57 protein-coding genes, 1 tRNA gene and 1 pseudogene (1 of these 59 cut by a window edge) are annotated in these 57,093 nt (G+C 47.6%); 50 read left to right on the top strand and 9 right to left on the bottom strand.

The window, feature by feature from the left end; all coding sequences use genetic code 11:
- Positions 1 to 53: 53 nt before the first annotated feature.
- The gene (locus KH703_RS03805) at positions 54 to 1,403 is read right to left on the bottom strand and encodes a sodium-dependent transporter (RefSeq protein ID WP_304294280.1); all 1,350 of its coding nucleotides are present in this window, start codon (positions 1,401 to 1,403) and stop codon (positions 54 to 56) included.
- Between the two features lie 121 nt (positions 1,404 to 1,524).
- Between KH703_RS03805 and KH703_RS03800 the strand changes: the two genes are divergently transcribed.
- The 9 genes from KH703_RS03800 to KH703_RS03760 all read left to right on the top strand — a co-directional run bounded on the left by KH703_RS03800 (position 1,525) and on the right by KH703_RS03760 (position 9,253).
- Positions 1,525 to 2,154 carry a nitroreductase family protein gene (locus tag KH703_RS03800; RefSeq protein WP_304294278.1) on the top strand — a complete coding sequence of 210 codons (630 nt, stop codon included), beginning with the start codon at positions 1,525 to 1,527 and terminating at the stop codon, positions 2,152 to 2,154.
- Between the two features lie 125 nt (positions 2,155 to 2,279).
- Entirely contained in the window at positions 2,280 to 2,918 is a 639-nt protein-coding gene (gene thyX, locus KH703_RS03795) for an FAD-dependent thymidylate synthase (protein ID WP_304294277.1), read from the top strand.
- A 35-nt stretch (positions 2,919 to 2,953) separates the two neighbouring features.
- Complete coding sequence (locus KH703_RS03790) at positions 2,954 to 3,634, top strand: hypothetical protein (RefSeq protein WP_304294275.1); 681 nt, start codon at positions 2,954 to 2,956, stop codon at positions 3,632 to 3,634.
- 290 nt (positions 3,635 to 3,924) lie between these two features.
- Positions 3,925 to 4,521, top strand: a complete 597-nt coding sequence (locus KH703_RS03785) for a DJ-1/PfpI family protein (RefSeq protein ID WP_304294274.1) — start codon at positions 3,925 to 3,927, stop codon at positions 4,519 to 4,521.
- A 79-nt stretch (positions 4,522 to 4,600) separates the two neighbouring features.
- The gene (locus KH703_RS03780) at positions 4,601 to 5,224 is read left to right on the top strand and encodes a hypothetical protein (protein ID WP_304294272.1); all 624 of its coding nucleotides are present in this window, start codon (positions 4,601 to 4,603) and stop codon (positions 5,222 to 5,224) included.
- Positions 5,225 to 5,516: 292 nt separating this feature from the next.
- A complete protein-coding gene (gene ung / locus KH703_RS03775) occupies positions 5,517 to 6,212 on the top strand; it encodes a uracil-DNA glycosylase (RefSeq protein ID WP_304294270.1) in 696 nt (231 codons plus the stop codon).
- 172 nt (positions 6,213 to 6,384) lie between these two features.
- Positions 6,385 to 7,191: a transporter substrate-binding domain-containing protein gene (locus KH703_RS03770; protein WP_177387860.1), complete on the top strand. Its 807-nt coding sequence runs from the start codon at positions 6,385 to 6,387 to the stop codon at positions 7,189 to 7,191.
- Between the two features lie 431 nt (positions 7,192 to 7,622).
- Positions 7,623 to 8,429: a transporter substrate-binding domain-containing protein gene (locus tag KH703_RS03765; RefSeq protein ID WP_005873331.1), complete on the top strand. Its 807-nt coding sequence runs from the start codon at positions 7,623 to 7,625 to the stop codon at positions 8,427 to 8,429.
- A 17-nt stretch (positions 8,430 to 8,446) separates the two neighbouring features.
- The gene (locus KH703_RS03760) at positions 8,447 to 9,253 is read left to right on the top strand and encodes a transporter substrate-binding domain-containing protein (protein WP_304294268.1); all 807 of its coding nucleotides are present in this window, start codon (positions 8,447 to 8,449) and stop codon (positions 9,251 to 9,253) included.
- A gap of 233 nt (positions 9,254 to 9,486) precedes the next feature.
- On the opposite strand, the gene KH703_RS03755 is transcribed toward KH703_RS03760, so the two are convergent.
- Together KH703_RS03755 and radA are read right to left on the bottom strand one after the other, a co-directional pair.
- On the bottom strand, positions 9,487 to 10,230 hold the full coding sequence (locus KH703_RS03755) for a hypothetical protein (protein WP_304294265.1): 744 nt from the start codon (positions 10,228 to 10,230) through the stop codon (positions 9,487 to 9,489).
- Between the two features lie 754 nt (positions 10,231 to 10,984).
- Complete coding sequence (gene radA, locus KH703_RS03750; protein ID WP_304294263.1) at positions 10,985 to 12,334, bottom strand: DNA repair protein RadA; 1,350 nt, start codon at positions 12,332 to 12,334, stop codon at positions 10,985 to 10,987.
- A 210-nt stretch (positions 12,335 to 12,544) separates the two neighbouring features.
- Here radA and brnQ point away from each other — a divergent pair, with 210 nt between their 5' ends.
- The gene (brnQ, locus tag KH703_RS03745; protein WP_304294261.1) at positions 12,545 to 13,876 is read left to right on the top strand and encodes a branched-chain amino acid transport system II carrier protein; all 1,332 of its coding nucleotides are present in this window, start codon (positions 12,545 to 12,547) and stop codon (positions 13,874 to 13,876) included.
- A gap of 645 nt (positions 13,877 to 14,521) precedes the next feature.
- On the opposite strand, the gene ftsY is transcribed toward brnQ, so the two are convergent.
- Together ftsY and KH703_RS03735 are read right to left on the bottom strand one after the other, a co-directional pair.
- Positions 14,522 to 15,391: a signal recognition particle-docking protein FtsY gene (gene ftsY, locus KH703_RS03740; protein WP_304294259.1), complete on the bottom strand. Its 870-nt coding sequence runs from the start codon at positions 15,389 to 15,391 to the stop codon at positions 14,522 to 14,524.
- A complete protein-coding gene (locus KH703_RS03735; RefSeq protein ID WP_304294258.1) occupies positions 15,391 to 15,972 on the bottom strand; it encodes a TlpA disulfide reductase family protein in 582 nt (193 codons plus the stop codon). The genes ftsY and KH703_RS03735 overlap by 1 nt, the downstream gene beginning before the upstream one ends.
- An 80-nt stretch (positions 15,973 to 16,052) precedes the next feature.
- Here KH703_RS03735 and KH703_RS03730 point away from each other — a divergent pair, with 80 nt between their 5' ends.
- The 7 genes from KH703_RS03730 (at position 16,053) to KH703_RS03700 (ending at position 20,815) form a co-directional block, all read left to right on the top strand.
- A complete protein-coding gene (locus KH703_RS03730; RefSeq protein WP_298062105.1) occupies positions 16,053 to 16,670 on the top strand; it encodes a 5-formyltetrahydrofolate cyclo-ligase in 618 nt (205 codons plus the stop codon).
- The gene (rny, locus tag KH703_RS03725; protein WP_304294255.1) at positions 16,603 to 18,156 is read left to right on the top strand and encodes a ribonuclease Y; all 1,554 of its coding nucleotides are present in this window, start codon (positions 16,603 to 16,605) and stop codon (positions 18,154 to 18,156) included. The genes KH703_RS03730 and rny overlap by 68 nt, the downstream gene beginning before the upstream one ends.
- A 10-nt stretch (positions 18,157 to 18,166) precedes the next feature.
- Positions 18,167 to 18,748, top strand: coding sequence for a lipid-binding SYLF domain-containing protein (locus KH703_RS03720; protein ID WP_304294254.1), 582 nt, complete (start codon positions 18,167 to 18,169; stop codon positions 18,746 to 18,748).
- A gap of 275 nt (positions 18,749 to 19,023) precedes the next feature.
- Positions 19,024 to 19,215, top strand: coding sequence for a hypothetical protein (locus tag KH703_RS03715; protein WP_304294252.1), 192 nt, complete (start codon positions 19,024 to 19,026; stop codon positions 19,213 to 19,215).
- A gap of 12 nt (positions 19,216 to 19,227) precedes the next feature.
- A complete protein-coding gene (locus tag KH703_RS03710) occupies positions 19,228 to 19,791 on the top strand; it encodes a DedA family protein (RefSeq protein WP_304294250.1) in 564 nt (187 codons plus the stop codon).
- Positions 19,710 to 20,537, top strand: coding sequence for a ribonuclease domain-containing protein (locus KH703_RS03705; protein ID WP_304294248.1), 828 nt, complete (start codon positions 19,710 to 19,712; stop codon positions 20,535 to 20,537). Before KH703_RS03710 ends, KH703_RS03705 begins: the two co-directional genes overlap by 82 nt.
- Complete coding sequence (locus KH703_RS03700) at positions 20,534 to 20,815, top strand: barstar family protein (protein WP_304294247.1); 282 nt, start codon at positions 20,534 to 20,536, stop codon at positions 20,813 to 20,815. Before KH703_RS03705 ends, KH703_RS03700 begins: the two co-directional genes overlap by 4 nt.
- A gap of 101 nt (positions 20,816 to 20,916) precedes the next feature.
- Here KH703_RS03700 and KH703_RS03695 read toward each other — a convergent pair whose 3' ends face one another.
- Positions 20,917 to 21,360, bottom strand: a complete 444-nt coding sequence (locus KH703_RS03695) for a hypothetical protein (protein WP_304294245.1) — start codon at positions 21,358 to 21,360, stop codon at positions 20,917 to 20,919.
- Between the two features lie 378 nt (positions 21,361 to 21,738).
- The gene (locus tag KH703_RS03690; RefSeq protein ID WP_297964968.1) at positions 21,739 to 22,116 is read right to left on the bottom strand and encodes a hypothetical protein; all 378 of its coding nucleotides are present in this window, start codon (positions 22,114 to 22,116) and stop codon (positions 21,739 to 21,741) included.
- Between the two features lie 137 nt (positions 22,117 to 22,253).
- Between KH703_RS03690 and gap the strand changes: the two genes are divergently transcribed.
- The 33 genes and pseudogenes from gap (at position 22,254) to KH703_RS03525 (ending at position 56,292) form a co-directional block, all read left to right on the top strand.
- Positions 22,254 to 23,258 carry a type I glyceraldehyde-3-phosphate dehydrogenase gene (gap, locus tag KH703_RS03685; RefSeq protein WP_304294241.1) on the top strand — a complete coding sequence of 335 codons (1,005 nt, stop codon included), beginning with the start codon at positions 22,254 to 22,256 and terminating at the stop codon, positions 23,256 to 23,258.
- Position 23,259: 1 nt separating this feature from the next.
- Positions 23,260 to 24,471 (top strand): phosphoglycerate kinase, encoded by a 1,212-nt coding sequence (pgk, locus tag KH703_RS03680; RefSeq protein WP_304294239.1) that lies wholly within the window; start codon positions 23,260 to 23,262, stop codon positions 24,469 to 24,471.
- A complete protein-coding gene (locus KH703_RS03675; RefSeq protein ID WP_304294237.1) occupies positions 24,468 to 25,178 on the top strand; it encodes a triose-phosphate isomerase in 711 nt (236 codons plus the stop codon). The genes pgk and KH703_RS03675 overlap by 4 nt, the downstream gene beginning before the upstream one ends.
- Positions 25,179 to 25,470: 292 nt before the next feature.
- Positions 25,471 to 26,298, top strand: a complete 828-nt coding sequence (gene fabI, locus KH703_RS03670; RefSeq protein WP_304294235.1) for an enoyl-ACP reductase FabI — start codon at positions 25,471 to 25,473, stop codon at positions 26,296 to 26,298.
- Between the two features lie 21 nt (positions 26,299 to 26,319).
- Complete coding sequence (locus KH703_RS03665) at positions 26,320 to 26,442, top strand: hypothetical protein (protein WP_304294234.1); 123 nt, start codon at positions 26,320 to 26,322, stop codon at positions 26,440 to 26,442.
- A complete protein-coding gene (locus tag KH703_RS03660) occupies positions 26,433 to 26,663 on the top strand; it encodes a hypothetical protein (protein WP_304294232.1) in 231 nt (76 codons plus the stop codon). Before KH703_RS03665 ends, KH703_RS03660 begins: the two co-directional genes overlap by 10 nt.
- Before the next feature lie 906 nt (positions 26,664 to 27,569).
- Positions 27,570 to 28,283 (top strand): annotated as a pseudogene (locus KH703_RS10045) (3'-5' exonuclease); the annotation flags it as partial.
- Entirely contained in the window at positions 28,273 to 29,127 is an 855-nt protein-coding gene (locus KH703_RS03650) for a DNA ligase (RefSeq protein ID WP_304294228.1), read from the top strand. The pseudogene KH703_RS10045 and the gene KH703_RS03650, both read left to right, overlap by 11 nt.
- Positions 29,128 to 29,179: 52 nt before the next feature.
- Positions 29,180 to 30,169, top strand: a complete 990-nt coding sequence (galE, locus tag KH703_RS03645; RefSeq protein ID WP_304294225.1) for a UDP-glucose 4-epimerase GalE — start codon at positions 29,180 to 29,182, stop codon at positions 30,167 to 30,169.
- An 81-nt stretch (positions 30,170 to 30,250) separates the two neighbouring features.
- On the top strand, positions 30,251 to 31,789 hold the full coding sequence (locus KH703_RS03640; protein ID WP_304294224.1) for an oligosaccharide flippase family protein: 1,539 nt from the start codon (positions 30,251 to 30,253) through the stop codon (positions 31,787 to 31,789).
- Positions 31,786 to 33,408 carry a Coenzyme F420 hydrogenase/dehydrogenase, beta subunit C-terminal domain gene (locus tag KH703_RS03635; protein WP_304294222.1) on the top strand — a complete coding sequence of 541 codons (1,623 nt, stop codon included), beginning with the start codon at positions 31,786 to 31,788 and terminating at the stop codon, positions 33,406 to 33,408. The genes KH703_RS03640 and KH703_RS03635 overlap by 4 nt, the downstream gene beginning before the upstream one ends.
- The gene (locus KH703_RS03630) at positions 33,405 to 34,466 is read left to right on the top strand and encodes a polysaccharide pyruvyl transferase family protein (RefSeq protein WP_304294220.1); all 1,062 of its coding nucleotides are present in this window, start codon (positions 33,405 to 33,407) and stop codon (positions 34,464 to 34,466) included. Before KH703_RS03635 ends, KH703_RS03630 begins: the two co-directional genes overlap by 4 nt.
- Before the next feature lies 1 nt (position 34,467).
- Positions 34,468 to 35,547: a glycosyltransferase family 4 protein gene (locus tag KH703_RS03625; protein WP_304294218.1), complete on the top strand. Its 1,080-nt coding sequence runs from the start codon at positions 34,468 to 34,470 to the stop codon at positions 35,545 to 35,547.
- Positions 35,547 to 36,812: a glycosyltransferase gene (locus KH703_RS03620; RefSeq protein WP_304294215.1), complete on the top strand. Its 1,266-nt coding sequence runs from the start codon at positions 35,547 to 35,549 to the stop codon at positions 36,810 to 36,812. The genes KH703_RS03625 and KH703_RS03620 overlap by 1 nt, the downstream gene beginning before the upstream one ends.
- Positions 36,809 to 37,852: a glycosyltransferase gene (locus KH703_RS03615; RefSeq protein WP_304294213.1), complete on the top strand. Its 1,044-nt coding sequence runs from the start codon at positions 36,809 to 36,811 to the stop codon at positions 37,850 to 37,852. The genes KH703_RS03620 and KH703_RS03615 overlap by 4 nt, the downstream gene beginning before the upstream one ends.
- Positions 37,853 to 38,102: 250 nt before the next feature.
- Positions 38,103 to 39,221: a glycosyltransferase gene (locus KH703_RS03610; protein WP_304294211.1), complete on the top strand. Its 1,119-nt coding sequence runs from the start codon at positions 38,103 to 38,105 to the stop codon at positions 39,219 to 39,221.
- 2 nt (positions 39,222 to 39,223) lie between these two features.
- A complete protein-coding gene (locus KH703_RS03605) occupies positions 39,224 to 41,968 on the top strand; it encodes an STT3 domain-containing protein (protein WP_304294210.1) in 2,745 nt (914 codons plus the stop codon).
- Between the two features lie 58 nt (positions 41,969 to 42,026).
- Entirely contained in the window at positions 42,027 to 42,290 is a 264-nt protein-coding gene (locus KH703_RS03600) for a hypothetical protein (protein ID WP_304294209.1), read from the top strand.
- Positions 42,278 to 43,393: a glycosyltransferase family 4 protein gene (locus tag KH703_RS03595; RefSeq protein ID WP_304294206.1), complete on the top strand. Its 1,116-nt coding sequence runs from the start codon at positions 42,278 to 42,280 to the stop codon at positions 43,391 to 43,393. The genes KH703_RS03600 and KH703_RS03595 overlap by 13 nt, the downstream gene beginning before the upstream one ends.
- Positions 43,386 to 43,991, top strand: coding sequence for an undecaprenyl phosphate N,N'-diacetylbacillosamine 1-phosphate transferase (pglC, locus tag KH703_RS03590; protein ID WP_005873289.1), 606 nt, complete (start codon positions 43,386 to 43,388; stop codon positions 43,989 to 43,991). Before KH703_RS03595 ends, pglC begins: the two co-directional genes overlap by 8 nt.
- The gene (pglD, locus tag KH703_RS03585; protein WP_304294202.1) at positions 43,978 to 44,577 is read left to right on the top strand and encodes a UDP-N-acetylbacillosamine N-acetyltransferase; all 600 of its coding nucleotides are present in this window, start codon (positions 43,978 to 43,980) and stop codon (positions 44,575 to 44,577) included. Before pglC ends, pglD begins: the two co-directional genes overlap by 14 nt.
- A 116-nt stretch (positions 44,578 to 44,693) precedes the next feature.
- The gene (pglE, locus tag KH703_RS03580) at positions 44,694 to 45,791 is read left to right on the top strand and encodes a UDP-N-acetylbacillosamine transaminase (protein WP_304294305.1); all 1,098 of its coding nucleotides are present in this window, start codon (positions 44,694 to 44,696) and stop codon (positions 45,789 to 45,791) included.
- Complete coding sequence (locus tag KH703_RS03575) at positions 45,791 to 47,596, top strand: nucleoside-diphosphate sugar epimerase/dehydratase (RefSeq protein ID WP_304294200.1); 1,806 nt, start codon at positions 45,791 to 45,793, stop codon at positions 47,594 to 47,596. The genes pglE and KH703_RS03575 overlap by 1 nt, the downstream gene beginning before the upstream one ends.
- The gene (gene hisH, locus KH703_RS03570) at positions 47,593 to 48,318 is read left to right on the top strand and encodes an imidazole glycerol phosphate synthase subunit HisH (RefSeq protein WP_304294198.1); all 726 of its coding nucleotides are present in this window, start codon (positions 47,593 to 47,595) and stop codon (positions 48,316 to 48,318) included. Before KH703_RS03575 ends, hisH begins: the two co-directional genes overlap by 4 nt.
- Positions 48,318 to 49,025, top strand: coding sequence for a 1-(5-phosphoribosyl)-5-[(5-phosphoribosylamino)methylideneamino]imidazole-4-carboxamide isomerase (gene hisA, locus KH703_RS03565; protein ID WP_304294196.1), 708 nt, complete (start codon positions 48,318 to 48,320; stop codon positions 49,023 to 49,025). The genes hisH and hisA overlap by 1 nt, the downstream gene beginning before the upstream one ends.
- 78 nt (positions 49,026 to 49,103) lie before the next feature.
- Positions 49,104 to 49,985 carry a 50S ribosomal protein L11 methyltransferase gene (locus KH703_RS03560; RefSeq protein ID WP_304294194.1) on the top strand — a complete coding sequence of 294 codons (882 nt, stop codon included), beginning with the start codon at positions 49,104 to 49,106 and terminating at the stop codon, positions 49,983 to 49,985.
- Positions 49,982 to 51,931 (top strand): ATP-dependent zinc metalloprotease FtsH, encoded by a 1,950-nt coding sequence (gene ftsH, locus KH703_RS03555; RefSeq protein WP_297905028.1) that lies wholly within the window; start codon positions 49,982 to 49,984, stop codon positions 51,929 to 51,931. Before KH703_RS03560 ends, ftsH begins: the two co-directional genes overlap by 4 nt.
- 128 nt (positions 51,932 to 52,059) lie before the next feature.
- Positions 52,060 to 52,809 carry a CDP-diacylglycerol--serine O-phosphatidyltransferase gene (pssA, locus tag KH703_RS03550; RefSeq protein WP_297917016.1) on the top strand — a complete coding sequence of 250 codons (750 nt, stop codon included), beginning with the start codon at positions 52,060 to 52,062 and terminating at the stop codon, positions 52,807 to 52,809.
- An 84-nt stretch (positions 52,810 to 52,893) separates the two neighbouring features.
- Entirely contained in the window at positions 52,894 to 54,408 is a 1,515-nt protein-coding gene (locus KH703_RS03545) for a 2-isopropylmalate synthase (RefSeq protein ID WP_304294190.1), read from the top strand.
- A gap of 149 nt (positions 54,409 to 54,557) precedes the next feature.
- Complete coding sequence (gene atpE, locus KH703_RS03540; protein WP_298102935.1) at positions 54,558 to 54,896, top strand: ATP synthase F0 subunit C; 339 nt, start codon at positions 54,558 to 54,560, stop codon at positions 54,894 to 54,896.
- 69 nt (positions 54,897 to 54,965) lie between these two features.
- Positions 54,966 to 55,050: transfer RNA gene (locus tag KH703_RS03535), tRNA-Leu, on the top strand.
- Between the two features lie 248 nt (positions 55,051 to 55,298).
- Entirely contained in the window at positions 55,299 to 55,637 is a 339-nt protein-coding gene (locus tag KH703_RS03530) for a hypothetical protein (protein WP_304294187.1), read from the top strand.
- Between the two features lie 331 nt (positions 55,638 to 55,968).
- Complete coding sequence (locus KH703_RS03525; protein ID WP_304294185.1) at positions 55,969 to 56,292, top strand: hypothetical protein; 324 nt, start codon at positions 55,969 to 55,971, stop codon at positions 56,290 to 56,292.
- A gap of 98 nt (positions 56,293 to 56,390) precedes the next feature.
- Here KH703_RS03525 and KH703_RS03520 read toward each other — a convergent pair whose 3' ends face one another.
- The gene (locus KH703_RS03520; RefSeq protein WP_304294183.1) at positions 56,391 to 56,555 is read right to left on the bottom strand and encodes a hypothetical protein; all 165 of its coding nucleotides are present in this window, start codon (positions 56,553 to 56,555) and stop codon (positions 56,391 to 56,393) included.
- 93 nt (positions 56,556 to 56,648) lie between these two features.
- A protein-coding gene (locus tag KH703_RS03515; RefSeq protein ID WP_304294182.1) for a hypothetical protein crosses the window boundary here: on the bottom strand, positions 56,649 to 57,093 show its 3' portion. 221 nt of this gene lie beyond the right edge of the window; only the last 445 of its 666 coding nucleotides appear in the window; its start codon lies off the right edge, out of view — the gene reads right to left on this strand; its stop codon occupies positions 56,649 to 56,651.

Here is a 57,093-nt window from a genome sequence, read left to right as displayed (position 1 = left end):
ACTGCTTCAGCGCCAAATTTTAACTTCCATGTTATCCATCCGCTTTGCAAAATTTAAAAATTTAAAATTTTTAGCTGATTGAGCGCTATCACTACGATCGCGGCTGGCGCTACGAAGCGCAGTAGCACGAAATACCACAGCTTAAAGCCCATTCGTCCCATATATGGGCGCAGTAGAATTTCGACGGCTCGTTTTTTGATCACGAATCCTACGAAAATCGCCACAATTATGCCGCTAAGAGGCATTAAGATATTCGAGGTTAGGTAATCAAGCGCGTCAAAAAAGCTCTTGCCACCTAGGCTAAAATACTCGCTCGTGCCCCCGTAATAACCCAAAATGCAGCATATCCCTAAAACATACGTCACGGCAAAAACTAAAAGCGAAGCGCGCTTGCGGCTTAGCTTGCGGGAGTTTACGAGATAATAAATCGCAGGCTCCAGCATCGAAATTGCAGAAGTAATCGCCGCGAATAACAGCGAGGTAAAAAATAAAAAGGCTAGGATGTTTCCGATCGCACCAAGCTTTGAAAAAAGCACCACCAGTGAGACAAACACTAGCCCTGGACCTTGCGTTTTGGGATCGCCGCCGAATTCAAAGATGAAAGTAAAGACGATAAGCCCCATCATCACGCCGATTAGGACATTAATGCAGACGATATTTATGCTTGAGGTTAGGATATTGGTGCGCGCAGGCAGGCTCGCAGCATAGGTCATAATCGTCGTAACGCCCAGCGAAAGCGTAAAAAATGCAAGTCCTAGCGCCGAAAGAACGCTATCCTTATTAAGCTTGGAAAAATCTGGCACTAGTAAGAATTTTGCGCTACGTCCGAATCCATCAAAACTCGCGGCGTAAATTAGCATTAAAACCAGCAAAATAAATAGCGCAGGCATCATCCAGACATTAAGTCGCTCGATGCCGCTTTTGACACCTTTAGATACGATGAAAAAGCAAAACGCCGACGCTATGGTGAAGCACACCGCCGCGCTTGAAAAGTCGCTACCTAAAAGCGCTTTAAACGCTGCGCCGCTTTCATCTATACTTTTTGGCAGATACAAAGCGCTTGAGACTACGTATTTTAGGATCCAGCCCATTACGACGCTGTAAAAAGCATAGATCAAAAGCGCGCTAATCATAAAAAATCCCGCGTATTTCCATGCGCCTTTGTATGAGGGCGCGAGCTTTTCAAACGCGCGCACCGGATCGCTTTCGCTTAGCCTGCCGATGACGATCTCGGCTAAAAAGATCACGAAGCTAACCAAAAGCGTCAGCAAAAGATATAGCAAGATAAAGGCGCTGCCGCCGTTGGTGCCTACTAAAGTGGGGAATTTCCACGCATTACCGAGCCCTACGGCGCTGCCTGCGACTGCGAGAATGAAGCCGATTTTGCTGAATTTATCATTCATATTATGCCTTGTAGCGGAATTTGAAAGGGCAATATTAGCAAAATATAGCTTAACTCGCCAAGCTAGTCGGGTGGAATTTAGGCAAACCCGCTATAATGCCGCGAATTTTAAAGAAGATAAAATGAAATCGATAAAAGAAGTGATGCTCTCTCGCCACAGCTACCGTAAATTTTGCGGTGATAAACTAAATAGCGAGCTCGTGCGCGAGATACTTGATCTTGCGCGCTTAAGTCCTAGTTCATGCGGATTGGAGCCTTGGAGGATGATGATAATCTCGGATCCTTGCGAGCTAAAAGAGCTTTCTGTAGCCTGCAACAGCCAGCCACAAGTAGCCGAGTGCTCGCACGCCGTGATTTTAATCGCGCGTAACGATCTGCGCGTGGGCGAGGAGCATTTAGAACGAACCGTCCGCCGTCGCGCAAACACTCCGCAAAAATATGAAGCTGCGATGAATTATTTCCGCGCGAAATTTGCGGGCTTAGACGACGAAGCGCTGATGAACTACGCGACCAAGCAGCTTTATATCTTAGCGGCAAATATCGCTAATATTGCCGAGGGCTTTGACGTGCGCTCGTGCATAATGACCGGCTTTGACGCCACAGCTTTGGAAAAATTCTGCGCTTTAGAGACGAAATTTCGTCCTGCGATCGTCGTGGCTTTGGGGCGTGGTGAGCCTAGCAAATACCCGCACACGCGCTACGGGCTGGATGAAATTTTAATCTCTCGCGGCGGCGGCAGTGAAAAAAGATAAAATGGGGCGCTTCTGCTTGCAAAGCTATGCGTAAGCTTCGTTTATTAAAAGCATCGTTTTGCGAAATTTTATCGGTTTAAAAGTGCGATAGCGTTAAAATGCGCTTAAAATTTCAAAGGATAAACATGCAAGTCAAACTTCTAAATTTCACTCCGCTTTGGGTCTGCTCAAACGCCATCCGCACCTGCTGGCAGAGCTTTGAGCGCGGCGATTGCGGCGGCGCCAAAGACCTAGCGCTAATAGACCGCGTCGGCAACCAACTCAAGCATTCAAGCACGCTCGAGCATCTCTACTACAACTTCTACATCAGCGGTATTTCGCGCGCGCTGCTTCAGGAGCTGGCGCGCCACCGCCTAGCAAGCCTTAGCGTAAAATCCACGCGCTACACTCTCAAAGAATTGCGCGGCGAGGGTAGCTTCGCGCAAGGAGACTTCGAAAATGCCGCGCGATACATCGTGCTTACCGGCAACGAAGCGGTCGATAATGCAAGTATCGCAGCTCTTGAAAATCTGCGCGTAATCTTACAAACTCCAATCAGCCTTGATATCGCCAAATATTGCCTGCCTGAGTGTTACAAGAGCGAGCTTAGCTGGAGCATAAACGCTCGCAGCTTGCAAAACTTCCTCGCTCTACGCTCTAGCAAGGCGGCACTTTGGGAGATCCGCGAGCTTGCGGGTAAAATTTACGAAGCTCTGCCGCAGGAGCATAAATTTATATTCCAAAGCTGCATGGCGGGCGGCGAGAAGATGCAGGATGAGGAGTAGCGAGCGGGATAAAATTTTGATATAAGGGGCTTGCGATGATAAAACTTACGCAGATGAGAGCGGCTTTTGAAAAAGAGGAGCCGAACGCGCTTTATCTTAGCTACTTGGGATGGGCGGAGACCTTAATTCCGTTTTGGAGGCAGGCCGTTGCGAGGATCGCGGAGCTAAACGGCACGGCGGATGAAAAAAGAGACAAACATCTGCGAGTTATCGACAAATCTTTGCAGCTTTTGCAGGCTTGGCGATTTAAAAAGATTAAATACGTGCAAGCAAGAAGAAAAGAGATCGATAGTGCCATAAGTTTTATTCGAAACGGCGCCTTAACGCAGCAGGCATGCAGATACGCCTTTGCGCCGGTCTGCAGAAATTTAGCGAGCATTTTGCGCAGCTTTTTATACGTTTCAACTTTTGGCTATTCGGATGCGCAGCTTCCGACCGTATTTGCCCAAAAAATTTACGGCATTGCGCTATGCCATACTTTATTTCCCTTCGATACGGGCGATTTTGTGTATTATCTGCCGCGCGAAAAATCCATCCACACCGAAAACCCCGCCGATTTGGACAATTGGCATTTGATGATGGAGATAGCGGGCGACGATTTAGGGATTTCTGCGTTGATTGAGCGGCTAAACGAACGCGCGTATGAAATTTGGACGAATTACAAAACGCCGTTTGAATGGAAATACGACGAGGGGGGTTTGGAATTTGGAATTTGAGAATATTTCAAAAAGGCTGCACTATGCGGGCGTGCGAGCTTTTTCTAATTTGAATAAAGCAGAATAAAAGGCGCGCAAATTTTAAATCGCTTCTGAAATTTCATTCGTGGGCGGTAAAATTTATGCGAGTTTTTAACGCGAGTAAAATTTAAAATTTATTTGAGTGGGTTTTTGACAGTCTGCTGTATCAAAATTTAGCCGTCGCGTATTTTACGACTTGCCGCGCCGATAATTGCAGCGGCGGCAAACCGAAAGCTCATAGGCGAGCGATAAATTTTAAAGGACGGATTATGAAAAATCTAGCGCTTGTGATGTTTAGCGGACAGACGCACCTCGATTTTGTGGGATTTTACGATTGTATGCTAAGGCTCAAAGCTGTCCTCCCGCAGCTTGAGATGAGGTTTTGCTCGCGCGAGCGACAGGTTTCGGACAGCGGCGGTCTTGCGATCGATGCGGGCGAGATCACGATGGATCTAGGCGGCTTTGATGCGGTTTTTGTGCCCGGCGGTATGGCGACGCGACGCCTGAGGGGCGATGTAGGCTTCATCTCGTGGCTAGCGACCGCGCGCGATGCGAAGTATAAGTTTAGCGTTTGCACCGGTTCGTTGCTTCTGGGCGCGGCGGGGTTTTTGCGAGGTAGGCGCGCGACCACGCACCCGTTTTGCTACGATCTGCTGGCGCCTTACTGCGCGGATGTGGTGCGCGAGCGACTCGTACGCGAAAGCCTGCCCGAAGGAGGCGAGATCATCACTGCTGGCGGCGTGAGCAGCTCTATCGAGCTTGGTCTTTGCGTGATCGAGAAATTCGCGGGTGTCCAGGCGCGAGAGGTTGCCGCTGCGGCGATGGATTATCCTTATTACGGCCTTAGAGGCAAGCTCGTGCGATGAAATTTTAAAGCCGCTAAGGTCGGCGGCGCGGTTTATAAATACCGCAGTAAATTTTAAAATAGAGAGGAGATAAATCTTAATGCAAGCAGTAAAGATATTAAAAACATTGTGGAAAGCCATCAAGATCGCCATACTCGCAGCATTGATATTACCGTTTGCGGCATTGATATTGTTTGTTTTATTTATAGCCTTTCTATTTTCACCCCTTAATACGGATTTTTCATATATAGAAAATAAAAATTTGGCTAAATTTGAAGCTTTAACAAATACGAAGGGAGAAACTTTGCTTATCTATCGCAAAAAAAGTCCTCCTTTATCGTGTAGTGAAAAAATACAGACTTGTATCTGTTACGCACATTTTATAAAGGCGGATAAGCCTTTTATTTTGACGCAACAAAAAATGTTGCAAGAGGGCTATGAGTTTGTTTCCAAGTCCGATTGCATAGCTGAAACTACAAATTTGCACGAATTTAAACTATCGTGGGCGATGCCGTCCTATCATTATGCCGGCAGTCGGGAGTATTTGATATATGGTTCGATCAAAAATTTAAATATAACGGCAATAGTGAACGATAAAAGGCGAATATGGCACAAAAAAGAGCACGAATGGGGACAGCCGGACGATTATGATCACGAGGTTATTTTTTATCCGGAACTTAATATAGTTCAAATAAATACTTTAGGATATTATAGCGTGCGCTAAATTTACTTATGGTCGATTTAATATAACGTTGCGAACTAAATTTAAAAGCTTTTGGGATAAAATTTAAAAATTTGAAAGATTGGACTTTAGTCTTACGGACGTTTATCAAAGTAGATAAAATAATGATATAGTGGGTTTTACATAAAGTAGGAGATCACAAAGGCCGAATGAAACCGGCTCAAATTTTATCGCTGCTTTCGCATATATCTTTCGTAGCGGCTTGCGAGCGATACTATTTTTAAAATTTATTGTAAAATTAGAGCGTTAATTCATTAAAGCTTAAAGGGCTAGCATGCAGATAAACTTAGACGACGTGAGGATCGAGAGCGGCTGGAAAGAGGCGCTTAGGGAGGAATTTTTAAGCGAGTATTTTGCGAAGATCAAAGAAAATCTGCTCGCCGCAAAGGCGCGCGAGATCGTCTATCCGCCGGGAAATTTGATCTTTAATGCCTTCAATCTCACTCCGTTTGAGCGGGTGCGCGCGGTGATTTTGGGGCAGGATCCATACCACGGCGCGCATCAGGCGATGGGGCTTAGCTTTTCGGTACCGCGCGGCGTGCGAATTCCGCCTAGCCTCGTAAATATCTACAAAGAGATTAAGAGCGATCTGGGTATCAGCGAGCCTGAAAGCGGCGATCTGAGCTACTGGGCGAAGCAGGGCGTGCTGCTACTTAATGCGAGCCTTAGCGTGGGCGCGAACCGTGCGAACTCGCACAGCGGCTTCGGCTGGCAAATTTTTACCGACGCCGTGATTAAAATTTTAAGCGCGAGGCGGCAAAGCCTGGTCTTTATGCTGTGGGGAAATTTCGCCAAAGCAAAATCGGCGCTGATCGATGCGCAGAAGCATCTCATTTTAACCGCCGCGCATCCTAGCCCGCTTGCAGGAGGAGCGTTTTTCGGCTGCAGACACTTTAGCAAATGCAACGAATATCTGCGCGCGCACGGCCTAGGAGAGATCGATTGGGATCTAAATCACGGCACAGATTAAATGTATTTTAAATGAAATTTGCGTAAAATGCGCCGCAAAATTTCAAAGGTAAAGAAATTTTAAAAAAATATTGAAAGGAGAAGTGAGCGAATAATATACGACCGGCTTAAGACGGCTTGCCGAAGCGACGCGAATGCGCGGCTAGGCTAATCATTGTAATTAAAGGAACGATATGAAAAAGATAATTTTGGGAATTTTATTGCTATTTACAAGTAGTGTAGTGGCAAATACCCTATCAGAGATCAGGCAATCGGGCAGTGTGCGCGTAGGCGTATTTGAGGCGCAACCGCCTTTTAGTAAATTTGAAGACGGCAAATTTCAAGGATTTGAGGTTACTCTAGCCGAGGCGTTATCAAAAGATATATTTGGCGGCAAGGCGGGCAAGGTGGAATTCGTGCCCGTAAAGGCTAGTGAGCGTTTAAAAGCGTTGGAAGAAAATAAAGTAGATATGGTGCTTGCGACCTTTACGATCACAAATGAGCGTAAGCAGCTAGTCGATTTTACGACGCCGTATTTTGCAGTAAATATCGGCGTGCTAACCCGCGCCGGCGATAGGATCAAGACTGTATCGGATCTGCACGGCAAGCCGATCATCGCAGAAACCGGAACTACAGGCGAAGCGTATTTTAGAAAAGAGGGCTTTGAAATTGTAAATTGCGCCACCGCAAATGAATGCTATAAAATGCTAAAGGATGGTAAAGGCATCGGATATGCGACTGATAATCTGATAGTTTTAGCTTATGCTGTAATCGACAGCGACACTGAGGTAAATATAAAGAATTTAGGCGTTTCGGATTTCTTAGGCATCGCGGTTTCTAAGGGCAACAAGGATCTGCTTGAGTTCTTAAATGGCGAGCTAGTCAAGCTAAGCAAGAACGGCTTTATGAAAAAGACCTATGACGAGACGATTGAGCCGTATTACAAGGGCACTGCGGAGAAAAAATATTTCTTGTTGGATGACCTTTATAGCTTATTTTAGGCGGGCATAGCGGTACGGCTCGCCTGTATTTGCTTACAGCAAGCATAGCTGTGTGCTCTCGCCAGGTAAAATTTGAATAGCTAGTTCAGTCGCACTATTTTGTCCGACTTTGCGAGCTTGGTTTAGATTGTAAAATTTTACTAACGCGCCGTTATAGAATTTATAAAATTCCGTAGCGGCGTGCTATTTTTTACGGTGCTAATAGACGCACAGAATTTTATAGTGGAGTGATAAAATTTAATTGAGAGAAGGCAGAGCTTGGCGCAAGGCAGCAAAATTTAAAAAGCCTCTATCATTATGCTTAGAAATTTTAGTTGCGAAATTTTATCGCTAAGCTCGCAGTTTAGGGAATAGTTTCGGTTCTGGTAAAATGAAATTTTAAGAAAATTTACATTACAATTACGAAAAATTTAAAATTCAAGGAGGAAATTATGAAAAAGTCATTTTTTCTTATTCTATTGTCGGCGATCTTTGTTTTTGCGAATTCCTTAAGCGAGATCAAGCAAAGCAAAGTGATCAGAGTAGGCGTTTATGAAAATGAGCCGCCTTTTAGTAAGTCGAGCGAGAAGGGCTTTGAGGGTTTCGAAGTCGAGCTTGCCAACGCGCTAGCCGGTAAAATTTTCGGCAACAGCGGCGGCCGCATCGAGCTTATCCCGGTAACGAACGAGGTGCGCTTTCCGATGCTTCAAAACAATCAGGCAGATATGATAATCGCGGCTGCAAGTATCACTGAAGAGCGTAAGGGCAGCGTAGATTTTTCGATGCCGTATTTTACGGTAAATTTAGGAATTTTAACGAAAAAAGACTCAAATATTCACAAAATAGGCGATCTGATGGGCAAAAAGATCGGTATCATCCGCAAGACTACCGGCGAGGCGTATATCAAAAAGGACGGCGGTTATAATGTTTCCTACTGCAACGATTCGGTTGATTGCTACAGGAGATTAAAAAGTGGCGAGATCGACGGGTATTGCAACAACAACCTTTTTGTAATGGTATATCCGATCGTAGATCCTGCGGTCGAGGTCAATATAAAAAATTTAGGCGATAATGTATTCTTAGGCGTCGCGGTGCAAAAAGGCAACGCTGAGCTGCTAGAAGCGATCAATAAAGGCTTGATTGCGCTCAGCAAAGAGGGCTTTTTCAAAAAGGCTTACGAGGATACTTTCGAATCCTTCTATAAAGGCACCGTCGATAAAAAATATTTCTTGCTTGACGATCTTTATAGCTTTTTTTAATAAAAAAGGAATTTGAAATGAAAAAATCACTGCTTTTAATTCTTCTATCTTGCGTTTTTGTATTTGCGAATTCTTTAAGCCAAATAAAGCAGAGTAAAGTCATTCGTATCGCAGTTTATGAAAATGAGCCTCCGTTTAGCAGGGTTACGGATAACGGCTTTGAGGGCTTTGACGTAGAGCTTGCTAATGCAATCGGAGGCAAAATTTTAGGCGATACCGGCGGCAGGATCGAGCTCATACCGGTATCAGCGCAAGCGCGCTTTCCGTCCATTCAAAATAATCAGGCGGATATGCTTATCGCGGCTGCAAGTGTTACTGAGGAGAGAAAGAAAAGTTATGAGTTTTCGATGCCATATCTTTCGGTAAATTCCGGAGTTTTAACCAAAAAAAGCGACAATATCCAAAAAATGAGCGATCTGCGAGGTAAGAAAGTAGGCGTCATCCGCGGCTCAACGGGCGAAGCGTTTATGCAAAAGGACGGCGGCTACAATCTAGTGTATTGCAAAAATTCCTCCGATTGCTACAAGCGGTTAAAGAGCGGCGAGATCGACGGCGCGTGCGACGATAATCTATTCGTGATGGTCTATCCGGTCGCAGATCCTAGCGTCGAGGTTAATATCAAAAGTCTTGGCGAGAACGTATTTTTGGGTATCGCGATGCAAAAGGGCAACGCAGATCTCGCAGAAGCCGTCAATCAAGCGCTAATCTCGCTTAGCAAAGAGGGCTTTTTCAAAAAGGCGTATAATGATACATTCGAGCCTTTCTACAAAGGCACTGTCGATAAAAAATACTTCCTTTTAGACGATATATACAGCTTCTTTTAGAATTTTAAATTTGATGTGGGTTAGGATTTGAAGCTTTGCGGCTTTAAATTCTAGCCCACGCATAACCGGCGTGTCATTAAAATTTCATCTCAAAATTTTGTCCTAAAATTTCATTTCAAATTTTATTAGTCCCACTGCCGCGCCTAAGCCCAGCGTGCACACGGCGGTCGCAGTCTTTAGTATTCGCGACCATTTACGGCGCGCAAAATTAGATCGAGCTAAGCTTTAAATTTTTACTCCGAGCCCTTGGAATTTTTTAAATCCTGCATGCGCTCCTGCTGAGCTTGCACGAACGCGTCGTATCTGATAAAAAGATAATCTTTGATCTCAAAAATCATCAATGTAAAAATCGAAGGCAGCGTGAAAAATCTAATCGTCATAAACACCAGATCAAGCGCGCTTAGCTCATCCTCGCTTGCGCGATACCCTCCCGCACTTGCGGTTAAAATCCCATGCAGTGCCTCGTAGTTATAAAGGATGAAAATCGTCACGAAAAGCGTCGAGAGCTTCGATACGATCTTATTCATGATCTGCGCTACGTCCTCATCGGCGATCACCGACATCGCAAACCACACGAGGGTGAAAAACAGCGGAAAGACGATGTTAAAATTTAGCGAGTTATCAAGCTTCTGTGCGCCCGTAACCGCGATGATCGCAAATACCGCCGCAAAGGGGATCACAAATAGCGCGAAGGTCATCGCCGATTTTATCGCCTTAAAAAAGCTATACGTAAGCAGCGGCGAGCCCAAAGCGAGCAAAAAGAGCGTCAGCGCGTAGTTGGCTTTGGCAAAATCGTATAGGTTAAACAGCGCAAATGCCGATGCTACGGCAAGTAACGGCACGCTTAGCTTAAACAGTATCCCGTATTTGGCGTAAGCGCGTGATACGACGGCGTCGAGCTTGCTAAATTTGACGTTTAAGCTTTGCGCTCTGATGAAAAACAAAATGACGAATTTAACGATTACGTTTGGGCTCATACGCACCTTTCCGTTTAAATTTATGAAATTTTATCCACTCTAAATTTGCGAAATTTTATCCGCAGAGCCTGTCCGTAGAATTAGACTTTGCCGACGGCTTATGCGGCCTACGTTAAAATTTCATCGCGCTCTCGCTGCGTTGCTATCTTGCCGCCTTGTAGGCTTTGTCTTTTGGCTACGTAAGGCGGACCTGCGCGCTTTGGCTTGCATAGCGTCTCGTTGCAAGCCCCCTAGGTTGCAGCGTGTCGCAGCAGCGCTCATTCGGCTCGGCGCGCGATACTTTGCTTGCGGTATCCGCGTCGCGCCCGCGCATGAACATGAAAGCTTAGCGCCGCTAAAATTTTACCGGCTCTTAGCCCTATGCGATACGTCCTGTGCGCTGCGATAGAATTTTACGCGACGCAAGGACCTATCGGGCTTGGCTTTGCGCCGCATTGAGGCAAAATTTTAAAATTTGCGCCGCAAAGCGCTTATCTTGCCCACTAAGATGCGGCGCTAATGATTAAATTTTAACCGCACCGTCGCCGAGCCGTTTTAAAGCTCAAACGAATTTTTGAGCTGCTACGATACGTGAAATTCCAAAAATCGCGCCTTAGCGATCAAGCTCATTTGCGCTTGCTTGTGAGCCATGCAAAAAGCGGCGCACTTGCGCCCTTCGCCGTGCCCATGCAAAAGCAACGCGCCCCTTGCCGCTCAAAGTCCATTTTCGCTTGCTCGCGCCGCCCGCTAAACCGAGGCTAAGAAGCGCTCCGCCTCACATCCAATCTAAAATTTGCGTGATCTCGGTGGCGTGAAAAATTTTAAGCCCCTGCGTGTTTTGCGGCTTCATCGGAACGATCGCGTTTTTAAATTTCTGCATCGCAGCTTCTTTCAGGCGCGCATCGAGGTTGAAGATCTCTCTGATCTCGCCGTTTAGGCTCACCTCGCCGATGAAGACGCTCTCTTTACTGATCGGGCGGTTTTTGAAGCTGCTTACGATCGCTGCGACGACGGCTAGATCGCACGCCGTTTCGGTGATTTTTACGCCGCCGCTGACGTTTACGAAGACGTCGTATCCGCCAAGCCCGATCTCAAGCTTGCGATCAAGCAGCGCCAGAAGCATATCGAGGCGGTTTTTATCAAAGCCCGTGGCGCTGCGCTTGGGGTAGCCGCTCTCGCACACGAGCGCTTGGATCTCCACGACGAGCGCGCGCGTACCCTCCATCGTGATCGTGATCGCCGAGCCGCTTACCGCCTTGCCGCGCGTGAAAAATTTACTCGCGACGTCCTTGGCGCTTACGAGCCCGTGCGGCCCCATCTCGAAAATCCCCACCTCGCTCGTAGCTCCGAAGCGGTTTTTAAAACCGCGCAAAATTCTAAGCTGTTTGCTCGCATCGCCCTCGAAATACAGCACCACGTCCACCATATGCTCTAGTATGCGCGGGCCCGCGATCGAGCCCTCTTTGGTGATGTGACCTATGATGAAGATCGAAATCCCGCGCGCTTTAGCAAGTCGCATCAGCTCAAACGTGATCTCGCGCACCTGCGTGATCGAGCCCGGCGCAGAGGGGGCTTTATCGCTAAAAAGCGTCTGGATGCTGTCGATGACGATAAACTTATAATCCCTGCGCTCCACCTCTTCAAGCACGGCGCCCAGATTTATCTCGGTGAGCAAAAACAGCTGCTCGCTTATCGCGCCTAGCCGCTGCGCACGCATTTTGATCTGGCTAGCGCTCTCTTCGCCGCTTACGTAAAGCACGGCGCGGCCGCCGCTTGCTAAATTTGCCGCGATCTTAAGCAGCAGCGTGGATTTTCCGATGCCGGGGCTGCCGCCGATTAGCACGAGCGAGCCCTCCACGACGCCGCCTCCGAGGACTAAATTTAGCTCGCTATCCTTGGTGTCGATGCGCGAAATTTGCTCAATCTGTATCTCGCTGATCGCTTTGGCGCTTGCGGATGAGGCGCGGGCAAGCTCGCCCTCGATCTCTTTTAGCGCTTTGATCTGAGCGGGCTTGAGCTCGACGAAGCTATCGAATGCGCCGCAGTCTGGGCATCTGCCGAGCCATCTGCTTTGCTGATTGCCGCAGTGCTGACACTCAAAAATCGTGGTTTTAATCTTCGCCATTTTTATCCTCGCTCATTTTCGCTTAAATTTAGCCCCAAGCTTTGCGAAATTATACTTAAAATTTTTAAAATTTTAGCCGCCTTGCGCGCCGCTTGCGGGATCAAAAATCACGAGAGGGAGGATTTGCGGCTAAATTTGAGCTAAATTTAAATATGTTTTAAACATTTATAACTATAATACAAATTTCACTTTATTTAAAGAAGGTTTAAGATGAAGGGCAAGCTTAGTAGAAGCCAGTTTTTGACGATATCGCTTACGCTATTTGCGATGTTTTTCGGTGCGGGAAATTTTATTTTTCCACCGGGTCTAGGTAGGGAATCCGGGCAGAATTTTTATATCGCAATAATGTTTTTTTGCGCTACGGCAGTGCTTCTGCCAGTACTGGGCGTCGCGGGAATCGCGCGCGCCAAGGGGCTTCAGAGCCTGGTACGCCGCATAGATCCGGTGTTTGCGATCGTTTTTACCGCGCTTTTGTATCTTACTATTGGGCCGCTTTTTGCGATACCGCGTGCGGCAAACATGCCTTTTGATATCGCGATTAAGCCTTTTATTGCGGAAGATCGCCTTCAAATTTGGCTATTTATTTATTCCGCGGCATATTTTGCGCTGAACTATTACATCTGTATGAACCCTTCAAAGCTCGTCGATCTGCTAGGAAAATACCTTACGCCGATACTTTTAGCGCTTATTTTGCTACTTTTCGGCGCGGGATTTTTGTTTCCTGTCGGAAGCTTCGTCGCCCCTAGCGGCGAGTACGTTGATCACGCCGCGGCAAAGGGCTTCGTAGAGGGCTATCAGACTATGGACGCGCTTGCGTCGCTGGCATTTGGAATCATCGTAATTAATGCCATTAAAGCAACCGGCGTGAGCGACGAGAAGCACCTCGTCACCTCTACCATAAAAGCAGGAATGATGTCGGGCGTCATACTGATGACGATATATTTCATGCTGGGCTATCTGGGCGCGACTTCTGCGGAGCTTTTCAAGGATACGCCGAATATCAACGGAGCGGAGCTTCTGTCGCGAGTAAGCGATCATTACTTCGGAAGAGTTGGAGTCGTGATCCTAGGCAGCGCATTTTTTCTAGCGTGCTTAACCACGACTCTAGGTCTTATAAGCTCAGCTAGCGAATACTTTGAAGAGCTTACAAAAGGCAAGATTAAATACAAAACCTGGGCGATCGCTTGGTGCGTGATCGGCTTTGGAGTCGCAAATTTCGGCCTTACGACCATCATCAAAGGTTCCATCCCGGTCCTCGTCGCTATCTATCCGATCTCGATCATGCTGATAATCCTCTCGCTGATCAACCCGTGGATCGATTCAAGCAAGCTGATTTATCGCGCCTGCGTCTATGTCTGCGTAGTCGAGGGCGTCATAAACGGGCTTGATATTTTGGGGATTTCGGTGCCGCTTGTTACGTTTATTGTAAAGAAAATGCCATTTTACGACTCGATGCTCGGCTGGATCGTGCCTAGCACAGTGACCTTCGCCGTGACATACGTGCTGCATCTGATCTTTGAAAAAAGAGACGATAGCTTTTAAATCTCAGCTTAAAATTCCGCCGGATCCCGCGCGGTCCGGCTTTTGCTTTCCTTTTTTCTACATCGATTTATTCGCGCGGTTTCGTTTGCGTAGCCTTGCTTTTAAAATTTTACCGAATTTCTAATTCAAGCACCTGCTTTGTGCCCTATGCGCGGCCAGCAGGTCTCTTATCGCAGATACGTCGTGCGGCCACCTCTACATACGGTCGCGGTTTGGTGCGCGAGCGCGTTCGTCGGCTTTAAAATCAATCCGATACGATTGGATTTTTAAGAGATTAAATTTTATCATGCGGTGTTTCAGGCGGGCGCGGAGCAGAACAATACGGCGCGAAATTTAAAAATTTTAAAATTTCAATTCGATGGCGATTGCAGAGGCTGTCTAAGAATGAGCGTGATCTTTAAAATTCTATCTAAACGGCGAGCACTGAAATGCCAAAAGCGAATGGTTTTTAAATTTTATACTACTATTAAAATTACCTAGAGCGCGTAGAATTTAAAATTTTATCGAAGAACCGCCAATGTAAATGCCGCGGTTATCACCGGAAGCTGGTGCAAGGTCGTTTTAAAATCACATAAATGAAATTACAGAGCGACTGCGAAGTAGGGCGGTCGTGAAATAGAAATTTTAAAATTTGCGGCTTAAAGGCTAATCCTCGCCGTAAATCCCATCCACCAGCGTTTCTACGAACTGATCTGAGTTAAATTTCGCCAAATCCTCCATTCGCTCGCCCACGCCGACGAAAAGTATCGGCAGCCGCAGCTCGCGCGCTATGGCGAAAAGTGCGCCGCCCTTAGGCGTGCCGTCGAGCTTCGTGATGATGATGCCATCGAGCCTTACGATCTCGTTGAATGCCCTAGCTTGCGCGACGCTGTGATTGCCCTGAGTGGCGTCTAGAACGATGATCTTTCGGTGCGGTGCGCCGCTTTTTGCGCGGTCGCAGATGCGCACAATCTTCTCTAACTCCGCGGCTAAATTTTTCTGATTTTGCAGGCGTCCGGCGGTGTCGATCAGGACGCGATCGATGTTTTTGGCACTAGCTGAGCTAACGGTGTCAAACGCCACAGCAGCGGGATCGTGCCCTTGCGCGGTCGCTACGATCGGTAGATTTAGGATCTGCGCCCATTTTTTTAATTGCTCGACTGCGCCCGCGCGAAAGGTATCGCATGCGCCTAAAATCACGCTCTGGCTGCTATTTTTATATAAATTTGCAAGCTTTGCGGTTGTTGTAGTTTTGCCCGCGCCGTTTACGCCTAAAATCAGCTCAACGAAGGGTTTTCCACCCGCAGGACGGGCGATCTCGTAATCGAAATAGCTCTTCAAAACGCTCTTGAGATCATCTTTTGCGACCAGCTTTTTTGCGGGCAGTTTTTCTAAAATTTCCTCCACGAGCTCGTAGCCTACGTCGGCTTCAAGCAGCATCTCTTCTAAAATTTCTTTTGAAATTTTATCCTCGCCCTTTGCACCTCGCATCGCGTCTATGGTCTTGCTAAGCCCTTTTTTAAAAAATTCGAACATCAGAAAATTTTCTCCAATTCGGTCATTAAAATTTCTTCCGGCATCAGCCCGAAATACTGCGCGCTAAACTCGCCTTTTTCATCGTATATCGCCATATACGGCACTTCGTTTATGCCACCTAGCGCCTTTGTAAAAAAGTCCGTCCCTTCGCCGTAAGCGATCGCGTAATTTACTTCGTGTGCGCTTGCGTAATTTTTTGCATCGTCTAAATTCGCATCACCGATCATTACGCCGATTATGTCAAGCTTGCCAGAGTAAGCTTGTTTGGCGGCATTTAGTGCGCTTACTTGCACGGCGCAGGCGTCGCACCACGGCGTAAAAAATGCAAACAGCGTCACGGTGGAATTATTATCGATATGAAAGCCTTGCTTTGTCTTTTGCATATTTAAAATTTTGCCGTTACTTAGCTGAAGTGTAAAAGGAGCGGTATAATCGACCTGGATTACGGCTTCGGTTTCGGATTGCGGCTGCGTGGTGTTGGCCTCGGTCGGGGTATCGCTTGATTTTTTATCCTCATCATCGCTGCAACCTGCAAGAAATAAAACAGCCGTAAAAAGCGCTAGAAAAAAACGAAATTTCATAATAAACCTTAAAATTTAATCGCAAGATTATACAAAAACTAGCTAAAATAAGCGTTAAAATTTTATAAAAGGCTTAAGCTATGCAAAAGAATGAATTTAGAAAAATTTGCAAATCGCGCTTAAAATCTCACGCCGCGCGAGCGGCTAGATGCGAGCATTACGCACTTTTATGGCGGCTTGAGCGGCTGATAAAATTTTTAAAAGCACGTAAAATTTTGATATTTTTGCCGATGAGCTACGAGCCGAACGTTTTGATTTTAAGAAAAAAGCTATCAAAAAGCTGCGAATTTTACGTTCCGTTTATGGTGGATATTAGCTTAAAAATGGTAAGATTGCGCCAGCCTTTTAAAATTTCACGCTTTGGGCTGCGGCAGACGCTTCCGCAAAACGGGTATTTTAAAAAGGTCGATCTAGCCGTGGTTCCAGCTATCGGAGTGGATGGCGCAATGGCTAGAATAGGACATGGGAAAGGATTTTACGATATGTTTTTTTCAGGTCTGAAGCTTAAGCCCGCAATCGCGTTCGTGAGTATAAAAGACTGCTTTTGCAGCGAAATTTTATCGCTTGATCACGACGTAAAGGGCGATTTTTACATAACTCCGAGCCAAAATTACCTAAAAAGAGGAAAGTATGATAGAGATTTTAATCGCCTTGTGCGCTCTTGCGGTGGGCGCTGGCATAGGATACTTAGTAGCTAGAAAGATCAATAACGCCAATTACGATTTCTTCGTCGAACAAGCCAAAGCTAAAGCCAAAGCTATAGAATTTGAAGCCGAGGGCATTTTGCGAAATTCTAAAATTTCGGTGCAGGAAGCGGAGTTTGAAGCGAAGAAAAAATACGAAGATAAAGCAAGCAAACTGCAGAAGGAATTTAACGTTAAATTTGACGAGCTCGGTAAAAAGGAACACGCGCTTCTAACCGAGCAAGAAATTTTAAAAGACAGTAAAAAAGAGCTCGAAAGCGCCAAAAAAGAGGCGAAATTCCTCTACGAAGAGGGCTCAAATTTAAAGAAAAGCTATGAAGAGAAGCTAGCCGAAGCGCTTAAAGTTTTGGAGCGCGTGGCGGGCTTTACGCAGGATGAGGCGCGCACGCAGGTGCTTAAAAAGGTCGAGGAGCAAAGCCGCACCGACATAGCTCACATCGTGCGAAAATATGAAGAGGAAGCCAAAAAAGAGGCGCGAAAAAAGGCGAATTATATTTTGGCGCAGGCTACGTCGCGCTTTGCGGGCGAGTTTGCCGCCGAGCGACTTATCAACGTCGTAAATATCAAAAATGACGAGCTTAAAGGCCGCATTATCGGTAAAGAGGGGCGTAACATAAAGGCGCTTGAGATGACTCTTGGCGTGGACGTTATCATCGACGATACCCCGAATGCGATCATCGTAAGCTCGCACAATCTCTACCGCCGCGCTATCGCCGTTCGCGTCATCGAAACTCTTATCGAGGACGGCAGAATTCAACCTGCGCGCATCGAGGACATCTACAAAAAAGTAAGCGATGAATTTGAAGCTAGCATCGCCGAAGAGGGCGAAAATATCGTAATGGATCTAGGTCTTAGTAAAATTCACCCCGAAATTTTAAAACTCATCGGCAAGCTTAAGTTTCGCGCCAGCTACGGACAGAACGCCCTTGCGCATAGCCTTGAGGTCGCACATCTCGCGGGCATCATTGCCGCAGAAACGGGCGGAGATCAAAAGCTGGCCAAGCGAGCAGGCCTGCTTCACGACATCGGCAAGGCGCTAACTCACGAGTATGAGGGCTCGCACGTAGATCTGGGCGCCGAGGTTTGCCGCCGCTACAAAGAGCATCCGGTAGTGATAAACGCGATCTACGCCCACCATGGCCACGAGGAGGCTACCAGCGTGGAAAGTGCCGCAGTCTGTGCCGCAGACGCGCTAAGCGCCGCGCGTCCGGGCGCTAGACGAGAGGTGCTAGAGAGCTATCTAAAACGCGTTAGCGACATCGAAGCGATCGCGATGAGTAAAACCGGCGTCAAGCAAGCCTACGCGATCAACGCAGGTCGCGAGATTCGCGTCATCGCAAACGCCAAGCTTATGAACGACGATGAGGCGGTTTTGGTCGCTAAAGAGATCGCCTCTGATATCCAAGACAAGGTTCAATTCCCAGGTGAGATCAAGGTCAATGTCATACGCGAGCTTCGCGCGGTCGAGATAGCCAAATAAGGAGTGTGAAATGAAAAAATTTATAATCGCTTTATTTTTGCTTTTTAGCGCGGCGTTTGCCGAGGATGAGCTCATCATTGATAGCGCGAGCGCCTATTCGTCGGTGATGCGCACGAACGCGCAGTATAAATACCTAGCGCAGCAAGCCCGCGCGATAGTGATATTTCCGAGCGTCAAGAAGCTGGGTTTCATCATAGGCGGAATGTATGGCGAGGGGATCATCATTTATAATAATGACGGCGCGCGCAGCGTAAGTGGCGCAGAGATCAGCAGTGCCAGCGTAGGACTTCAGATCGGCTATGAGGATAATTATCTGGTTATTTTCGTAATGCATGACGATGTAATCCAAAAAATGCGAAATTCCCAAATCACGCTCTCGGGCGATGCGACGGCAGTTGCGGGTAACTACAGCGCCGATTCTGGCTCGTTAGACGTTCTAAATCAAGATATGTATGTCTTTACGAATAAAGGCGGGCTGTTTGCGGGCGTGAGCCTGGGCGGTTCGGTGCTGGAGACCAAAAATGACCGCGCTTTTGATCCAAATACTGAGGGCTATGCACTTTTGATGCGAGTAATCGGCGCAGATGAGTAAAATTTAGCTAGAAATGCTAAGGCGCATAGCTTAGCGAAAAATTTTGCTTTATGGGCGTTTTATTAGCGGCTTGGAATTTTGCTCGCGTGATTTCTGCAGAATAATAGACTCAGGTGCGTAATTTTATTGCAATTCGCGGGGTAGGAGGCATTTGAGGATATCGCGTAAATCCTGCGTAATTCGCAAGTTGCTTTGAATTCTAAAGAAGTCGAAATTTTGTCATTAAATTTAGAATTGCAAAATTTTACCGCTAAATTTTGCGGAGATTTTGCTTTATGTCTAGAAATTTTATTTTAAAATTTCACTTGATATTTTGCGGCGGAATTTTGTATTTTGCGACAGCCGTGCGGAATTTTAAATTTAATGTCGCAGCGAAATCAAGTAGCGTCGTGGGACGTTGGAGTGAAGTTTTCGCACTGAATTTTAAAGCTGCTTTAGTCAAATTTATAGAATTTTATACGATCTAATGAAAGGATTCGATGGAATCGATGTTTGCAAACCTCCATACGTGGGGGTATCTGATACTGTTTTTGTATTCGCTGGGCGGCGGATTTTTGGCGCTTGCGGCAGCGGGCGTGCTAAGCTCAGCCGGCGAGCTTAATATCATCTTATGCATTGTAATCGCTTGTATATCGAACTTCATAGGCGATTCGGGGCTGTTTTTAGTAAGCCGCTACAATAAAAAAGAGATCATGCCATATCTGCGCAAACAGCGCCGAAACCTCGCTCTGGCGCAGATTTTGTTTCGTAAATACGGCGACCGCATAATTTTAATCAAAAAATTTATCTACGGCCTCAAAACCCTCGTACCGATCGCGATCGGCATCACAAAATATTCGTTTTTAAAATTTAGCGTCATCAATGCCGTAAGCTCGCTCATTTGGGCGCTTGTGGTGGGGTTACTGAGCTACTACGCGGGTGATTTCGTGCGCGAGCTCTATGTGCACATTAAGGACGCACCGTGGATTGCTCCGCTGGCTCTAGGCGCGATAGTAGCGGCGATCGTGCTCTATTTTCGCTTCGCCACGCGCAAAAGAGGCTAGCGGTGGCAAAAAAGCTGATCCCGCTCGCAATTTTTGTAGCACTTCTTTTGGCGCTAAATTTCATCTCCAATTCGCGCAGTCCTACGACTAAAGATGAGTGGATTTTTACCTCCAAAACCCTGGATGCTGCGTCGCGTAAAAGCGGCGCGCAAAATTCAAAAAGCGGCACCGATCGTAAAATTTCAAGCCCCGAAAATCCTGCAAGCGGCGCCGACGCAAAAAATGAGAGCGGCGTAAGAAGCGCAGACGGCGGGGCAGGGCGCGGAGCAGACCTAGGAGATTTAAAATCTCATCCGCAAGCAAACGAGCGCGCCGCGGCAAATCCTAAAGATGAGGCAGACGCTCACAGGCGGCACAGCGCAGATTACGAAACTTCGCACTCGCAAAATCCCGCCGCAAATTCTAAAAATCAGCCCTCAGACGAGCCCTGCATAAGCAGGGAGTGCGTGAGCGCTCATATCCGCCGTACGGGCTCTTTGCCGCAAAATTTTATCACGAAAAAGCAGGCGGGCGAGCTTGGCTGGCAGGGCGGCGATCTGTGGCGATACGCGCGCGGCAAGAGCATCGGCGGCGATCGCTTCGGCAATTTCGAGCGCAGATTGCCTTATAAAAAGGGGCGGATCTGGCGCGAGTGCGACATCGAGTATCACGGCGGCCCGCGCGGCGCTAAGCGGCTGATATTTTCAAACGACGGGCTGATCTTCTACACCGCCGATCATTACGAAAGCTTCGAGCGCGTGCAATGAGTTTAAATTTTAAAACGTGCCGCGGCGCAAAGATCATCATCGACGGCGCAAAGATTAGGCGCAAAGATCAAATTTTTGCGCTGTTTGCCGCGGCGCTAAATTTCAAGCCCGAATACGTCGCAAATTTAGACGCGCTCTACGACGCGCTGGGCGAGCGAGGCGGACGGATCTTAGTCGTCATTAAAAGGGGCGGAATTTTAAAACTAAGGCTGGGCAAATTTTATGATATTTTGCTGGAGGTTTTGCGAAGCGGCAAGGCGAAAATTTTAATACTATAAGCTTTCGCGGCGCTCTCGTCGCCTCAAAGCTAAATTTCGCCGAGACTAAGGCGGATTTGTTTTGCAGCAGATTCGATCGCGCCGTTAAATTTTGCCGAATTTTAGAGCTTATTAAAAGAAGCGATTTTAGAAATTTCACCCACAAAGCTCACGCGGTCAAATTTAAACTCAAGCCCATACTGCCAATCTTTGCGGCGCGGGTTTTTAAACTCGTAAAGCTTAACCGTCTCCGTTTCGAATTTGATCTTAAGCGCGAGATACCAGCAGCTCCAGATCCCGCACGGATAGCTCAGCAGCACGACATCCCGCTCATCTTGCGCCAGATCAGCCTCAAGCACCGCGCGTAAGAATAGCTCCTCAAAATCGATCAAGCTGAAGTAGGCGTAGCCTCCTGCGATGCAGCCTTGCCCCTCTTTTGCCGCAAAGCTTTGCTCGCGCCGCTTAATCAGCTCAAGCAGAGGTTTGCCGTTTATCGTAACGACGACTTCGGTAAAGCTTTCACTCTCAATTTCGTAATCGTTTAGGTAAAATTTAATGCTATCCATGCGTCAATCTCGCTAAATGATCTGTTTTGCGCCGTATTTGCACCGGCCTGCTAAAATTTCGTCGCAGTTTAGCGAATTTGAAGTGAAATTCGGTTGAAGATCAAGAAATTCGCTGGTAAAGCGCAGATCAAATGGGTATTTTGTAAAATTTGGGATGCTGGGCCTGCAGAGCTTGTTTTTTAACGCACGCGAGCTAAAATTTGCAAAAAAGCTTGATTTGCGTAGATGAAAGTAGCGAAAATAAAAGATTAAATTTCATTGCAGATCAAAAGAGATCGAAACGAGGGTTAAATTTTGCTATGGATAAAGAAGCAGAATTAGAAACGAGGGTTAAATTTAATTCGCTTTTGCGGGCGCTTAAATTTAACCCCGCCGCGGCTACATCATTTCGCCGCTTTTGTGCTCGTGCTCGGTGTAGGTTACCGGAATATCCTTCTTGCCTTTGCCCGGCGTATACACTCCCTCTCCGCGTTTGAAAAGAAGCTCGATGCCTTCGTCGTTCGTAAGCATTATGCCGCTTGCGGAAGCCGCGCGTTTAAGATTATGCTTTTTACCCTTTTCATCGGTTAACACGCCCGTTGCGAACATATCGTTCGAGCTAAGGCTGATGCGCTTATCTCCGGTGTCTCCGAGCAGAAATACGATCGTATGCGCTACGGACTCTTGCTTTTGCTGCGGAGCCGTATCGGCCTTAGGTTGGTTGCATCCGCTTAAAATCGCGATTGCCGCTAATGACGAGAATACAATTCGTCTCATTTTTTCTCCTTTAAAAAAAGTTCGCGAATTATATAGCCAAAAAGTAAATCCTATATTTCGCGACTTTTTATTTAATCAAAGATTAACCCAAATTTAGTAAAATTCCAGCTGAAAACATCCCAGATAAGGAGAACCTTATGGCAGTAAAAATCGCAATTAACGGCTTTGGAAGGATCGGTAGGTGCGCGGCTAGAATTGCGCTAAGCAGGGACGATGTAGAGCTTGTGGCGATCAACGATACCGCTAAACGCGAGCTTACGAGATACCTGCTTCAATACGATACCGTTCACGGCGAGTTTCGTAAAAAAGTAGAAATTCTAAGCGACGAATGCATAGCCGTAGACGGCAAAAAAATCCGCGTCTATTCCACCAGAGAGCCTGCGGAGCTTGATTTTGCGGGCGATGGTGCAGAAGCTGTGCTTGAATGTACTGGTGCGTTTTTAACGAGCGAAAAATGTAAGCCGTTCATAGACAACGGTATCGGCGTAGTCGTAATGAGCGCGCCTGCCAAGGATGATACGCCTACTTTTGTAATCGGCGTTAATGAGGGCGCTTATGCAGGACAACGCGTCATCTCAAACGCTAGCTGCACCACTAACGGTCTGGCTCCGATTGCAAAAATTCTAGACGATGAGCTTGGTATCGAAAAGGGTCTGATGACGACCATTCACGCCTATACACATGGACAGAGCCTAGTCGATGTAAAAGCCAAGGACTTCCGCCGTTCGCGTGCTGCGGCTCTTAATATCGCTCCGACTACGACGGGCGCGGCAAAAGCAATTAGTAAGGTACTTCCGCAGCTAAGCGGTAAGATGCACGGACAATCTGTGCGCGTGCCGGTAGCTAACGTATCGATGGTTGATCTAACGGTGCTAACGCGTAAACAGACGAGTGCTGAGGAGCTAAATGAAATTTTCCGCCGCTATGCCGCTAAAGATATGAAAGGAATTTTGCTCGTAGACGACGATAGCCGCGTCAGCAGCGATTTTTGTACTTCAGAATACTCCAGCATCGTAGCTAGCGACTGCACGCAGGTAATTGACGGCAATCTGATAAAAGTGATGAGCTGGTATGACAACGAGTGGGGATATAGCGAGCGCCTCATCGATTTAGCCCTATATGCGGCAAAAAGAAGGAAATAAGATGGGCGAAATTCTTTCGATTAAAGATTTGAAATTTAAAGAAGGCGCGCGCGTTTTTATCAGGTGTGATTTTAATGTGCCAATGGATGAGTTTTGCAATATTACGGACGATCGTCGCATCCGTTCGTCTATCCCTACGATTAAATATTGCTTAGACGAGGGCTGCGCGGTAATTTTAGCCAGCCACTTAGGACGCCCGAAAAACGGATACGAAGAAAGACTTAGCCTAAAGCCTGTAGTAAAGAGGCTATCTAGGCTTTTGGAGCGCGAGATAAAATTTATCTCCGACGTCGCGGGCGAGGAAGCTGGAGCTGCGGTAAATTCACTTAAAAAGGGCGAAGTGCTTCTGCTGGATAATCTGCGCTTTGAAAAGGGCGAGAGCAAAAACGACGAGGCGCTAGCTAAGAGGCTCGCAAGCTACGCGGAATTTTATATCAACGACGCTTTTGGTGTATGCCACCGTGCGCATGCTTCGGTAGAGGCGATTACGAAATTCTACGATGAGGCACACAAGGCAGCGGGATTTTTGCTACTAAAAGAGATAAAATTTGCCAAAGACCTTATTAAAGATCCTGCGCGTCCTTTCGTAGCCGTAACGGGCGGTAGCAAAGTAAGCGGCAAGCTTCAGGCGCTTAAAAATTTACTTCCTAAAGTCGATAAGCTCATCATCGGAGGCGGCATGGCGTTTACGTTTTTAAAAGCCGTCGGATATGACATCGGCAAATCTTTGCTCGAAGAGGATCTAATCGAGGAAGCAAAAAATATTCTCCGCAATGCTCGCGAGCTTGGGGTTAAAATTTATATCCCCGTCGATGCCGTCGCAGCTCCGCAATGCTCGCAAGATGCCGTTACAAAAAAGGTTACCGTGCAAGAAATTCCAAGCGATTGGATGGGGCTAGATATCGGGCCTGCGACCGTAGCGCTTTTTAAAGAAGCCTTAGACGATGCGCAAACGATCTGGTGGAACGGACCGATGGGAGTTTTTGAGATCGATAAATTCGCTCGCGGTAGCCTGCATATATCGCACGCGATCGCAGATAGCGACGCCACAACCGTAGTGGGCGGCGGCGATACTGCAGATGTCGTCGAACGCGCTGGTAACGCCGACGATATGACTTTTATTTCTACCGGAGGCGGCGCGAGCTTAGAACTCATCGAGGGCAAGGAGCTGCCGGGCGTGCGAGTGCTTACCGCTAAAACGGAGCTGCGATGATACTGGCGGCGAATCTTAAATGCAACCATACCCGTGCTAGCTTTGAGCGGTACGCTAAAGCTTTAGATGAAGGCTTAGCGGGCGAAATTTTGCGCGAGAATGAAATTCTAGTTTTTCCTCCTGCTAGCGCATTTTGCGCGAAGGTGAAAAATTTTACCCAAGGCGCGCAAAATTTCTACCCGTGCGAAAGCGGCGCTCACACCGGCGAGATCGGCAAGGCGATGCTGGACGAGTTTGGCGTAAAAAGCGTGCTGATCGGGCACTCCGAACGGCGCGAGCTGGGCGAGAGCGAGAAGCTTTTGCGAGCTAAATTCGACTTCGCCGTAAAGGCGGGCTGGCAGACCGTCTACTGCATCGGCGAAAATTTGAGCGTAAACGAAGCTGGCGGCACGAAGGAGTTTTTGGCGGAGCAGCTAAAAAATATCGAGCTTGGCTACGAGCGGCTGCTGATCGCCTACGAGCCAATTTGGGCGATAGGCACGGGCAAGAGCGCGAGCGCGGAGCAGATCGAAGGAGTTTTAAATTTCATCCGCGAGCAGACGAGTGCGCCGCTACTTTACGGCGGCAGCGTAAACGTCGCAAATATCGGCGGGATAGCGGGAATCGCGAACTGCGACGGAGTATTAGTGGGGACGGCGAGCTGGGACGCATCGAAGTTTTTGGAGCTTATACGCGTTGTCTCGCATCGCTATACTTCGTTGTCTTAAAATTTTGCTCGGTCATTACCTGCGTGGTAACTCCCGTCGCAAAATTTTAAGTCGCCTAGTCTAGCTTCGCGATACTGCCGCTATCAAATTGCATTTAAAATTTGGCGTTTTGCGAAATTTTGCAAATTTTAATTTATAGAATTTTAAGTCAAATTGCGAAGGATTTTGAGATGATTTTTGGGGCTTTGCAGTTAAAATTTTGCGTAGGCTAGACGGATGGTCTGCCGAGCAAAATTTTAACAAAATCGTCAAAAAGCGCTCAAAAACCAAGCAAAAATAGAAAGGAGAAATAATGATTTTAAAAGGCAAAAAGGGCCTCATCGTCGGCGTCGCTAACGCCAAATCTATCGCTTACGGCATTGCCGAAGCTTGTCACGAGCAGGGTGCGCAGATGGCGTTTACCTACCTAAACGACGCGCTGAAAAAACGCGTAGAGCCGATCGCGGAGGAGTTTGGGAGCAAATTTGTCTATGAGCTCGACGTAAACAACCCTGCCCACTTGGACGGTCTTGCGGATCGTATCAAAGCAGACCTTGGCGAGATAGATTTCGTTGTGCACGCGGTAGCCTACGCGCCAAAAGAAGCGCTTGAGGGCGAGTTTGTGAATACTACAAAAGAAGCCTTTGACATCGCGATGGGCACGAGCGTGTATTCGCTACTGAGCCTCACGCGTGCAGTGCTGCCGGTGCTAAAAGAGGGCGGCTCTGTTCTCACGCTAACTTACCTCGGAGGGCCGAAATTCGTGCCTCACTATAACGTTATGGGCGTTGCAAAAGCAGCGCTTGAAAGCTCAGTGCGCTACCTCGCTCACGATCTTGGCGCGCGCGGCATCCGCGTAAACGCTATCAGCGCGGGCCCTATCAAAACGCTTGCCGCAAGCGGAATCGGCGATTTTAGGATGATTTTACGCTACAACGAGATTAATGCGCCGCTAAAACGCAACGTCACGACGCAAGATGTGGGCAAGAGCGCAATGTATCTACTTAGCGACCTTGCTAGCGGCGTGACCGGCGAGGTGCACTACGTCGACTGCGGCTACAACATCATGGGCATGGGCGACGTGGCTACCGACGCCGAGGGTAAGACGATCCTTGCGTGGGATGCGGCCAAGGCTGAATAAGCGACGTGCAAAAGGGAAAATTTGACGCGCACGGTATATTACGAGGCTAGGCATAAAGCCATAGCAGAGGGCGGCGTAGAGGGCATCGCCGCCGTTTTGCGAGGTGATGACGAGGCTAAAAAGGCCTCGCTTTCTTGTGTCTAGATTATTACCTTGATCCCTATTACGGCTGCACGCTGGCGCATGAGAGCGAAATTTTCGCCCTTTTGCAGGAGCTACTTCTGAGCGAGCGCTCGCAAGCTATCAGAGACGATATTTTGCAGCTTCTGGGCGATTACTGCAGCGATTTTAGCGTGTTGCGAAGCAGGATTTGTGAGGCGTCCGGCGAGCTTTTGCCCGATATCAAGCGCTTGATCGAAGGATAAATTTAACGACCGGCGCGCTTTTGCGCACGGTAATTGCGTCGCGGCGAGCGGTAGCGAAATTTGCCGCGCCTCCGCATACGCCCCTTTTTGTTGCGGAAATGCGGCAGCGTAAAATTTTAAGATTGAAAGCGGCGATGAGAACCTCGGATGAGCGAGGAGTTCTATTAGGCGCGTACCTAAAAACGGCATGAAGATAGAGGATTATTTAAGAGCCGTTTTTGAAAAAAGCGGTAAAAGCCGCCAGAAAGGAGCTTAATGAAAAAGGATTATATCTGCGTATTCGACTGCGAGACGATCCCTGACGTAGCGGTGCTGGTGCGGGTGCTGGATGAGGATGCGATCGCGGGCTGTTTTGAGCCTTTCGATAAAAAAAGCTTCGCAAAGCTTCTTGACGCGCAGCTCTCGCAAAAGATCGGCGGCGAGAAACAAAACGCGTCTTTAAATTTTGCTGTAAATTCAGCGGAGCAGAATTCTAAAATAGAAAATTCCGAGCAAAATTCCGCACCTCAAAGCTTTACACAGCAAGACATCGCGCTTCAAAGCTTCGCCAGTGAAAATTCCGCTGAAAATTACGCGCAGGGAAATTTTACGAGCGAAAATTTCATGTCGCAAAATACGGCGCCCAAAAATTCCGCATCGCTAAATTTAACCTACGACGATACCGCGCCTAAAAGCTCCGCAGCACAGAGCTTCTCAACGGAAAATTCTACGCTCCAAAGCCCTGCGCCTCAGAATTTCGCGGCGGAAAACTCTACGCCTCAAAGCTCCGCATCCCAAAGCTCAAATAGCGAAAATCTCGCTTCAAATTCCGTGCAAGATCCCGCGTCAAACGCGCTAAATTTTAAAATTTACGGCGAGCAGCCGATCTTTAACGCGGATAAAAGCAAAATTTTAAACCACAAATTGCTCTCGCTTAGGGCGATGGAGATTTTCAAAGAAAAAACCGGCAGCGAATTCCTGCCCGTCTGCTTCCACCGCGTCGTTAGCATTAGCGCCGTGGTGGCGGACGGATTCGGCAGATTTTTGCGCGTCTCTACGCTTGATGGCGAGAACGAGCGCGATAAAATCGCAAAATTCCTAGCCTTCATCGAGGATTTTAATCCGAGGCTAGTGAGCTTTAACGGGCGCGGGTTCGATCTGCCGATGATTATGGCGCGCGCGATGTGCTACGATCTAAGCGCCGCGGCGTATTTTGAGACGAACAATCGCGATAACAACAAGAGCAAATGGGAGAACTACCGCAGCCGCTACGACGGGCGGTTTCATCTGGATTTGCTCGATCACATCAGCGATTTTGGTGCCGTGCGTGGGCTCAAGCTCGATCATATCTGCGCCAGCGTGGGCCTTCCTGGCAAATACGACGTGCACGGCGATCAGGTCTTGCAGCTGTATTACGGCGGCGAGCAGGCTAAGATCGACGAGTACTGCAGATCCGACGTGCTCAACACCTACTGGCTGTTTTTGAAATACGAGCTTTTGCGCGGCAAGATCACCAAGGACGATTATTTGAATTATATCGCGGTGATGGGAGAATTTTTGCAAAAAGAGTGTGCGGGCATGAGCTACACGCCCGTTTTTTGCGACTTTATAGAAAGGGAGCTAGCGGCATATGCGAAGTGAAATTTTTAAAATTTTAAAAGGCGCGGTTTTTGGCGCGCTGTTTTTGCTCTGCGGCGCGGTCGCGGACGAGGCTAAATTTAAACCAATGCTGCTTAAAGAGTACGTCCCGGGCATGAATATCACGGGCTGGGTCATCAGTGAGAAGCTAGACGGCGTGCGCGCGATCTGGGACGGCAAAAATCTGCGCTCCAGACGAGGTAAGATCATAAACGCTCCCGAGGGCTGGAGCGCGGGCTTTCCGCCGTTTTTCGTAGACGGCGAGCTATACACGGCGCGCGGGGAGTTTGAGCAGCTCGTCTCGATCGTCTCTTCTAGCGTGCCGGATGAGCGCTGGAGCAGGGTGAAATTTTACGCGTTTGACCTGCCGAAGGAGCAGAAAAACCTAAGCGCGAAGATGGAAATTTTAAGAAATTTTATCGCCTCAAGCGGCGCGCAAAATTTACTCATCGTGCAGCAAACCCCGGTAAGCACGCACGCCGACGTGCAGGCGTATTTCGATCGCGTCATCGCAGCAGGCGGCGAGGGGGTCGTGCTGCGCGATCCAAACGCGCTTTATGAAAGCGGCCGCAGCGATAAAATTTTAAAATACAAAAAGATGCACGATAGCGATTGTAAGGTCGTAAAGATCAACCCCGGCTACGGCAAAAACGAGGGCAAGATGGGCTCTTTAAGCTGCGTAGATCTACGTAGCGGAGCGAAATTTAAAGTAGGCACGGGCTTTAGCGACGAAATGCGGGCAAATCCGCCTAGGGTGGGCACGATCATCACCTATCAATACCAAAACCTAACCCGCGAGAAAAAGCCGCGCTTTCCCGTATTTTTGCGCGTGCGACCGGCGATTTAATCTAAGGGGCTATAATCGCGTATTTTGATAAATTTGATCCGAAGGAGAATAGATGAAAATTTTAATTACAGGCGGCGCGGGATACATCGGTAGCCACGTCGCAAAGGCGCTTTTAGAAGCGAACCGCCACGACGTCGTCATACTGGATAATCTTTGCAAGGGTTCGATGCGAGCGATCGAGGCGCTTCGCAACGCGGGCGAGTTTGAGTTCGTACAGGAAAGCCTAGAAAACACCCCCGCAATCGAGAAGCTTTTTAAACGCGAGAAGTTTGACGCGATCATTCATTTTGCGGCGTTTATCGAGGTTTTTGAAAGCACGCAAAATCCGCTAAAATACTATCTAAACAACACCGCCAACGCGATGAATTTGATCGCTCTTGCGAACAAATACGGCGTGAAAGACTTCATATTTAGCTCCACTGCGGCGACCTACGGCGAGCCGGACATCCCGCAAGTAAGCGAGGAAACTCCGCAAAATCCGATCAATCCGTACGGCAGAAGCAAGCTGATGGTCGAGTGGGTACTAAAAGACGCGGCAGCGGCAAATCCGAATTTTAAATACGGAATTTTGCGCTATTTCAACGTTGCAGGAGCCGCAAGCGACGGCACGATCGGGCAAAACTACCCGAACGCGACGCATCTAATTAAGGTAGCTACTCAAACGATCGTCGGTAAGCGCGATAAGATGAGCATTTTCGGCGATGATTACGACACCAAGGACGGCACCTGCATACGCGATTATATCCACGTAGAGGATCTCGCAAGCGCGCATCTGGCGGTGCTTGATTATCTGCAAAGTAATGACAGCGCGGTTTTTAACGTAGGCTACGGTACGGGCTTTAGCGTAAAAGAGGTCGTTAATGAAGCTAAAAAAGTAAGCGGCGTGGATTTTAAAGTGGAGATCGCTCCGCGCAGAGCCGGCGATCCTGCCTGCCTCATCTCAAACGCGGATAAAATTCGCACCAAAACCTCTTGGCATCCCGAGCACGAGAGCTTGGATGAGATCATCCTAAGCGCGCTTAATTGGGAAAAGAAGCTCTAGGTTCTAGCGTGAAAGTGCGATTTGAAATTTTAAAATTTTACTCCGCCGCGTTTAATAGCGGCGAGCAAAAGGAAGCCTTGTTTGCTTAAAATTCTAAACGCCCCCGAAGCCGCTCAGCGTAAGCTCGGCGTCGTGCTATCGTATGTAAATATCTTTGTTTCTACGATACTTACTTTGGTTTATACGCCGTTTTTTCTGCGGGCGCTGGGGCAGAGCGAGTTTGGGCTATATTCTTTAGCGAGCAGTGTTATCGGCTATTTAGCGATTTTGGATTTAGGTTTTGGTAACGCTGTGACGGTCTATACCGCTAAATACGCCTCAAGCGGCGAAGTGGAGCGCACGCATAAGCTGCACGGCACGATCTTTAGCGTGTATCTGGTGATGAGCGCGGTGATCGTGCTTGCAGGAGCTGCGCTGCTAGCCAATCTGCATGCAATTTTTGGCGCTAAGCTAAGCACTAACGAGATGAGCGAAATTCGCATTATGCTAATGCTACTAACTGCGAATTTAGCGATTAGCTTTCCTTTTAGCATCTATTCATCGATCCTTACGGCGCATGAGAATTTCGTATTTATCAAGCTAATTGGGATCTTTCGCACGATTGCCCTGCCGCTAGCTGCGGTGCCTGTGCTACTTTTGGGACATAAGGCTATCGCGATCGTAATCATCGCTACGGTGGTAAATTTAATCTGCGTCGCGGCAGATTTCATCTATTGCAGGAGCAAAGTCTCGCCCGTGATAAGCGTGCGAAATTTCGACACCCCCACGCTTAAGCAAATTTTTGGCTACTCGTTTTTTATATTTTTAGGCATCGTAGTCGATCAAGTAAACTGGAACGTCGATAATTTTATCTTAGGCGCGGTCGCAGGCGCTACGGCGGTCTCCACGTATGCCGTAGCAAGCACGATAAATGCCACTTTCGTCACGCTTTCGCTTACCATTAGCGGCGTAATGCTTCCTAAAATCGCCAAAATGGTCTCTGCCAACTCCACCGATTCCGAGCTTAGCGCGGAATTTATCAAAATAGGCAGGTTGCAATTTTACGTGATATTTTTTATCGCGTCGCTTTTGGTGATTTTTGGACGTGAGTTTATTGTGCTCTGGGCTGGCGCAAATTATGAAATTTCATACACGATCGCGCTTATTTTGGTGCTTCCAGTAAGCGTGCCGTTGATTCAAAATTTAGGCCTAGCCGTGCTTCAGGCAAAAAACAAAGTCAAATTTCGCTCAATCGCCGCATTTTGCGTCACGCTCGTAAACATCGCTATTTCCATCCCGCTAGCTAAGGCTTACGGTGGCGTGGGTGCTGCGTGCGGTACGGCTTTTGCGATCACCTTGCTAAATATCTGCGTGATGAATATCTACTATGCTCGTGTAATCGGACTTGACATCGCTAAATTTTGGCGAAATATCGGCGCGATGGTAGTAAAATTCGCTCCCGCAATCGCAGCAAGCCTAGTGATAAATTATGCACTAGGCTTGCATGGAGTAAGCTTTTTGCTAATTTGCGGCGGGCTTTATTCGGCTATGTTTGTGCTAAGTGCGTATTTTTGGGCGATGAATGATTATGAACGCGCGATTTTTGGCGGCATTGCGGCTAAGATAAGGAGGCGGGCTTGAGCTTCAATGTAATTAGCGAAGTGGTTACGAAAGACCGCTGTATCGGCTGCGGCGTCTGCGCGAGCAGCTGCCCTTTTAGCGTGCTAAAAATGCGGCTTGGAGGCAATGGATTTTACGCGCCCGAGGAGGGCGAAGGGTGCCGCGACAAATGCGATATCTGTCTAAAAGTCTGCCCGTTTTACAAAAAAGACACGCTTGAAAACGAGCTAAATTCTAAATCATACTCAGAGCTGGAAAGCTTTAGCCCAGATTTTGGCAGGTTTTTAGCCACTTACAAATTCTACAAAAAAGATGAAGCGCAGCGCCTAAGCAGTGCAAGCGGCGGCGCGGGAGATTATATTTTTCGCGAGCTTTTTGCGCGCGGGCTCATTGATTACGCGATTTGCGCCGTGCCTGCGGACGAAGGGGATTTCATAGCCCAAAATTCCAAGCGGGATTTTTCCGCCCACGAAAATTTAGTGGTGGCTCAGAATTTACAAAATTCCGCAACTAAAAATTCCGAGCAGAATTCAGCAATACCGAATTTAACGCAGAATTTGGCGGACGATGATTCTATAAATTTTACGAGTGCGCAAAATTCTTTTTGCGGAAATTTGACGCAGAATTCCGTGCAGAATTTTACAAATGAAAATTCCGCGCAGAATTCTAAAGCTTCTTGTGAAAATTCCGTATCAACGCAGAATTTTGCCTGTGAGAATTCCAAAAACGCGCGAAATTATGCGGGCGAAAATTCCGTGCCGATATTTAAATTTAGCGTGATAAAAAATGCCGATGAGCTTACTCGCGCTCGCTCGTCCGCTTACTATCCGCTCACGCTTGAAGCAGTGCTAAAGGAGATGTCGCGCCGTGAGGGTAGATACGCGATCAGCGCGCTGCCGTGCTTTGCTAAGGCCTTAAGGCTTGCTGCGAGCAAAAATTCGCGCCTTAAATCTCGTATAAGCTTTATTATCGGGCTGGTTTGCGGACAGGGCAAGGGTGCTGGTTTTACGCATAAGCTGGCAGATCTTGCGTTTAAAGAGCGTAAGCAGCTCGCGGCGGTTAATTACAGATATAAAATCGCGGGCAAAAGCGCGATGAGCTTTGGCTTTGAATTCCGCGCTACAGACGGCAGCGAGGCGATAGACGATCGCAGTAGTAGCGCCTTTGCGTACTGGAGTTCGCGCGCTTTTACGCCGCTTGCGTGCAACGCCTGCACCGACGTTTTTGCCAAATGCGCCGACGTCGTACTGATGGATGCGTGGCTGCAAAGCGAAATGAGCGAGTGGCGCGGCACATCGCTCGTAATTACGCGCGCAGCTCAGATCGACGCGCTATTTTCGCAGCCTACGAAGCAGGCGCGCGAGGAGATTTTTTGCGAGCGGATATCCGCAGCAGAGGTGCAGCGCTCGCAGCAAAGCCAGGTGGAGTGCAAAAACGAAATTTTCTACGGCGCGAAAAACCCGCTTAAGCGTTACATATTGTGCCAGAAGCTTCAGATCCAGCGATATAGCGCTACGCATTTTGATTGCGATGATTTCATCGCTGCTAGGCTTAAAAAAATTGCCGCTGCGAATAAAGTGCTAGCGCTTTTGGCGCTACCAAAGATCGTGGCATATAAAATTTATAGGAAGTTTGCATGAAGATCGGGATTTTTACCCTACCGCTAGTGAATAATTACGGCGGAATTTTACAAACTTACGCGCTAAGCCGCGTGCTAGTGGGGCTTGGGCATGAGCCGTGGCTCATAAACTTGCGCCTGCAAAGAAGTAAACTATCACTTGCGTATCTTAAATTTTTAGTGGCATGCGCGCTTAAAAAGGAGCTTTGCGGCGCGAAATTTAATCCCTCTTACGAGCGCGATACTAGCGAGTTTGTGGCGGAAAATATCCCTTTAACCGCGCCTGTTTGCACGCCTGCGGATTTAAAAGCGCTGTGCGAGAAAGAGCGCTTTGAAGCGGTGATTTTAGGAAGCGATCAGGTTTTTCGCCCTAGCTATTTTGCGGATTTTGCAGATTGTTTTAGCCTTGGATTTTTGCCGCCTAACTGCACGCGGATCGCCTATGCTGCAAGCTTTGGCGGAGATAGGCTCTGTGGGCTTAAAAACCCCGCGGATTTAAAAATCCACGCTGCAAATTTGGCTAAATTTAAAGCTATTTCGGTGCGCGAGCGCGACGGCGTAAAGCTTGCGCGCGAATGCTTTGGCGTATATGCGCACTGGGTGCTAGATCCTACGCTTTTGGCTAACAAAGAGATTTACGATAAATTTTTAAGCCTTGCGCCGCAGCGCAAGGGCTTTGCCTATATCCTAGATCCATCGCCTCGCTCCGAAGCGGCGATAGAGCTATTAAAGAAGCAAAGCGGACTAGAGATAGATGAGGTAAATGATCGCGGCAACCGCATCGGCATAAAAGAGTGGCTAAGTGCTATTGCGGGCGCGGAGTTTGTGCTAACCGATTCATTTCACGGCTGCGTATTTTCCATAATCTTTAATAAGCCGTTTTTTGTGCTCGTTAACGCTAGTCGCGGCGCGTCGCGCTTTAGCTCGCTTTTGGGCTTATTCGGACTTGAAGATAGGGCTTTGCAAGATCCAAAAGACGCGCGGTTGGACGCGACTATCGATTGGGATGGCGTAAATGAGGCGTTGCGCCGCAAAAGAGAGGACTCGATGAAATTTTTAAAGACAAGTTTAGGCTCATAAAATGAAAATAGCTATGGTGATTTCTGCTTTAGGCAAGGGCGGTGCTGAGCGCGTACTAAGTGTGCTGGCAAATTTTTTCTGCCGCGAGAATGAAGTCTGTGTGATAAAATTTGACGCAGACGAGCCGTTTTACGCGCTAGATCCTAAGATCGAGCTTATTAGCTTGGATTTGGGAGTGGGCGATTTGGGAGTATTTGGCAATATAAAAAAGCGCTACGATAAAATTTTGGCCTTGCATAGGCTGCTAAAAAGTCGTAAATTTGATATCGTGATCTCGTTTTTAGATAATACCAATGTCCTTACGCTTATCGCAAATCTTGGAGTTGGGCAGAAAATCATCGTCTCCGAACACACTAATCATCGTTTTTTAAAAAGTCCGATTTGGCGCGCGCTAAAGCGGATCTTTTATCCGCGAGCTGCAGGTCTTAGCGTGCTTAGTAAATTTGATCTGGATCATTACACATATGTGCAAAATCGCGTGATTATGCCTAATCCGATGTTTGAGATCAGCCATGCTAAAGATGCTCGCCCGCCTAAAGAAAATATCATCTTAGCAGCCGGCCGGCTCAATGTCTATAAGGGCTTTGATATCCTTCTTAAGGCACTTGCGCTTATAGATTTCAATCTTTTAAAAGAGTGGAAGGTGGTGATCGCAGGCGACGGAGAGGAGCGAAAGAGCCTTGAGAGCCTAGCTGCGAAGCTGCGCTTAAATGTGCAGTTCATCGGCTTTGTGCGCGATATTGAAAGCTTATATGAACGCGCTAAAATCGTAGTTGTAACCTCCAAGATGGAGGGCTTTTGCAATATTTTGATGGAGAGTATATTTTTCGGTACCGCCAGAATTTCTACGGATTGTATCGCAGGTCCTAGCGAGCTTATAAGCGACGGCGTAGATGGGTTTTTGTGCCCTGTAGGCGATAGCGCGAGCATCGCAAAAAAGCTTGAAATTCTAATGAGCGACGAAAAGCTACGCGAGCGACTCGTGCAAAACGCCTCCAAGCGCGAAGAGAGCTTTAAAATTGAAACGATCGGGCGACGCTGGCTGGATTTCATAGCCGCTACGATACACAGGGAGGAATAATGAGCGAAAATCCCCTAATCTCGGTCATCATCCCCGTTTATAATGTCAAAGAATTCCTGTGCGCTTGCGTGGAGCGTATCACGGCTCAGACCTATACGAATTTAGAAATTTTGCTCGTAGATGATGGCTCAAATGATGGCAGCGAGGCGATTTGCGACGAATACGCCGCGCGCGATCCCCGCGTACGCGTGCTGCATAAATCAAACGGCGGGCAGGCTAGCGCGCGAAACGCTGCTTTGGATGTCGCTCGCGGGGAGTTTATCAGTTTCGTAGACAGCGACGATTTGATAAGTCTTGATTTGATTGAGACGCTTTTTCGTCTGACGCAGAAATTTTGCACCAAAATCGCTATGTGCGGCTACACAGCATTTAGCGACGAGAGCGAAATAAATAATTTCAAGGCGGCTTTGAATTCTAAAGAAAATCAAAATTCTAAAGAGATTAGTAATCCAGGAGGAGCTGCAAATTCAAATGCCAACGCAGGCGAATACAAAATATCGCCGCAAGAGCTTTTTAGACGCAGCTGCACGCAGGATCCGTATTTTAGCACCGCGGTTTGGCGCGCGCTGTTTGCTCGTGAAATTTTCGCTGCTTTGCGCTTTCCTGCGGGGCAGATCTATGAGGATGTGGCGATATTTTTTGATATTTTTAACGCTTCTATTGCGGCGTGCACGGATGAAATTTTATATTTTTACCGCGTAAGGGCAGGCTCGACCGTAAACTCATTCGCGCGCAGGCATCTTGCGGTCATCGCTGCGGTGCGCCGCTATACTGAGGCGATCGCTGCGAATTATCCAAGCTTGGCGCGTGAGGCTAATTTTACTCGCTGCGAATCCGCGCTGAATACGGCGTTTTTAATTATCAAATCGAGCTTTGACGCTGCAGGCTCGGATGGAGATGCAACTTCTCCTCTCGAGGCTAATACGTGCGGTTTGACAAACGAGGCGGATTTGCATGGCGCTGATAGTTTATCTTGCGCATGCGGTAAAAATTCTGCAGTTAAAAATTCCGCCAAGCAAAATTATATGCGAAATTCCGAGCAAAATTCTGCGTCGCAAAGAAAGACCGCAGATCCCCGCTCTCCTTTAAGCGCTGCAGAAGCTGCGGATCAGATCCGCTTACTGCACGCTTTAGTGCGCGAGCGGCTGGATTTTGGATTTTTCGCAGCGCATGCAAGCCGCACGCAGACGCTGATGATGATTTTGTTTTACGCTAGCCCCGCGCTTTTGCGGCTATTTTATAAAATTTATCGGAAGCTAAAATGAAAATTTTATTCGTCATCGCGGCTCTTAGAAACGGCGGCGCAGAGCGCGTGCTGCAGGTCTTGGCGAACCATTTTGCGCGCGCAAACGACGTTACGATCGCGATTTTGGAAAACGACGAGGGCAGGTATAAATTTAGCGAAAAGATAAAATTTTTGCATCTGGATGTTTATAAAAATGGCGGCAGGTTCGATAAATACAGAATTTTGCGCGAGTGTTTCAAGCGCGAGCGCCCAAGCGTCATCATCAGCTTTATGGACTGGACGAACGTAGCGTGCGTGATCGCAAATTTCGGACTTAAAATTCCACTCATCGCGACCGAGCACAACGCGCACGATTATCTGCAAAGCGGGCTTTTTAGCCGCGTGCGCGATCTGTGCTATAAAAAAGCGGACGCGCTTACGGTGCTTACGCGCTCGGACTTTGAGTACTATTCGCGATTTGTCAAAAACTGCTTCGTCGTGCACAACCCCTTTTTCGGCGAGATCTGCGATACCAAAGGCGCCAAGCGAAACGTGATCTTAAGCGTCGGCAGACTCGAGCCCGTAAAGGGTTATGAAATTTACTTTGACGCGCTAAGCAGGATTGATAAAAGCCTGCTTGCGAAGTGGGAAATTTTAATCGCGGGCGATGGCTCGCTGCGCGAAAGCTTGCGCGAGCTTGTGGCGCGACTCGGGCTTGAAGTGCGATTTTTAGGGCACAAGCAGGACGTGAGCGAGCTGTATAAGGAAGCCAAAATTTTTGTGCTAAGCTCGCTTAATGAAGGGCTTTCGAACGTGCTGATCGAGTCTGCATTTTACGGCTGTGCACGGCTTAGCAGCGACACGGCGGGCGCAAAAGAGCTCATAAAGGACGGCTTTAGCGGCATTTTGTTTAAATGCGGCGATGCGAATGAACTTGCGAGCAAGCTTGAAAATTTAATGCGTGATGAGGCGCTGCGAGATGCTCTCGTGCAAAATGCAAATGAAAGTTTAGACGAGTTTTCGCAAGAGCGCATCGTTGAGCTCTGGCAGGGCTTGATCGATCGGTTTGCGCGTAAATAGCAGCCGCTTATCGATGCCCTAGCGGCGCGCAGAGATAAATTTAAACTTCGGTGTGCTAAGATAGCGTCTTGCGCCCGAGCAAAACGGCGCGTTTAAATTTACAAGCCGCGTTGCGCGATGAAATTTAGCCGCTTGGGCGCGGCGAAAAACGCGCTAAATTTAAAACGGAGTGCGCGGCGTGTGTTCGCTAAAAAGGCGTAAGCAAATCTTTAAATTTAGGGCGCGGCAGCGGTATTTAAAAGGTAAAGGGATGAAGAAATTAAGCGTATTTATATATTCGATGGGCGGCGGCGGCGCCGAGCGCGTCGTAAGCAACCTTTTAGGTGAGCTTACGGCACGCTACGAAGTGCATCTGGTGCTGATGAACGAGAGGATTTTTTATGAAATTCCAAGCGGCGTGCAGATCCATTTCATCGAAAAATCAGCCCCTTTTGAAAACGGACTGCTGAAGCTCGCAAAGCTGCCGTTTTTGGCGCTTAGGTACAAAAAGCTATGCGAGCGCCTAGGTATCGACATCCACTTCGTTTGGATGAACCGCCCGTGTTACGTGGCGGCGCTGGCGCGAGTTTACGGGCTGCGCGGAGCGATGATTTTTAATGAATGCTCGACGCCGTCGGTGCTGTATAAAGAGCCGAGCTTTAAATCCAAAATTTCAAAGCTTCTGCTGCGTAAGCTCTATCCGAAGGCCGATTTTATCTTCCCCAACTCGCTTGGAAATCTGCGCGATCTGGCGGATAATTTCGGAATTGACGAGCGCAAGATGAGCGTGCTATACAACGCGATCGATCTTGATGAGATCAGTCGCAAAGCAAGCGAGCAGGTCGCGCAGGAGCGGCCGTTTTTCCTAAGCGTCGGCAGGCTCGATACGGGCAAAAACCACGCACTTTTGATCCGCGCATATGCAAATTTAAAAAATAACGACAAAGACCTGCTGATCTTAGGCGACGGCGTGCTGCGAGCCGAGCTTGAGGCTCTGATAGAGGAGCTAGGCTTAGGCGGCCGCGTGAAGCTTTTGGGCTTTGACGCAAACCCGTATAAATATATGGCCAGATGCTATGCGTTTGTTTTTGTAAGCCTTTTTGAGGGCTTTTCAAACGCGCTTATCGAGGCTCTTGCATGCGGTAAACTCGTGATTTCAAGCGATCATCAAAGCGGTGCGCGCGAGCTTTTGGGGCAGAGCGAATGGGGCGTGCTAGTAGGCGTAAACGATCTAGAAAGCACCCAAGCGGCGATGCAAAAAGCGCTGGATGATGAAAATTATGTAAAATTTTATGAGAAAAAGGCTAAAATTAGAGCCTCGTTTTTCGATAAAAAACGGATAGCAAGCGAGCTGATTGCAAAAATAGAACAAATCGACGAAGGAAAATAGGCGTGGGTGAAGAAAAAAAGGCTTTTAGCGTCAGAGAGATCGACGAAGGATCGGAAGGTCAAAAAGGCGCGCAATCAATGGGTGCCGACAAAGCTGCCTTAAGCGAAAATTTCGCTAGTGAGGGAAATTTTGACGCAGAGTATTCCGCAGGCGGCGGAGAGAATTTTAATGGCGAAAAGGCCGAGATTGAGGGTAGCGAGGACGCCGTACTTAAAAACGATAAAAATTCCGCGCACGCCGGCGCTAAAAATTTAAGCGACGATCAAGCGCGCGCTGTTTCTGCAAAAATGCGAGTACAAAAAAAATCCAAAAAGGCTAAAAAATCAAGCGGACGAAATTCTACCTCGGTAAATTCTGAAAATTCCGCAGGCACAAATTCTACAAACTCAAATTTAAAAGACACTGCAAATTCTACTAGCAAAAATTCTACAAATAAAAATTCCGCTGGCACTGCGAACTCTACAAATAAAAATTCCGCAAAAGCCGCTAATTTGGCTAAATTTAAAAATGCGAATTCCGCAAGTGCTTTAAATTCTACAAACGGCATAAATTCTGATAATTCTAAAAGCCCCACAGCAGAAAATTCCCAAAATTCTAAAAATCAGGCAGCTGACGCGCTTCCTGCTAGGCGCAGAATTTTTGGCTTTATAAAAAATTATGAGTTCTCCAAGCATATTTTGCTGATGATTTTGTTCGCATTTGCCTTTAGCGTGGCGTTTCGTATGTGGTGGGTACACTGGGCGAGCGGCTTTGTGAACTACTTTTTTTGGGACGGCGAGCTGATGATAAACACTAACGACGGCTACGCCTTTGCAGAGGGCGCGCGCGATCGCCTCGCTGGCTTTCATCAGCCCAACGATCTTAGCTATTTTAGCGCGCCGCTTTCGATCGTGACTGCATTTTTGGCTGAAATTTTGCCCTTTAAAATCGAGACGATCTTCGTTTATCTGCCGGCTTTGTTTAGCTCGCTCATTGTAGTGCCGATCTTGCTTATCTCAAGTGAGTTTCGCTGCATGCGCGCGGGCTTCATCGGCGCGCTTGTCGCGAGCGTGGCGAATAGCTACTACAACCGCACTATGGCTGGGTATTACGACACCGATATGCTAAATATCGTGCTTGCGATGTGCATTTTGTGGGCACTCATCCGCATTTGCACGCGCAGCTCGCGCAGCACGCTGTTTTGGCTGGGCGCGTTTGTGATATTTTATATGTGGTGGTATCCGTCCAGCTTTTCGCTAAATTCCATGATGCTCGCCGTATTTTTCGCTTACACGCTGATTTTTAAGCGAAAAAGTGCGGTAAATTACGAAGCGATGATTATCTTTTTGATCGCGCTTTGTTCCACGCCTTTGGTAGCTAAAATTTTAATATCGCTTGCGCTATTTTGGCTCTTTGCGTTTAGAGGAAAGCTATTAAATTTTAAAATTTTGGCGATTATCGGCGCGTTTGCCGTAGTCTTTTTCGTCGCAAACGGAGGTCTTAGCCCGATCATATTTCAGGCGAAATTTTATATCTTCCGCTCCTTTGCGGACAACGCCGATACGGCATTTCATTTTTTCAACGTCAATCAAACGATCCAAGAATCGGGCATCGTGCCGCCTAAGATCTTTATGGAGCGCATCAGCTCACACGTCGCGGTATTCGTGATCGCGGCGATCGGATATTTAGTGCTTTGCTTTAGGCATAAGGAATTTTTACTCTCGATCCCACTTCTGCTTTTGGGCTTTGCGGCGAACAAAGCGGGTCTTAGATTTACGATCTACGCCGTGGGTGTGATGGGACTGAGCTTCGGATATATTTTGTATTTTTGCGTAAAGCGCTTGGATCTGCCAAAGATCGCAGGGCGTGCGATACTGCTTATTTTGACGGCGCTTGCGATCTATCCCGCGTGGCAGCATATCGTCTCGTACAAGGTCGATACGGTCTTTTATCAAAGTGAGGTACGGGTGCTAGATGAGCTCAAAGATAAGGCGCAGCGCGAGGATTACGCGCTTTCGTGGTGGGATTACGGTTACGGCATACGCTATTACAGCGATGTAAAAACCCTCATCGACGGCGGCAAACACCTAGGCAACGATAATTTCCCCGTTAGCTTCGCACTTTTTAGAGATCAGATGAGCTCCGCAAATATGGCGCGCCTAGATGTCGAATACACCGAGCGCGGATATAGTGAAAAAATTCCAAACAAGCTAAAGCAAATTTTAAAAGACTATAACGCGACTGATGTAAATGATTTTATCTTAAGCTTGGGGCTGGCCGATTTTAAGCCGCCAAGGCCTACGCGCGACATCTACTACATCTTGCCCGATCGCATGATGAATATCTTTCCCGTCGTCACGCAGTTTTCAAACATCGACATCACCGACGGCAAGCAGCTAAGTGAGCTGTTTTTCATAACGAGCGATAGATTTATTCAGGATCAAAGCGGCGTGCATATGGACAACGGCTTTTCGATCTCGCCGAGCCTTTTAAATTTAGAGTATAGCGGCAGAAAATTCGCGATCAATACCTTTTACGAAACGAGCTACGACGCGAACGGCAAGCTAGCGGTCAAGGAGCTTAATATGGACAGCAGCGCGCAATTTTACGTGATTTTCATGCGCGATTACGGGCGATTTTTGCTGCTAGATAAGACGATGCTAAACTCAAGCTACATTCAGCTTTTTGTATTTGAGCGCTACAAAAGCGATCTGCTTGAGCCGGTTATCTTAAATCCTGCGGTGAAGGTGTATAAATTAAAGCGTTAAATTTTGCCGCCGTGCGTGGATTTGAGATTAAATTTAGGCTAAGTTTAAAGGAGAGCGAATGAAATTTTTTCAAACGTCACGAGCGCTTTTATCGGCGGTAAATTTTAAAAAAGAGCAGGGGTTTTTTGCGGCGCCGAATTTCAAAGTGCAAAATTTCATGGTGCAAAATTTCAAAGCACTAAATTTCTCGCAAAATTCTAGAGTGCAAAATTTCGCGCGAAATTTTAATCGAGACGGCGAGAATTCTGCGTGCCGCGCACAAAATCATATAAATTTTAAGCCGCAAAATTTTAAAACGGAGCGTGAGCCGTGGCGCGCATAGGGTTTCTTTCGCACGAGAGCATGAGCCTGTATTTCTTTCGCGCGCCGATAATGCGGGCTCTTAAAGAGCGCGGGCATGAAATTTACGCCATTGCGCCCGCAGGCGATTATACGCAAAAGCTAGCGAGCGAATTTCACGTCGCGACCTACGAGCTTGACAAGGCCTCGATCAATCCTTTCAAAGTGCTTAAAAACAGCGAAGATCTGGCCGCCGTTTTGCGCGATCTAAACCTAGATATGCTTCAAACCTCCGCGCATAAATCAAACGTCTTCGGCACCTTCGCGGCGAAAAAGGCGGGCATCAAAACCGTGTTAAATTTAGTCGAGGGGCTCGGCAGCTTCTACGTAGATAGCGACCTAAAATCGCTTCTGATTAGAGCCGTGATCGAGCGGCTTTACAAGCGCTCTTTGACGCTTAGCGACGGCTGCATCTTCGTAAATGACGCAGACCCCGATTATTTTTTAGCCAAGGGTTTGAGCCGCGAGGATAAAATTTACCGCATCAAAAGCGTTGGCGTGGATGCGAGCTACTTCGATCCAGACGCATGCGAAGGGGCGGATCTTGGCGAGCGAAAAGTCGTTTTGATGATGGGGCGCGCGCTTTGGCACAAGGGCATTAGGGAATTTTACGAAGCGGCCGAGCTTTTAAAAGATCGCACCGACGCAAGTTTCGTCTTCGTAGGCAGCGGATATGCGGGCAATCGAAGCAGCGCGGACGAAGCCTTTTTAAAAAGCCCGTTCGTGCGCTGGATACCTTGGAGCGAGCAGGTTCGGCAGTTGTATAAAAGCGCGTATATGTTCGTACTGCCTAGCTACAAGGAGGGCTTTCCGCGCACGGTTTTGGAGGCGATGAGCATGGCGCGAGCCTGCGTGGTAAGCGATTGCAGCGGCTGCGTCGAGGCGGTGCAAGATGGCGTCAACGGCTTAATTTGTCGCACTCGCGACGCGGAGGGTCTTGCGCGAAAGATCGAAATTTTATTAGACGATACCGCGCTTTGCGAAAGGCTTGGACGAAACGGGCGCGAGATGGTGCTTGCAAATTACGACGAAAAGATCGTCACGGAAAAATATTTAGAGGTTTATAGGAAATTTATCGATGTATAGGGGCTTTTTAAAACGCGCGCTCGATTTTACGGCGGCTTTGATTTTGATTATTTTAGTTTCGCCCGTGATGGCGCTTACGTGGTTCTTGATCCGCAAACACATTAGCAAAAGCACGATTTTTACGCAATCTCGCCCGGGATTTGATGAGCAAATTTTTAAAATTTACAAATTTAAAACGATGAGCGACGAGCGCGGCGCAGACGGCGAGCTTCTGCCCGACGAAGAGCGGCTGAACGATTACGGCAAAAAAATCCGCGCGCTAAGCCTGGATGAGCTGCCGCAGCTTTTCAACGTGCTAAAGGGCGATATGAGTTTCATCGGACCGCGCCCTTTACTGATCGAATACTTACCGCTTTATTCGCCGCAGCAGCGTCTGCGGCACAGCGTGCGCCCTGGCATCACGGGGCTTGCGCAGGTAAACGGTCGCAACGCGATCAGCTGGGAGAAAAAATTTGAGTTCGATACGTATTATGCGCAAAATTTAAGCTTCGCGCTCGATCTTAAGATCGCGCTTTTAACGATAAAAAAGGTGCTTGCAAAAGAGGGCGTGAATAAAGAGGGCATGGCAACGACGGAGAAATTTAATGGGCACAACTAAAATTTACGTTTACGGCGCGAGCGGACACGGGCTGGTAGTCGCGGACGTCGCGCTAGCCGCGCGCGGGGCTAAATTTAGCGAGGTCGTTTTTTTAGACGACGCCGCGGGGCTGAAATTTAGCGAGGATCTGCCGAAGCACCTCGTAATAATCGCAATCGGCGATAATGAAACCCGCGCAAAGATCCAAGAGAGAGTAGCACGCGCAGGTTTTGAGATAGCGACGCTAATTCATCAAAGTGCGATCGTAAGCCCAAGCGCCGTCATCGGCGAGGGCGCGGTCGTAATGCCAGGCGCCGTGATAAACGCGCGAGCTAAAATCGGTCGCGGCGCGATAATCAATTCAGGCGTCGTAATCGAGCATGAGTGCGAGATCGGCGAGTTCGCGCACATTAGCCCAAACGCGGCGCTTGCGGGCGGCGTGAGGGTGGGGGCGTTTTCGCACATCGGTATCGGTGCCAGCGTCATTCAGAGGCTAAGTATCGGGCAGCGCTGCATCATCGGCGCGGGCGCTGCGGTGGTGCGCGACATAGCTAGTGACAGCGTAGCCGTAGGCGTGCCTGCTCGCGTGATTAAAAAAAATAGCTGAATTTAAAATTTATAGCATTAAAAGTGATAAAATCCGAGCATTTAAATTTTATGCTGAAAGTTAAATTTAGCCTTGCGACGCGCGAGGTTAAATTTAAAGATCAAGGAAGGATAGAGATGGCAAGAGTATTTTTAAGCCCGCCGAATATGGGTGGCAATGAGCTTGAGTATATAAAAAAGGTATTTGAAAGCAACTATATCGCGCCTTTGGGCGAATACGTTAATCGCTTTGAGGACGCAGTGAAGTCCTATACTGGCACGCGCGGCGCGCTGGCGCTAAACGCAGGCACGGCGGCGCTTCATCTAGCGCTTCGCTGCAGCGGCGTAAAGGACGGCGACGTGGTGCTCGGCTCCACGTTTACCTTCATGGCGTCGCTAAATCCGATATTTTACGAGCGCTGCGTGCCGGTGCTGATAGACAGCGACGAGAGTTGGAACTTAAGTCCGAAGCTACTTAAAGAAGCGATCAAAAAATCGCCGAAAAAGCCAAAAGTGCTCGTCGTTACGCATCTTTACGGACAGGCTGCGAAGATGGATGAGATATGCGAAATTTGCGCGAACGAAGGTATTGATGTTATCGAGGATGCCGCAGAGGCGCTGGGCGGATTTTATAAAGGTAAAGCATTAGGCGGCATCGGAAAATGCGGCGCGTTAAGCTTCAACGGCAATAAAATCATCACCACTTCTGGCGGCGGAATGCTGATTTCAAACGATGAGGGGCTAGTGGCTAAGGCTAGATTTTTAAGCACCCAGGCGCGCGAGCCGCTGCTTCACTACGAGCACAAAGACTATGGCTACAACTACCGCTTAAGCAACGTTTTAGGCGCTATCGGCGTAGGTCAGATGGAGGTCTTGCCACAGCGCGTAAAGAGAAAGCGCGAAATTTTTAAAATTTACGAGGATCTCTTTAGAGGCACCGACGTGGAGTTTATGCCTGAAGTCGAAGGCGGCGAGGGCAACAGATGGCTTAGCACGCTATTATTTAAGAAAAAAGACGCTCATCTAAAGGTAATCGATGCGCTAAATAAAGCCGACATCGAATCTCGCCCGCTTTGGAAGCCGATGCATCTGCAGAGCATCTTCGCAGGCGCGCTTAGCATAGTTGACGGCACGAGCGAGGATATGTTCAGTCGCGGCATCTGCCTTCCTAGCGGCACCGATATGAGCGACGAGACGATCGAACGCGTCGTAAAAATCGTAAAAGAAAACATCTAATGCTGTTAAAACCCACTAAATTTAGCCGCTTTGCGTTTTTTTTGCTAGGAGATATTTTTATCTCGATCCTCTCCGTTTATATAGCGTTTTTGCTGCGATTTAGCGGAGATATACCGAACGAATTTTATAAAGGCGCGCTGCTTAGCGCCTCGAGCCTGACGGCGATTAAAATTTTCTACTTTTGGTTTTTGCGGATCTATTTAGTTCCGTGGAGATTTTTTGGACTATACGAAGCGAGGAAGCTCTTTTATGCGCACGTGATGGCAGCGCTTACCTTTTTGATCCTGTTTTTTCTAGCGAGTAAAATTTTTAACCCATTCCCGCGCTCGGTCATCATCATAGACGCGGCGATCTCGTTTATTTTAATCGGTGGGATTAGAATTTCAAAGCGGATGTTTCTAAGTGAGAAGAAAAATATCACGAATAACGAGCCTTGTATCGTCGTAGGCGCTACGAGCAAGACCTTTCACGTCCTAAAAGGGATGCGGCAAAAATATATCAACTACTACCCCGTGGGCGTCGTGGACGGGCGAGCAGAGCTTGTGGGAACGTATTGCGAAAACTACGTCGTCAGAGCCAAGAGCGAAATTCCGCAGATGATCAAAGACAGCGGCGCTAAAACCGCGATCATCGCGCTAGCGCTGTATCCGGACGAGCTAAAGCAGCTCTACGACGAGCTTTTTGCATACGGGCTAAAGGATATCAAGCTCTTTTCGCTTTTGGAGGATGAGAGCAAAAAGATCCGCGACGTATCGATCGAGGATCTGCTCGCGCGTAAACCCAAAGACCTCGACACTAAGGCGATCGAAAATTTTATCAAAGACAAGATCGTGCTGGTAACGGGCGCGGGCGGCACGATAGGAAGCGAAATTTGTAAGCAATGCTTGAAATTCGGCGCAAAGCGTCTTATCATGGTCGAGCACAGCGAGTTTAATCTCTACTCAATAAATGAAGCTACGGGCGCGGACGCGCGTAACGAGTTAAAGATGATAAACGTCGTTTATCGCCATGAGCTGGAGGAGGTTTTTGCAGAATTTCATCCCGAAGTAGTCGTGCACGCAGCGGCGTATAAGCACGTGCCGCTATGCGAGTTTAATCCGCATCTAGCGGTCAAGAACAATGTCATCGGCACAAAAAATGTAATAGATCTATCTAAAAAATACGGCGCGAAAAAGGTCGTTTTGATCTCGACCGATAAGGCGGTGCGACCGACGAACATTATGGGCACGACGAAGCGTATCTGCGAGCTTTATGCGCTAAATTCCAACGACGCGGCAAGCGACACACAGATCGTCGCGGTGCGCTTTGGAAACGTGCTCGGCTCAAGCGGCAGCGTCATCCCTAAATTTAAGCGCCAGATCGAAGCGAACGAGCCGCTTACCGTTACGCACCCCGAGATTACGAGATATTTTATGCTCGTTAGCGAGGCGTGTCAGCTGGTGCTTCAAGCAGCCTCCATCGCGCAGGGCGGCGAGCTTTTCGTGCTGGACATGGGCGAGCCCGTAAAGATCGCCGATCTTGCCAAGCGAATGCTGCAGCTTGCCGGCAAGGAGGAGCTTGGCATTAAATTTGTAGGTCTGCGTCCAGGCGAGAAGCTTTACGAAGAGCTTTTGATCGACGAAAACGACAAGAGCACGAAGTACCAATCCATATTCGTAACCCACTCCGCAAAATACGACCTGCAAGAGCTAAGCTCGCAGATTGAAGAGCTTTCGGAGTGCGAGGACGCGCAGGTCGCGGATAAGCTAAAGCGTATCGTGCCCGAGTTTTCGCACCGATTGAACGGTGCGAAGGAGCCTGTTTGATCGGTATCGTGGATTACGGCGCGGGCAATATCCAAAGCGTGATGAATGCGCTTAGCTTCTGCGGCGCTAAATTTACTCTTGCGCGCAGCGGGGAGGAGCTTTTGAGCTGCGATAAAGCTCTGCTTCCGGGCGTGGGCGCATTCGGCGAGGCGATGAACAGGCTTCGCGCAAGCGGTATGGACGCCGCGATTAAAGAGTTCGTCGCAAGCGGCAGATATTTTTTAGGCATCTGCCTAGGGATGCAGCTTCTGTTCGAACAAAGCGAGGAATTCGGCGCGCGCAGCGGGCTTGGAATTTTACCCGGTCGCGTCGTAAAATTTGACAAAACGAAATTTAATATTCGGGGGGCGGAATCTGGGTCCGAAAATATAAAATTTAGATCGGACGGGGCGAAATTTAATCCAGACGGGGCAGAGCCCGGCGAGCGCTGCGGGCAAAATTTCGCTTGCGCCGAAAGCCTAAAGATCCCGCACGTAGGCTGGAACAGCGCGCACTTTATCAAGCACTCGCCGATAAATGCGGGCCTAGGCGAGTTTGAGTATCTGTATTTCGTGCACTCCTATCACGTCCTTTGCGAGCGCGAGATCACGCTTGCGAGCACGTTTTACGGCTATGAGTTTGCAAGCGCGATCTGGCGCGAAAACGTATTTGCCTTTCAGCCGCATCCCGAAAAAAGCCACGATGCCGGCATAAAAATCATTAAAAATTTTACGGAGCTGTGATGGAAATTTTCCCTGCGATCGATCTGAAACAAGGATGCGCCGTGCGCCTTAGCAAGGGCGAGATGCAAAGCGCAAAAATTTATTCCAAAGACCCCTGCGAGCTAGCCAAAAAATTTGAAGATCTCGGCGCTAAATGGCTGCATCTGGTTGATCTCGACGGTGCGTTTGCGGGCGAGGCGGTAAATTTCAAAGCGATCGAGCGGATCGTAAAAAGCACGCGCCTGCGCGTCGAAGTGGGCGGCGGTATCCGCGACGAAGTGCGCATAAAGGAGTATTTGAGCTTGGGCGTCGATAGATTTATCCTCGGCTCGGCGGCGCTTAAAAATAGAGATTTCGTAAAGAAAATGGCGAAGCTTTACCGCATCGTCGTGGGCATAGACGCAAAAGACGGACTCGTAGCTACCGAGGGCTGGGCGGAGCTAAGCCGCGTAAAAGCGACCGATCTGGCGCGAGACTACGCGGACGCGGGCGTTTGCGCGATCATCTGCACCGACATATCGCGCGACGGGATGCTAAGCGGCGTGAACGTAGAATTTAGCCGCTCTATCGCGAAAGCTTGCGGCATCGATACTATCGCAAGCGGCGGCGTGAAAGATATGAACGACATAATCACGTTAAAAAACGCAGGCTCCATCGCAGGGCTCATCGTCGGCAAGGCATATTACGAGGGTACGCTCGATCTTAGAAAGGCGTTTGAGGCTCTATAAAAACGCCCGAGCGTAAGCAAAGTTTGAACTAAATTTTAGTAATATGCAAATTTTAAAATTTAAAGGCGATGTGAGGCGATGAAAGATTTTTTTTATGAGATGATCGTAAAAAGCACGAATGCAAGCGAACTTTTTAAAAACTTTGCGTTTGAGCTCGGCGTTACCTGCGTCGAGGAGGATGGCGAGCGTTTCATAATCCGCGACGCAGAGGATCTGCAAAATTTAAAATTTGCGTTTGAAGAGTTTAAAAAGGCGCTCGCGCGATCTCTCAATTTAGACGCCGATCTGCAGATCGAAATTTCAAAAAAGCCTAATATCGATTGGATCGAGCAGTATAAAAAAGGCGTCACGCCCGTAGCGGTCGGCAAATTTTACATCCGTCCGAGCTGGTGCGAAAGATCGCAAGATCGCGCGCTAATCGATCTGCTGATCGATCCTGCGCTGGCGTTTGGTTCAGGTCATCACGAAAGTACCAATATGTGCCTGGCGCTACTTAGCGAGCTTGCTCGCGATGGCATGAGCGCGCTTGATGTGGGCTGCGGCAGCGGAATTTTAAGTATCGCGATGAAAAAACTGGGCGCAAAGGTAAGCGCCTGCGATACCGACGAGCAGGCGGTGGCAGCTACGCAGCAAAACGCCGAGAAAAACGGCGTGCAGATTGATAAAATTTGGCTCGGCAGCGTTTCAAACTTGGGTGAGCAGGCGTCTTCTAGTTTAAGCGGGCGTGCGCTCTGCAAAGACGCTCAGTTTGATCTCGTCGTCGCAAATATAATCGCCGACGTGATTTTGATCCTAAGCGCGGATCTGAAAAAAGCGCTAAAACCGGGCGGCAAGCTCGTGCTGTCGGGAATTTTAGAAAAATATAAAGATAGGATTGAGCAGGCCTTTTCGGATTTGAATTTCGTGCAGATGAAAAAGCAAAACGAATGGCTTAGCTTCGTTTATGAAAGGAAAATATGAATAACAACCCAAATAATCAACCCCCTCAAAACGGCGGCGGAAACAATTTTTTCAATAAAAATCCGATCGGCGTTTTTATAATTTTTGCGCTTATTTTGATAGTCGTGTTTAAAGCGATATCGCCAAGCGGTGGATTTGATAGCGGCGGAGTGCTAGGTTCCGTTTCAGGCGAGAGTAGAAACGTAACTTACTCCGAGCTAAAATCGCAGATCAAAAACTCTCAAGTAAGCATGGTTTCTATCGGGAGCTCCACGATTAAAGCGCAAGTCGGCAATGTAATCTACACCGCTAAGCGCGTGGATGATCCCGAGCTAGTTCAAATTTTAGAATCGCGCAAAATTCCATACGGCGCGTATAACGAGAGCAATTTTTTGACCGATCTGCTCTTTAGCTGGGTCTTGCCGCTCGTGATTTTCTTTGGAATTTGGATGTTTTTAGCCAACCGCATGCAGCGTAATATGGGCGGTGGCGTGCTTGGCATCGGAAGCTCTAAAAACCTAGTAAGCGCCGAAAAGCCGAAGGTTAAATTTAGCGATGTCGCGGGCGTCGAAGAGGCAAAAGAGGAGGTTAAAGAGATCGTAGATTTCTTAAAAAATCCGGAGCGATACATTAGCCTCGGGGCTAAAATTCCAAAAGGTGTGCTTTTGGTGGGGCCTCCAGGTACGGGCAAGACGCTGCTAGCCAAAGCGGTTGCGGGTGAAGCGGACGTGCCGTTTTTTTCGGTATCGGGCTCGAGTTTCATCGAGATGTTCGTAGGCGTGGGCGCCAGCAGAGTGCGCGATCTATTTGATAACGCTAAAAAACAGGCTCCGGCGATCGTTTTTATCGATGAGATCGACGCGATCGGTAAAAGCAGAACCGCAGGCGGTATCGGCGGAGGCAACGACGAGCGCGAGCAGACGCTAAATCAGCTGCTTGCTGAGATGGACGGCTTCGGCTCGGAATCAAGCCCGGTAATCGTCCTTGCGGCTACCAACCGCCCGGAGACGCTGGATGCGGCGCTTTTGCGTCCGGGCAGATTCGATAGGCAGGTTTTGGTCGATAGACCTGATTTTGACGGCAGAATGGCGATTTTAAAGGTGCATATGCGCGACGTTAAATTCGCTCGCGATATCGATATCGAAGAGATCGCGCGCCTTACCGTAGGTTTTGCGGGAGCAGATCTTGCAAATATTATCAACGAAGCCGCGCTTTTAGCGGGTCGCGAGGCAAAGGCGGAGGTCGAGCAAAAAGACCTGCTCGAAGCGATCGAACGCGTCGGTATTGGACTGGCTAAAAAATCGCGCCGCGTAAGCCCGATCGAAAAGCGGATCGTCGCCTACCACGAAAGCGGTCATGCGCTCATCGCCGAGCTTACTAAAGGCGCGATGCCGGTATCTAAAGTAACTATCGTGCCGCGCGGATTGAGCGCCGCGGGATATACGCTAAATTCTCCATTTGAAAATAGATATCTGCACCAGCGCCATGAAATTTTTGCCGAGATCGATACGTTTTTGGCGGGGCGCGCGGCGGAGGATGTATTTTTAGGCGAGATCACCGACGGAGCGGGCAACGATTTGCAGCGCGCTACCGATATGCTTAAATTTATGGCTACTCAGGTCGGAATGACCGATGCGCTCGGGCTTGCGGTGCTCGAAAAACAGCAGTATTCCTTCCTAAACGGCGGACAGAGTATCAAGGATTACAGCGAGGTAACGGCGGTTAAGATCGACGAATATGTCCGCAAGACGCTGGATGAACGCTATGCGGCGGTAAAAGAGACGCTAAGGACCTATGCTCCGGCGATCGAGGAGATGGTGAAGGCGCTGTATGAGAAGGAGACGGTCTCTGGCGAGCAGATCGTAGAGATCATCTCTAAATTTGAAAAAGATAACGGCATGCCTACCCGTCTGGTGCGAAATTTAGGCGCTAACGACGATATCGAAAGCGCAAAGAGCGAGGCTTAAATTTAAAGCCTCGCGCGCAGAGCAAGAGCTTAGGGCTAAATTTTAAGGCGATCGCACTAAAATGCTTTATGCGCGATCCGCGGCACCGAACAAAAAGCGGTGCGAAAATAAAATTTAAAGAGTAAGAGATGGAAGAGGAAAAGGGAAAATTAATCTACATATTGCCGAATCTTTTCACGGCGGCAAGCGTATTTTTAGCGGTTATCAGCATAATTTCTACGATCAAAGGCAACTTTAGCGCCGCGATCTTTTATATCATTTTATCCTTGATCTGCGACGGGCTTGACGGCCGCGTGGCGAGGCTAACGCATGCGACATCGAAATTCGGCGTGGAGTTCGATAGCCTTGCAGATATCGTTGCTTTCGGCGTCGCGCCGGCGCTACTATTTTATTGCGCGGTCGGGCACGATTACGGTAAGGTCGGCTCGCTCGTAGCAGCACTTTACGTGGTTTTCGGCGCGATTAGACTGGCACGATTTAACGTAACTACGGGCACCTATGAGCCTAGTGTTTTTATCGGGCTGCCGATTCCTACGGCAGCGATTACGATGGCGTTTTGGATCGGAATTTATCTAAAATATGAGCTCTCCAAAGGATTTGGCGTATTTTTGATCATCGCAATGGCGGCGCTATCGTTTTTGATGGTAAGCAACATACGCTTTCCGAGCTTTAAAAAGATCAGCCTAAAGCGCCCCAACGCGATTAAAATTTTAGTGCTTCTAATCGTCGTATTTTTCTCGCTTTTATATCTTTTCAGGCTGGAATTTCCGGCGGTGCTCACTTTGGTTTATATCGTTTACGGTTTGGTTCGCGGAGCTTTAAATTTAAGCGCGGCTAAATTTCATAAAAAAGACAAACCCGAGGAAACGGCGAAATAATCTCAGATATGTTTATCGCCGCGATTGTTTTAAGCTTGCGCGGCTATAATTTCGCCAAATTTTAACGATTTGAAAGGATTTGTAATGGACAAAAATAAAATCATAATCTTCGATACGACGCTTCGTGACGGCGAGCAAAGCCCCGGAGCATCGATGAATACGGACGAAAAGATCCATCTTGCGTTGCAGCTTGAAAAGCTGGGCGTAGATGTTATCGAGGCTGGCTTTGCGGCGGCGAGCCCAGGGGACTTTGACGCGATAGAAAAGATCGCTGGCGCCGTTAGCAAGGCTCGCGTCTGTTCGCTTGCACGCGCTTTAGAAAAAGATATCAAGGCCGCAGGCGAAGCGATAAAGGGCGCGAAGCTCGGGCGCATCCACACCTTCATCGCCACAAGTCCCATCCATATGGAATTTAAACTTAAAATGCAGCCGCAAGAGGTCATAAAGCGCGCCGTAGAGTCTGTGCAATACGCCAAAAGCTTATGCGATGACGTGGAGTTTAGCTGCGAGGATGCGTGCAGAAGCGATATGGGTTTTTTAAAAGAGATCTGCGACGCCGCGATAAGCGCAGGGGCCTCCACTATAAATATCCCCGATACGGTGGGCTATCTCTATCCGGATGAGATCACTACGCGCATAGGCGAGATCGTTAAGCTTATCGGCGAGCGCGCCGTAGTTTCGGTGCATAACCACAACGATTTGGGAATGGCTACCGTAAATTCCTTGGCTGCTATCTTGGCAGGAGCCAGACAGGTCGAATGCACGATAAACGGTATCGGCGAGCGCGCGGGCAATGCGGCGCTAGAGGAGATCGTAATGGCGATAAAGACGCGCAGGGATAAATTTGCGCCGCTTTATACCGATATAAATTTGAAAGAAATTTATCCATCCAGCCGCCTAGTCTCGAGCATTACTGGCATCGAGCCGCAGCCTAATAAAGCGATCGTGGGCAAAAACGCCTTCGCGCATGAAAGCGGCATCCACCAAGACGGCGTGTTAAAACACAAAGAAACCTACGAGATCATGCACGCAGAGGATATCGGGCTTGATAAAAACTCGCTCGTGCTGGGCAAACACAGCGGGCGCCACGCCTTCAAAGACAAGCTGGTGTCTTTGGGCTATGAGCTTAGCAACGAGCAGATTGAGATCGCGTTTAATAAATTTAAAGCGCTCGCAGATAGCAAAAAGGACGTTTTCGACGAGGATATTAGAGAGCTCGTAAACGACGAGTTCGTAGGAGCCGAAAAGACCTACGAAGTGCTTGTTTTAAGCTCCAATAGCTGCAATAAAGGACACGCTAGCACCGCTCTTACGCTAAGGTATAAGGATGAAATTTTAAGCGACAGCGCACTTGGAAACGGCGGCGTGGATGCGATATTTAAGGCGATAGACCGCATTAGCGGCATTAGCGGTAGCCTGAAGGATTATCAGGTTAAAGCGGTCTCGCAGGGCAAAGACGCACTAGCAAAAGTAACCGTTAAGGTGGAATTTGCGAGCGAGGGCGCCATCATCGGTAGAGGACTTGACGTAGATACGATGCTAGCGTCCGCAAAGGCCTACGTTGCGGCGCTAAATACGTATCTGGACGCTAAACGTTAGACCTGCTCGGCGGGATTTGTTAAATTTAACGCAAATTCCGCCAGATTAAACAAATCAAAAGCAAAATTTTAATAATATTTTAGCCTTGAAACGTTGGAGTAGGGGTATTGATCCGAAACTCGTTTTAAAATTTATTATTGGAGACTTTTATGAAAAAAGTTCTTGTATTGTTATTTGCGCTTTGCGGTGCGGCTTTCGCTAGCGAGCAGCTAAGTGCTTACACTCAGATCGTTTCTTATTCTGCGATCACGGTCGGTATCGTTTTAGGCTTGGCCGCCTTCGGTGGCGCTATGGGTATGGGAAATGCCGCTAACGCTACAATTACCGGTATTGCTAGAAACCCGAGCGTAGCTAGCAAGCTATCGACTACGATGTATATTTCGCTTGCGATGATCGAAGCGCAGGTTATCTACGCGCTAGTTATTGCTTTCATCTTGCTTTTTGCTAACCCTTTCGTAACAGAAGGTCTTACGGCTGCTGCAAAATAATCCTAAGCCCGAGAAATCGGGCTTTAAACTCATATAATTCAAGGCTTGAGATTAAGCTTTAAAATTTATGCGACCGTGGTGGAATTGGTAGACACGCTATCTTGAGGGGGTAGTGCCGCAAGGTGTACGAGTTCAAATCTCGTCGGTCGCACCATCTATCAAAATTTTCCCTATTTTTTAGTTTTTTTGAATTTTTAGATAATTTTTTAAGCTCTATTTTTGGGAATTTTAAAATTACTCTTAAAAAATTCTTAATACTTAAAATCATCGATTCACACATATATTTTAAGAAAACTACTGTATATTAAAAAATTGTATAGTAGCTTTTTCTACGCTCCCGCCTTGTTAATCCTTTGAGGAAATTCTATAATCTGCCTAAAATTACTATATAAAGGAAGAAAGATGACAGAAGTTTTTACCAAAATTAAGGATAATCCAATTTTTAAATCAGATCCTGATAAAGTAGTTAGGAATTTTATTTTGCCGCAGTATAAGCGCACTATGGTCGAAGTATTGGATGATTTTATAGCCGTTAAATTTTATAGCTCACCGGCTAGAGACGGAACGGTTAAAACACACAGGCACTATCATTATACGCAAGGCGGTAAGTTAATCAAGGTCCTAGGCAATGCCGATGAAATAACATTCGAAGGGGCTAGAATATTGTTAAAGAAATTAATATCAAATAGCCATATAATGGTTGTAGCAGCTCCAAAGAATACGCTAGCGAGTTTACTGTGAATATAACGCTTTTGCCGAGAAGACGTTAAGGAAATTGCGATTTAGATTTCAATCGAGGTTAAAGTGCGTTAGTGATAAGGATATCGGAAAGATTACCAAAAAAGAGATAATGCAGATATTAGATCCTATTTACAAGAATGGAAAATTTGCACTTTTAAAAGATTTATTCTATTTTATCAGTTCTTTATTCAGGTTCGCGCGAGATATAGGTATAAACGATAATCTTTTATTTTGCGATACGCAATTAAAAAACCTATATAAGATACCTAAATCTAAGGGCTATTCATATATTTCCGCGAATACTGATTTGAAGTTGTTGATAAAATATATCATGAGTTATCCTAACCAAATAGGCGTTAAGAATGCTTTGATCTTTGGACTACTTACCGGACTAAGAAGCTCAAATGTAAGGAATTTAACCCACGAGCATTTAAAAGTAGGCGATGACGAAGAATACTACTTACTATTTCCGCAAGATGAGAATAAGGTAAAAGGCAACGGCGACGAATATTTGGGTCTTCCAAAGGAGGTAGGTAAGTGGCTAGAGAGCATAAAAACAAAGTCTTCTATATTTTTTGCAAATACGGAAGGAAGCGCTTTGAGCGAGGCAACACTTGTCAAGGCCCTTAGCCCAAGTAAATACCTAATGTTATAGCACCAACAGCCACTGCACCCCAACCGGCAGGATTTGAACCAAAAACCCAAACATATAAAGCAGTTGTTGCAGAACCAACCGCAAGGTCTTATACTACATCACTGGCTCCCCTTTGCGATAGCTTCGCCCCACTCTTTTTTCCCAGCAGCCGCATCAACGATAGGAATAACCATATTTAGCCCACCTGATTTGATTTTGACATAGTTATTAAAAACCTTAACATTATCAGGATCGGCTAAAATATTTACGGGAATTCCCTTCAAGAAATCGATTGTATCCGAAGTAGGCTTGACATACCAAGCAACGCCTTGATTTGAATTGTTAGAAGTATTGTTATCTTCTGGCGTAATTTTCTCTTATTTATAAAATTTGTAGTTTTTATCTAAATTTTTAATTTGTAAATTAAAATTTTGTAGTAAATATTCATTTACTTGTTTATAATCTTGCTTTGTCGTTAAATAGACATTTACGGCATTTTTTTGATTGTCATAAAAAACTATGGTGCAAAATAGCATAAATTTATAATCTTTGTTAATTAACAAGGCAAATAATTTTACTAAACAAGCAAACAAATTTGATAAAATCAAAAAAAATCCTGCAATAACAAAACCAAGTGGTGCAAAAATTTTTTGAACCGAGTTATCTGGTATCTTACCAATCATAGGATAAATACTTTTTTTAACCCAAACAATATTTTGTTTTTCTACTGTTGTATCTCGTTTATCCCAATAAACTTTATCATTATATAAATATACTTTTTCGGGTTTTCTAAGTTTTCTAATGAAATCAATAAAAGCCCAA

It is taken from the genome of Campylobacter gracilis, assembly GCF_018374135.1.
GTDB classification, from domain to species: domain Bacteria; phylum Campylobacterota; class Campylobacteria; order Campylobacterales; family Campylobacteraceae; genus Campylobacter_B; species Campylobacter_B gracilis_A.
Note: the sequence above shows the minus strand (reverse complement) of the source record. Positions and strands in the feature narration are given on the sequence as shown.

Excerpts from the sequence above, each read along its gene's own strand:
- KH703_RS03760 (WP_304294268.1), top strand. The coding sequence starts at position 8,447 with ATGAAAAAATCACTGCTTTTAATTCTTCTATCTTGCGTTTTTGTATTT.
- KH703_RS03735 (WP_304294258.1), bottom strand. The coding sequence starts at position 15,972 with ATGAAATTTCGTTTTTTTCTAGCGCTTTTTACGGCTGTTTTATTTCTT.
- KH703_RS03800 (WP_304294278.1), top strand. The coding sequence starts at position 1,525 with ATGAAATCGATAAAAGAAGTGATGCTCTCTCGCCACAGCTACCGTAAA.
- KH703_RS03780 (WP_304294272.1), top strand. The coding sequence starts at position 4,601 with ATGCAAGCAGTAAAGATATTAAAAACATTGTGGAAAGCCATCAAGATC.
- KH703_RS03690 (WP_297964968.1), bottom strand. The coding sequence starts at position 22,116 with ATGAGACGAATTGTATTCTCGTCATTAGCGGCAATCGCGATTTTAAGC.
- ftsH (WP_297905028.1), top strand. The coding sequence starts at position 49,982 with ATGAATAACAACCCAAATAATCAACCCCCTCAAAACGGCGGCGGAAAC.
- KH703_RS03625 (WP_304294218.1), top strand. The coding sequence starts at position 34,468 with ATGAAAATAGCTATGGTGATTTCTGCTTTAGGCAAGGGCGGTGCTGAG.
- KH703_RS03765 (WP_005873331.1), top strand. The coding sequence starts at position 7,623 with ATGAAAAAGTCATTTTTTCTTATTCTATTGTCGGCGATCTTTGTTTTT.
- KH703_RS03695 (WP_304294245.1), bottom strand. The coding sequence starts at position 21,360 with ATGGATAGCATTAAATTTTACCTAAACGATTACGAAATTGAGAGTGAA.
- KH703_RS03700 (WP_304294247.1), top strand. The coding sequence starts at position 20,534 with ATGAGTTTAAATTTTAAAACGTGCCGCGGCGCAAAGATCATCATCGAC.
- KH703_RS03720 (WP_304294254.1), top strand. The coding sequence starts at position 18,167 with ATGAAAAAATTTATAATCGCTTTATTTTTGCTTTTTAGCGCGGCGTTT.
- KH703_RS03805 (WP_304294280.1), bottom strand. The coding sequence starts at position 1,403 with ATGAATGATAAATTCAGCAAAATCGGCTTCATTCTCGCAGTCGCAGGC.
- KH703_RS03615 (WP_304294213.1), top strand. The coding sequence starts at position 36,809 with ATGAAAATTTTATTCGTCATCGCGGCTCTTAGAAACGGCGGCGCAGAG.
- pglC (WP_005873289.1), top strand. The coding sequence starts at position 43,386 with ATGTATAGGGGCTTTTTAAAACGCGCGCTCGATTTTACGGCGGCTTTG.
- ftsY (WP_304294259.1), bottom strand. The coding sequence starts at position 15,391 with ATGTTCGAATTTTTTAAAAAAGGGCTTAGCAAGACCATAGACGCGATG.
- radA (WP_304294263.1), bottom strand. The coding sequence starts at position 12,334 with ATGGCGAAGATTAAAACCACGATTTTTGAGTGTCAGCACTGCGGCAAT.
- KH703_RS03610 (WP_304294211.1), top strand. The coding sequence starts at position 38,103 with ATGAAGAAATTAAGCGTATTTATATATTCGATGGGCGGCGGCGGCGCC.
- KH703_RS03710 (WP_304294250.1), top strand. The coding sequence starts at position 19,228 with ATGGAATCGATGTTTGCAAACCTCCATACGTGGGGGTATCTGATACTG.
- atpE (WP_298102935.1), top strand. The coding sequence starts at position 54,558 with ATGAAAAAAGTTCTTGTATTGTTATTTGCGCTTTGCGGTGCGGCTTTC.
- KH703_RS03715 (WP_304294252.1), top strand. The coding sequence starts at position 19,024 with ATGTCTAGAAATTTTATTTTAAAATTTCACTTGATATTTTGCGGCGGA.
- rny (WP_304294255.1), top strand. The coding sequence starts at position 16,603 with ATGATAGAGATTTTAATCGCCTTGTGCGCTCTTGCGGTGGGCGCTGGC.
- pglD (WP_304294202.1), top strand. The coding sequence starts at position 43,978 with ATGGGCACAACTAAAATTTACGTTTACGGCGCGAGCGGACACGGGCTG.
- KH703_RS03755 (WP_304294265.1), bottom strand. The coding sequence starts at position 10,230 with ATGAGCCCAAACGTAATCGTTAAATTCGTCATTTTGTTTTTCATCAGA.
- KH703_RS03630 (WP_304294220.1), top strand. The coding sequence starts at position 33,405 with ATGAAGATCGGGATTTTTACCCTACCGCTAGTGAATAATTACGGCGGA.
- brnQ (WP_304294261.1), top strand. The coding sequence starts at position 12,545 with ATGAAGGGCAAGCTTAGTAGAAGCCAGTTTTTGACGATATCGCTTACG.
- KH703_RS03600 (WP_304294209.1), top strand. The coding sequence starts at position 42,027 with ATGAAATTTTTTCAAACGTCACGAGCGCTTTTATCGGCGGTAAATTTT.
- pgk (WP_304294239.1), top strand. The coding sequence starts at position 23,260 with ATGGGCGAAATTCTTTCGATTAAAGATTTGAAATTTAAAGAAGGCGCG.
- KH703_RS03730 (WP_298062105.1), top strand. The coding sequence starts at position 16,053 with ATGCAAAAGAATGAATTTAGAAAAATTTGCAAATCGCGCTTAAAATCT.
- gap (WP_304294241.1), top strand. The coding sequence starts at position 22,254 with ATGGCAGTAAAAATCGCAATTAACGGCTTTGGAAGGATCGGTAGGTGC.
- KH703_RS03620 (WP_304294215.1), top strand. The coding sequence starts at position 35,547 with ATGAGCGAAAATCCCCTAATCTCGGTCATCATCCCCGTTTATAATGTC.
- KH703_RS03545 (WP_304294190.1), top strand. The coding sequence starts at position 52,894 with ATGGACAAAAATAAAATCATAATCTTCGATACGACGCTTCGTGACGGC.
- ung (WP_304294270.1), top strand. The coding sequence starts at position 5,517 with ATGCAGATAAACTTAGACGACGTGAGGATCGAGAGCGGCTGGAAAGAG.
- pssA (WP_297917016.1), top strand. The coding sequence starts at position 52,060 with ATGGAAGAGGAAAAGGGAAAATTAATCTACATATTGCCGAATCTTTTC.
- thyX (WP_304294277.1), top strand. The coding sequence starts at position 2,280 with ATGCAAGTCAAACTTCTAAATTTCACTCCGCTTTGGGTCTGCTCAAAC.
- pglE (WP_304294305.1), top strand. The coding sequence starts at position 44,694 with ATGGCAAGAGTATTTTTAAGCCCGCCGAATATGGGTGGCAATGAGCTT.
- KH703_RS03560 (WP_304294194.1), top strand. The coding sequence starts at position 49,104 with ATGAAAGATTTTTTTTATGAGATGATCGTAAAAAGCACGAATGCAAGC.
- KH703_RS03575 (WP_304294200.1), top strand. The coding sequence starts at position 45,791 with ATGCTGTTAAAACCCACTAAATTTAGCCGCTTTGCGTTTTTTTTGCTA.
- KH703_RS03650 (WP_304294228.1), top strand. The coding sequence starts at position 28,273 with ATGCGAAGTGAAATTTTTAAAATTTTAAAAGGCGCGGTTTTTGGCGCG.
- KH703_RS03770 (WP_177387860.1), top strand. The coding sequence starts at position 6,385 with ATGAAAAAGATAATTTTGGGAATTTTATTGCTATTTACAAGTAGTGTA.
- KH703_RS03675 (WP_304294237.1), top strand. The coding sequence starts at position 24,468 with ATGATACTGGCGGCGAATCTTAAATGCAACCATACCCGTGCTAGCTTT.
- KH703_RS03525 (WP_304294185.1), top strand. The coding sequence starts at position 55,969 with ATGAGTTATCCTAACCAAATAGGCGTTAAGAATGCTTTGATCTTTGGA.
- fabI (WP_304294235.1), top strand. The coding sequence starts at position 25,471 with ATGATTTTAAAAGGCAAAAAGGGCCTCATCGTCGGCGTCGCTAACGCC.
- hisA (WP_304294196.1), top strand. The coding sequence starts at position 48,318 with ATGGAAATTTTCCCTGCGATCGATCTGAAACAAGGATGCGCCGTGCGC.
- galE (WP_304294225.1), top strand. The coding sequence starts at position 29,180 with ATGAAAATTTTAATTACAGGCGGCGCGGGATACATCGGTAGCCACGTC.
- KH703_RS03785 (WP_304294274.1), top strand. The coding sequence starts at position 3,925 with ATGAAAAATCTAGCGCTTGTGATGTTTAGCGGACAGACGCACCTCGAT.
- KH703_RS03790 (WP_304294275.1), top strand. The coding sequence starts at position 2,954 with ATGATAAAACTTACGCAGATGAGAGCGGCTTTTGAAAAAGAGGAGCCG.
- KH703_RS03530 (WP_304294187.1), top strand. The coding sequence starts at position 55,299 with ATGACAGAAGTTTTTACCAAAATTAAGGATAATCCAATTTTTAAATCA.